43 protein-coding genes, 1 rRNA gene and 1 pseudogene are annotated in these 53,235 nt (G+C 72.7%); 23 read left to right on the top strand and 22 right to left on the bottom strand.

What is annotated here, in order from left to right; translation table 11 throughout:
- A 5S ribosomal RNA gene (gene rrf, locus ACWGPF_RS11495) occupies nucleotides 1-93 on the top strand; the annotation flags it as partial.
- 383 nt (nucleotides 94-476) lie between these two features.
- On the opposite strand, the gene ACWGPF_RS11490 is transcribed toward rrf, so the two are convergent.
- Complete coding sequence (locus ACWGPF_RS11490; RefSeq protein WP_452332951.1) at nucleotides 477-1,181, bottom strand: NRDE family protein; 705 nt, start codon at nucleotides 1,179-1,181, stop codon at nucleotides 477-479.
- A gap of 66 nt (nucleotides 1,182-1,247) precedes the next feature.
- Between ACWGPF_RS11490 and coaBC the strand changes: the two genes are divergently transcribed.
- A complete protein-coding gene (gene coaBC, locus ACWGPF_RS11485; RefSeq protein ID WP_452332950.1) occupies nucleotides 1,248-2,459 on the top strand; it encodes a bifunctional phosphopantothenoylcysteine decarboxylase/phosphopantothenate--cysteine ligase CoaBC in 1,212 nt (403 codons plus the stop codon).
- A 13-nt stretch (nucleotides 2,460-2,472) separates the two neighbouring features.
- Here coaBC and ACWGPF_RS11480 read toward each other — a convergent pair whose 3' ends face one another.
- Nucleotides 2,473-3,705 carry an FAD-binding oxidoreductase gene (locus ACWGPF_RS11480; RefSeq protein WP_452332954.1) on the bottom strand — a complete coding sequence of 411 codons (1,233 nt, stop codon included), beginning with the start codon at nucleotides 3,703-3,705 and terminating at the stop codon, nucleotides 2,473-2,475.
- Between the two features lie 172 nt (nucleotides 3,706-3,877).
- Nucleotides 3,878-4,738, bottom strand: a pseudogene (locus ACWGPF_RS11475) (LLM class flavin-dependent oxidoreductase); the annotation flags it as partial.
- Between the two features lie 85 nt (nucleotides 4,739-4,823).
- Here ACWGPF_RS11475 and ACWGPF_RS11470 point away from each other — a divergent pair.
- A complete protein-coding gene (locus tag ACWGPF_RS11470; protein ID WP_452332949.1) occupies nucleotides 4,824-5,294 on the top strand; it encodes a MarR family winged helix-turn-helix transcriptional regulator in 471 nt (156 codons plus the stop codon).
- Nucleotides 5,295-5,336: 42 nt separating this feature from the next.
- On the opposite strand, the gene ACWGPF_RS11465 is transcribed toward ACWGPF_RS11470, so the two are convergent.
- Genes ACWGPF_RS11465 through ACWGPF_RS11450 form a run of 4 tightly spaced genes read right to left on the bottom strand, consistent with a single transcriptional unit; the run spans nucleotide 5,337 to nucleotide 10,771 of the window.
- The gene (locus ACWGPF_RS11465; RefSeq protein ID WP_452332948.1) at nucleotides 5,337-6,695 is read right to left on the bottom strand and encodes an ABC transporter substrate-binding protein; all 1,359 of its coding nucleotides are present in this window, start codon (nucleotides 6,693-6,695) and stop codon (nucleotides 5,337-5,339) included.
- An 11-nt stretch (nucleotides 6,696-6,706) separates the two neighbouring features.
- A complete protein-coding gene (locus ACWGPF_RS11460) occupies nucleotides 6,707-7,642 on the bottom strand; it encodes a carbohydrate ABC transporter permease (protein ID WP_452332947.1) in 936 nt (311 codons plus the stop codon).
- 7 nt (nucleotides 7,643-7,649) lie between these two features.
- Complete coding sequence (locus tag ACWGPF_RS11455; RefSeq protein WP_452332953.1) at nucleotides 7,650-8,585, bottom strand: carbohydrate ABC transporter permease; 936 nt, start codon at nucleotides 8,583-8,585, stop codon at nucleotides 7,650-7,652.
- 44 nt (nucleotides 8,586-8,629) lie between these two features.
- On the bottom strand, nucleotides 8,630-10,771 hold the full coding sequence (locus ACWGPF_RS11450) for an alpha-galactosidase (RefSeq protein ID WP_452332946.1): 2,142 nt from the start codon (nucleotides 10,769-10,771) through the stop codon (nucleotides 8,630-8,632).
- Between the two features lie 121 nt (nucleotides 10,772-10,892).
- On the opposite strand from ACWGPF_RS11450, the gene ACWGPF_RS11445 reads away from it, so the two are divergent.
- Nucleotides 10,893-12,035: an ROK family protein gene (locus tag ACWGPF_RS11445; RefSeq protein WP_452332945.1), complete on the top strand. Its 1,143-nt coding sequence runs from the start codon at nucleotides 10,893-10,895 to the stop codon at nucleotides 12,033-12,035.
- Nucleotides 12,036-12,050: 15 nt separating this feature from the next.
- Here ACWGPF_RS11445 and ACWGPF_RS11440 read toward each other — a convergent pair whose 3' ends face one another.
- The gene (locus tag ACWGPF_RS11440) at nucleotides 12,051-12,827 is read right to left on the bottom strand and encodes a siderophore-interacting protein (RefSeq protein ID WP_452332944.1); all 777 of its coding nucleotides are present in this window, start codon (nucleotides 12,825-12,827) and stop codon (nucleotides 12,051-12,053) included.
- A 124-nt stretch (nucleotides 12,828-12,951) separates the two neighbouring features.
- Here ACWGPF_RS11440 and ACWGPF_RS11435 point away from each other — a divergent pair, with 124 nt between their 5' ends.
- The 4 genes from ACWGPF_RS11435 to ACWGPF_RS11420 are packed head-to-tail and all read left to right on the top strand — an operon-like array spanning nucleotide 12,952 to nucleotide 16,738.
- A complete protein-coding gene (locus ACWGPF_RS11435) occupies nucleotides 12,952-13,968 on the top strand; it encodes a siderophore ABC transporter substrate-binding protein (RefSeq protein WP_452332943.1) in 1,017 nt (338 codons plus the stop codon).
- 13 nt (nucleotides 13,969-13,981) lie between these two features.
- Complete coding sequence (locus ACWGPF_RS11430; RefSeq protein ID WP_452332942.1) at nucleotides 13,982-14,995, top strand: ABC transporter permease; 1,014 nt, start codon at nucleotides 13,982-13,984, stop codon at nucleotides 14,993-14,995.
- Nucleotides 14,985-15,983 carry an iron chelate uptake ABC transporter family permease subunit gene (locus tag ACWGPF_RS11425; protein ID WP_452332941.1) on the top strand — a complete coding sequence of 333 codons (999 nt, stop codon included), beginning with the start codon at nucleotides 14,985-14,987 and terminating at the stop codon, nucleotides 15,981-15,983. The genes ACWGPF_RS11430 and ACWGPF_RS11425 overlap by 11 nt, the downstream gene beginning before the upstream one ends.
- Entirely contained in the window at nucleotides 15,980-16,738 is a 759-nt protein-coding gene (locus tag ACWGPF_RS11420; RefSeq protein WP_452332940.1) for an iron ABC transporter ATP-binding protein, read from the top strand. The genes ACWGPF_RS11425 and ACWGPF_RS11420 overlap by 4 nt, the downstream gene beginning before the upstream one ends.
- Before the next feature lie 12 nt (nucleotides 16,739-16,750).
- On the opposite strand, the gene ACWGPF_RS11415 is transcribed toward ACWGPF_RS11420, so the two are convergent.
- The 3 genes from ACWGPF_RS11415 to ACWGPF_RS11405 all read right to left on the bottom strand — a co-directional run bounded on the left by ACWGPF_RS11415 (nucleotide 16,751) and on the right by ACWGPF_RS11405 (nucleotide 18,903).
- On the bottom strand, nucleotides 16,751-16,945 hold the full coding sequence (locus ACWGPF_RS11415) for a hypothetical protein (RefSeq protein ID WP_345439925.1): 195 nt from the start codon (nucleotides 16,943-16,945) through the stop codon (nucleotides 16,751-16,753).
- An 18-nt stretch (nucleotides 16,946-16,963) separates the two neighbouring features.
- Nucleotides 16,964-17,968 carry a DNA-3-methyladenine glycosylase family protein gene (locus ACWGPF_RS11410; RefSeq protein ID WP_452332939.1) on the bottom strand — a complete coding sequence of 335 codons (1,005 nt, stop codon included), beginning with the start codon at nucleotides 17,966-17,968 and terminating at the stop codon, nucleotides 16,964-16,966.
- Between the two features lie 194 nt (nucleotides 17,969-18,162).
- Nucleotides 18,163-18,903 carry a winged helix-turn-helix domain-containing protein gene (locus tag ACWGPF_RS11405; RefSeq protein WP_452332938.1) on the bottom strand — a complete coding sequence of 247 codons (741 nt, stop codon included), beginning with the start codon at nucleotides 18,901-18,903 and terminating at the stop codon, nucleotides 18,163-18,165.
- Between the two features lie 431 nt (nucleotides 18,904-19,334).
- Here ACWGPF_RS11405 and ACWGPF_RS11400 point away from each other — a divergent pair, with 431 nt between their 5' ends.
- From ACWGPF_RS11400 to ACWGPF_RS11385, 4 genes are all read left to right on the top strand, one after another.
- A complete protein-coding gene (locus ACWGPF_RS11400; RefSeq protein ID WP_452332937.1) occupies nucleotides 19,335-19,625 on the top strand; it encodes a GNAT family N-acetyltransferase in 291 nt (96 codons plus the stop codon).
- 40 nt (nucleotides 19,626-19,665) lie between these two features.
- Nucleotides 19,666-20,637 carry an SDR family oxidoreductase gene (locus ACWGPF_RS11395; protein ID WP_452332936.1) on the top strand — a complete coding sequence of 324 codons (972 nt, stop codon included), beginning with the start codon at nucleotides 19,666-19,668 and terminating at the stop codon, nucleotides 20,635-20,637.
- Between the two features lie 109 nt (nucleotides 20,638-20,746).
- Nucleotides 20,747-21,904, top strand: coding sequence for an exonuclease SbcCD subunit D (locus tag ACWGPF_RS11390; protein ID WP_452332935.1), 1,158 nt, complete (start codon nucleotides 20,747-20,749; stop codon nucleotides 21,902-21,904).
- Nucleotides 21,901-24,975, top strand: coding sequence for an AAA family ATPase (locus tag ACWGPF_RS11385; RefSeq protein WP_452332934.1), 3,075 nt, complete (start codon nucleotides 21,901-21,903; stop codon nucleotides 24,973-24,975). The genes ACWGPF_RS11390 and ACWGPF_RS11385 overlap by 4 nt, the downstream gene beginning before the upstream one ends.
- 4 nt (nucleotides 24,976-24,979) lie before the next feature.
- On the opposite strand, the gene ACWGPF_RS11380 is transcribed toward ACWGPF_RS11385, so the two are convergent.
- Both ACWGPF_RS11380 and ACWGPF_RS11375 read right to left on the bottom strand, forming a co-directional pair.
- The gene (locus ACWGPF_RS11380) at nucleotides 24,980-25,750 is read right to left on the bottom strand and encodes a hypothetical protein (RefSeq protein ID WP_452332933.1); all 771 of its coding nucleotides are present in this window, start codon (nucleotides 25,748-25,750) and stop codon (nucleotides 24,980-24,982) included.
- A 335-nt stretch (nucleotides 25,751-26,085) separates the two neighbouring features.
- Entirely contained in the window at nucleotides 26,086-27,012 is a 927-nt protein-coding gene (locus ACWGPF_RS11375) for an aldo/keto reductase (protein WP_345439941.1), read from the bottom strand.
- 102 nt (nucleotides 27,013-27,114) lie between these two features.
- Between ACWGPF_RS11375 and ACWGPF_RS11370 the strand changes: the two genes are divergently transcribed.
- Both ACWGPF_RS11370 and ACWGPF_RS11365 read left to right on the top strand, forming a co-directional pair.
- Nucleotides 27,115-27,294 carry a hypothetical protein gene (locus ACWGPF_RS11370; protein ID WP_452332932.1) on the top strand — a complete coding sequence of 60 codons (180 nt, stop codon included), beginning with the start codon at nucleotides 27,115-27,117 and terminating at the stop codon, nucleotides 27,292-27,294.
- 43 nt (nucleotides 27,295-27,337) lie between these two features.
- Nucleotides 27,338-27,943, top strand: coding sequence for a nucleoside deaminase (locus ACWGPF_RS11365; protein ID WP_345439945.1), 606 nt, complete (start codon nucleotides 27,338-27,340; stop codon nucleotides 27,941-27,943).
- Here ACWGPF_RS11365 and ACWGPF_RS11360 read toward each other — a convergent pair.
- Complete coding sequence (locus tag ACWGPF_RS11360) at nucleotides 27,925-29,148, bottom strand: MFS transporter (protein WP_452332931.1); 1,224 nt, start codon at nucleotides 29,146-29,148, stop codon at nucleotides 27,925-27,927. The two genes, ACWGPF_RS11365 and ACWGPF_RS11360, sit on opposite strands and share 19 nt — an antisense overlap.
- Nucleotides 29,149-29,217: 69 nt before the next feature.
- Here ACWGPF_RS11360 and ACWGPF_RS11355 point away from each other — a divergent pair, with 69 nt between their 5' ends.
- Both ACWGPF_RS11355 and ACWGPF_RS11350 read left to right on the top strand, forming a co-directional pair.
- A complete protein-coding gene (locus ACWGPF_RS11355; protein ID WP_452332930.1) occupies nucleotides 29,218-30,117 on the top strand; it encodes a LysR family transcriptional regulator in 900 nt (299 codons plus the stop codon).
- 48 nt (nucleotides 30,118-30,165) lie between these two features.
- Entirely contained in the window at nucleotides 30,166-30,717 is a 552-nt protein-coding gene (locus ACWGPF_RS11350; RefSeq protein ID WP_452332929.1) for a hypothetical protein, read from the top strand.
- A 49-nt stretch (nucleotides 30,718-30,766) separates the two neighbouring features.
- On the opposite strand, the gene ACWGPF_RS11345 is transcribed toward ACWGPF_RS11350, so the two are convergent.
- From ACWGPF_RS11345 to ACWGPF_RS11335, 3 genes are all read right to left on the bottom strand, one after another.
- Complete coding sequence (locus tag ACWGPF_RS11345) at nucleotides 30,767-32,830, bottom strand: NAD(+) synthase (protein WP_452332928.1); 2,064 nt, start codon at nucleotides 32,828-32,830, stop codon at nucleotides 30,767-30,769.
- A gap of 339 nt (nucleotides 32,831-33,169) precedes the next feature.
- Entirely contained in the window at nucleotides 33,170-33,835 is a 666-nt protein-coding gene (locus tag ACWGPF_RS11340) for a response regulator transcription factor (RefSeq protein ID WP_345439955.1), read from the bottom strand.
- Nucleotides 33,822-35,003: an ATP-binding protein gene (locus ACWGPF_RS11335; RefSeq protein ID WP_452332927.1), complete on the bottom strand. Its 1,182-nt coding sequence runs from the start codon at nucleotides 35,001-35,003 to the stop codon at nucleotides 33,822-33,824. Before ACWGPF_RS11335 ends, ACWGPF_RS11340 begins: the two co-directional genes overlap by 14 nt.
- A gap of 103 nt (nucleotides 35,004-35,106) precedes the next feature.
- On the opposite strand from ACWGPF_RS11335, the gene ACWGPF_RS11330 reads away from it, so the two are divergent.
- The 3 genes from ACWGPF_RS11330 to ACWGPF_RS11320 are packed head-to-tail and all read left to right on the top strand — an operon-like array spanning nucleotide 35,107 to nucleotide 40,825.
- Nucleotides 35,107-36,882 carry a PspC domain-containing protein gene (locus ACWGPF_RS11330; protein WP_452332926.1) on the top strand — a complete coding sequence of 592 codons (1,776 nt, stop codon included), beginning with the start codon at nucleotides 35,107-35,109 and terminating at the stop codon, nucleotides 36,880-36,882.
- On the top strand, nucleotides 36,882-37,229 hold the full coding sequence (locus tag ACWGPF_RS11325; RefSeq protein ID WP_452332925.1) for a hypothetical protein: 348 nt from the start codon (nucleotides 36,882-36,884) through the stop codon (nucleotides 37,227-37,229). Before ACWGPF_RS11330 ends, ACWGPF_RS11325 begins: the two co-directional genes overlap by 1 nt.
- A 44-nt stretch (nucleotides 37,230-37,273) precedes the next feature.
- The gene (locus tag ACWGPF_RS11320) at nucleotides 37,274-40,825 is read left to right on the top strand and encodes a TM0106 family RecB-like putative nuclease (protein WP_452332924.1); all 3,552 of its coding nucleotides are present in this window, start codon (nucleotides 37,274-37,276) and stop codon (nucleotides 40,823-40,825) included.
- Nucleotides 40,826-40,843: 18 nt separating this feature from the next.
- On the opposite strand, the gene upp is transcribed toward ACWGPF_RS11320, so the two are convergent.
- On the bottom strand, nucleotides 40,844-41,476 hold the full coding sequence (gene upp / locus ACWGPF_RS11315) for a uracil phosphoribosyltransferase (protein ID WP_452332923.1): 633 nt from the start codon (nucleotides 41,474-41,476) through the stop codon (nucleotides 40,844-40,846).
- Between the two features lie 104 nt (nucleotides 41,477-41,580).
- Between upp and ACWGPF_RS11310 the strand changes: the two genes are divergently transcribed.
- On the top strand, nucleotides 41,581-42,012 hold the full coding sequence (locus ACWGPF_RS11310; protein WP_452332952.1) for a nucleoside deaminase: 432 nt from the start codon (nucleotides 41,581-41,583) through the stop codon (nucleotides 42,010-42,012).
- Between the two features lie 17 nt (nucleotides 42,013-42,029).
- Here the strand turns inward: ACWGPF_RS11310 and ACWGPF_RS11305 are convergent, their stop codons facing one another.
- Nucleotides 42,030-42,953 carry an LLM class F420-dependent oxidoreductase gene (locus ACWGPF_RS11305; protein ID WP_452332922.1) on the bottom strand — a complete coding sequence of 308 codons (924 nt, stop codon included), beginning with the start codon at nucleotides 42,951-42,953 and terminating at the stop codon, nucleotides 42,030-42,032.
- A gap of 28 nt (nucleotides 42,954-42,981) precedes the next feature.
- Nucleotides 42,982-43,947, bottom strand: coding sequence for a cation diffusion facilitator family transporter (locus ACWGPF_RS11300; RefSeq protein WP_345439969.1), 966 nt, complete (start codon nucleotides 43,945-43,947; stop codon nucleotides 42,982-42,984).
- Nucleotides 43,948-44,034: 87 nt separating this feature from the next.
- On the opposite strand from ACWGPF_RS11300, the gene proC reads away from it, so the two are divergent.
- Nucleotides 44,035-44,874: a pyrroline-5-carboxylate reductase gene (proC, locus tag ACWGPF_RS11295; RefSeq protein ID WP_452332921.1), complete on the top strand. Its 840-nt coding sequence runs from the start codon at nucleotides 44,035-44,037 to the stop codon at nucleotides 44,872-44,874.
- Nucleotides 44,875-44,877: 3 nt separating this feature from the next.
- Here the strand turns inward: proC and ACWGPF_RS11290 are convergent, their stop codons facing one another.
- Together ACWGPF_RS11290 and ACWGPF_RS11285 are read right to left on the bottom strand one after the other, a co-directional pair.
- On the bottom strand, nucleotides 44,878-45,549 hold the full coding sequence (locus ACWGPF_RS11290; protein WP_345439973.1) for a potassium channel family protein: 672 nt from the start codon (nucleotides 45,547-45,549) through the stop codon (nucleotides 44,878-44,880).
- Entirely contained in the window at nucleotides 45,542-46,981 is a 1,440-nt protein-coding gene (locus tag ACWGPF_RS11285) for a TrkH family potassium uptake protein (protein ID WP_452332920.1), read from the bottom strand. The genes ACWGPF_RS11290 and ACWGPF_RS11285 overlap by 8 nt, the downstream gene beginning before the upstream one ends.
- Nucleotides 46,982-47,048: 67 nt before the next feature.
- On the opposite strand from ACWGPF_RS11285, the gene ACWGPF_RS11280 reads away from it, so the two are divergent.
- Together ACWGPF_RS11280 and ACWGPF_RS11275 are read left to right on the top strand one after the other, a co-directional pair.
- Nucleotides 47,049-47,459, top strand: a complete 411-nt coding sequence (locus ACWGPF_RS11280; protein ID WP_452332919.1) for an ArsR/SmtB family transcription factor — start codon at nucleotides 47,049-47,051, stop codon at nucleotides 47,457-47,459.
- A 481-nt stretch (nucleotides 47,460-47,940) separates the two neighbouring features.
- Nucleotides 47,941-53,202 carry a hypothetical protein gene (locus tag ACWGPF_RS11275; RefSeq protein ID WP_452332918.1) on the top strand — a complete coding sequence of 1,754 codons (5,262 nt, stop codon included), beginning with the start codon at nucleotides 47,941-47,943 and terminating at the stop codon, nucleotides 53,200-53,202.
- Nucleotides 53,203-53,235: the final 33 nt, after the last annotated feature.

Raw genomic sequence — 53,235 nt, 5'->3', positions numbered from 1 at the left:
ACGCCCGGTCACATTCCGAACCCGGAAGCTAAGCCTCTCAGCGCCGATGGTACTGCAAGGGGGACCTTGTGGGAGAGTAGGACACCGCCGGACTTAACCTGAACGAAAGGCCACCCAACGCTGGGTGGCCTTTCGTGCTTTCACCGGCCCGCCCCGCAACCGACACGAACAGCAACCCCGGCGAGAACGACCACCCGCCCAGGTCGCAGTAACCGCCCCCAGCGACCCCCGAACTGACGCGAACAGCGACCCAGGCGAGAGTCACCCACCGCCCAGGTCGCAGTAACCGCCCCCAGTGGGCCCGGAACGGACGCGAACCGCCACCCGGGCGAGAACACCGCCAGCCCAGGTCGCACGAACCGCCCCCACCCGCCCCACAACGGACGCAAACTGCGACCCGGGCGAGAAGCATCCGCCACCGGGTGCCCCCGCCACCGGAAGCCCCTGCCACCGGAAGCGGCCGGAACGACGTGCGCTCAGAACTGCAGCGGGTTCCAGCGGCCTGCGGTCTCGAGTTCCGCGTAGCGGACGTCCGCCGTCGTCGGCGTCACGGAGGCCACGCACGCGAGGAGCGACTGCGTGGGGTATCCGTGCACGCGGTTGTCGCGGATGATGGCGCGATCGTCCTCCGGCGACAGCGCGGCGCTGCGCATCAGCACGGCGAGCCAAGGCTCCCACCACGCGCCGTCGCCCTCCGCGGGCGCGGCCGCGAATGCGTCGCGCCAGGTCACGATGCGCGGGGTGGCCCGGTCGTCGAGGTCGTCGTGCGCGATCATGTGCGTTCCGGCGGGCATGACCTCGCGAGTGAGGCGCTCCCCATCCCAGGACACCAGCTCCGCCCGGCCGTCGGCCACCGAGACCAGATTGAACCCGAGCGTCGTCGGATGCGGCCCGGGAAGGCGCCCGCCGACGGCATCCAGCACGATGCCCCCGCGTGACGTGATCGCGCTCGAGGGGAGGAGCGGTGCGCCGGCGCGATTGAGCAGCACCGCGAGGCGTCCGCCTTCCGCCGCCAGCCAGGCCCCTCCGGCGAGGCGGTCCTGCACGCCCGCGAGCTGCGGACGCTCGGACCACCATGCCCCGAGCGGGTTCCAGGGCCGCAGCGGATCCTCGTCGCGCACGGCGAGGAGGCGGATGGAGTGAGCGGCGTCCTCGGGGACGCGGATGACGACGGTGCACATGGCGGTTTCAGCCTATGGCCGCGGGAACGGCGCGGCGCGGCCGGGCAGGTGGGAGAATCGCAGGCGATGAACATCGTCGTGGGAGTCACCGGCGGGATCGCCGCGTACAAGGTCGTCGCGCTCGTCCGTCTGCTCGTGAAGGACGGTCACGACGTGCACGTCGTGCCGACGGTCGACGCGCTCCGCTTCGTCGGCCAGCCGACGTGGGAGGCGATCAGCCGCCATCCCGTCACGACGTCCGTCCACGACGACGTGGCGCACGTCCGACACGTCGCCCTCGGCCAGGCCGCCGACCTCGTCGTCGTCGCTCCCGCCACGGCCAACACGCTCGCCCGGATGGCCGCCGGCCTCGCCGACGACCTGCTCGGCACGACGCTGCTCGCGACGGCCGCCCCCGTGCTGGTCGCTCCGGCCATGCACACGGAGATGTGGGAGCACCCGGCCACGCAGGCGAACATCGGCGTGCTCGCCGCGCGCGGGGTCGAGGTCATCGGGCCCGACTCGGGCCGCCTCACGGGAGAGGACAGCGGGCCGGGTCGCATGACCGAGCCCGAGGCCATCCGCGACGCCGTCACGCGAGCCCTGGCCCGCCGCGCGGATGCGGCGGGGCTGAGGATCGTCGTGTCGGCGGGCGGCACACGCGAGCCGATCGATCCCGTGCGCTACATCGGCAACCGCTCGAGCGGGCGCCAGGGCGTCGCCGTCGCGCGGGCGGCCGCCGACCGCGGTGCCGAGGTCACCCTCGTCGCGGCGCACGTGGAGGAGGCGGCGCTGGTCGATGCCGGCCACGGCGTCTCCGTGCGGAGGGCGGGCACGGCGGCGGAGCTCGAGGCCGTCATGGCCGAGCTCGCGCCCCGAGCCGACGTCGTCGTCATGGCCGCGGCCGTCGCGGACTATCGGGTCGCCGACGTCGCAGAGCGCAAGCTCACCAAGGAGGCGGCGGCCGGGGTCCCACCCACCCTGACCCTCGTCGAGAACGCCGACATCCTCGCAGGGCTCGCCGAACGCCGTCTGCCGGGGCAGACGATCGTCGGCTTCGCGGCGGAGACTCCCGCACCGGGAGAGACGCTGCTCGAGCGCGGCATCCGCAAGCGCCGCCGCAAGGGCGTCGACCTTCTCGCCGTCAACGAGGTGGGATGGACCGAGGGCTTCGAGCGGGTGGACAACGCGCTGCTCGTCATCGACGCGCACGACGAGGTCATCGCGACGGTGTCGGGCGCCAAGCGCGAGACCGCCGAGGCGCTCCTCGACGCCATCCTCGCCGTGCGGAGCCGCTGACGGCGGTGGCGGCTCACCCGGCGGGCGGGATCGGGAAGTTCGCGCGGAACACGTTCTCGGGGTCGTAGGCGCGCTTCACTTCGCGAAGTCGCGGCAGGTTGGCGCCGAAGGCGTCGACGAGCCGTTCGATCCGCGTGTCGGTGTCGAACGACAGGTACAGCCCGTCGACGTGCGGGGCCATCCGCTCGTCCCACACGGCGTCGAGCGCGTGCTGCGATGCGCCCATCGCCGACAGCAGGAAGTTCTGGTGGCGGTGGGGGTACGCGGTCGCGTCCGCTGCGAGGTCGTGCGCGGCTCCGCCCGTCGCGCGGATCTGCAGGAAGTACGCCGCCCCCGTGCCGGCGAGGTCCGCGAAGGTGCCCGCCTCGTCCGGGCCGAGGTGGGTGACGAGCCCCGACCGCACGGACGGGTCCCCGCCGCCCGAATGATGGCGGCCGGCGTCCTGCAGGATGCCGGGGTAGGGCAGCAGGTACGCCCTGTGGTCGAGCAGCGGCCCCGCATCGGCGAGGCGCTCGAGCTCGCGGACGGCCGCCGCGGTGTCGTCGCCCGCGTAGACGGTCATGAGCTGCGCGACGGGCGGCTGTCCGCGCCGGGCGGGAGAGAGCACGAGGAAGCTCGTGAGCTCGCGGGGAGCCGCCTCGACGGCCGCGCCCCAGCGCTGCAGCACGCCGGCGGTGTCGCGGGCGTCGATGGCCATCTGCGAGAACACCACGTCGCCGAGCGGCATGGCATCGACGTCGACCGAGGTCACGATGCCGAGATTCCCGCCCGCCCCGCGGAGCCCCCAGAACAGGTCGGGGTTCTCCTCTGCGCTCGCGCGCAGGAGACGCCCGTCGGCGGTGACGACGTCGGCGCCGACGACGCGGTCGATCGTGAGGCCGAACCGCCGCCCGAGCAACCCCACCCCGCCCGTCGTCGCGAGGCCCCCGACTCCGACGCCGCCGTAGTCGCCCGAGCTGATCGCGAGGCCGAGGGGCTGCAGCGACTGCGCCACCTGCCCCCACGTCGCACCGGCTCCGAGCCGCACACGACCGCCGTCGAGGGGTGTGACGGCGTCGAGCGCGCGCAGGTCGAGGACGACGCCGCCGTCGTTGGTGGAGCGGCCGCTGATCCCGTGACCGCCCGAGCGCACGCCGAGCGGCACATCGAGCGTGCGGGCGTAGGCGAGGCCCTCGACGACCTCGTCCGCCGTGCGCGGCAGGAGTACGAGACCGGGGGCGCCCGAGCGCAGGTAGTTGTGGCGCACGGCGTCGTACGAGCGGTCGCCCGGCTCGACCGCGCTCGCGGCCAGGGCGGCGGGGATCCGCGCGTAGTCGATGCCGTCGCGTCGCAGCGCCAGCGCCGCCGACCCGCGTCGCGCGGACGCCGGCACGGTGCCGCGCCCGGTGCGCTCGCGGCCGACGGCCTCGCGCACGGCGGGGGCGACCTCCTCTCCGAAGGCCTGCAGCGTCGCAGCGTCGTCGCTCGCGAGGACGAACGTCGAGATGCCGTCGGCGAGAGCGAGCTCGGAGAGCTCGTCGACCCACTGCGACGCCGGCCCCTGCAGCCGTCCGCTCGACGCGGGCTGGATGGCGCCCGCCACGTTGAGCAGGCGGCGGATCTCGGCGGGATGGCGGCCGGCGTCCTCGGCGGCGGCGTCGATCGTGCGCGACGCGCGACGCGCGACGCAGGTCGCCGTCGTCCAGATACGCGAGCGAGGGAAGCCATCCGTCGGCCTTGCGCGCCGTCAGACGCAGCATGCGCGGCTTGTAGGCACCGATCCAGATCGGGATGTCGTGGGCCGGCGCCGGTCCGCGCTTGGCTCCCGCCACGCGATGGTGCGCGCCGTCGACGCGCAGCGGTCCGCGCTCCGACACGTCCCAGATCCCGCGGATGATGTCGATGGCCTCGGACAGCGCGTCGACGCCCTCACCCGGTGTGAGCTTCGTGCCGCCCATCGCCTCGATCGCGTCCCAGAAGCCTCCGGCTCCGAGGCCGAGCGCGACGCGTCCGCCCGAGAGCAGGTCGAGCGACGCGGCCGAGCGCGCCAGCACAGCGGGCTGCCGCAGCGGCAGGTTGAGCACATTGCCCGACACGGTGATGCGCTCGGTCGCCGAGGCGACCCACGTGAGCAGCGTCCACGTGTCGAGGAAGGCCGGCTGGTACGGATGGTCCTGGAACGTCACGAGGTCGAGCCCGGCCGCCTCCGAGACCTGGGCGAGTCGAACCGGCTGATGCGGGTCGGCGTTCGACGGGGTGATGAACGAGCCGAAGGACAGGTCCTGGCCGTAGTCGGGCATGCGCGCGCTCCTTTGATGATCGTTGTGGCCGATCATCTGTCCAACAACTTATCTTGAGCGCATCCTATTCCGTTACGATGGGCGGATGGCCGACGCATCGCTTCCCCGCCCCTCTCTGCTGGGCTGGTCGCTCGCCGCGCTGCTGCGCGAGTGGAAGGCGCGCATCGCCGTCATCGCCGCCGACCTGCCGCACGGCGAGCGCGGCTACCAGGTGCTCTCGGTCGCCGCGCACGAGCAGCCGCCCACCCAGTCGGCGCTCGCCGCGCGCCTCGGCATCGACCGCACCGTCATGACCTACGTGCTCGATGAGCTCGCCGCCGCAGGCCTCATCGAACGCCGCCTCGACCCCGCCGATCGCCGCGCGCGCCGCATCGCGGCGACGGCACGGGGGCGCGACGCGGTCGCCGCGCTCGACACGCGCGTGCGTGCGGCCGAGGACGAGCTGCTCTCGGGGCTCGAGCCCGCCCAGCGCGCGCAGCTGTGCGGGCTGCTCGAGCACGCCGCGAGCGGAGCCGCGCCGGGCGACGACCGCTGCGCCGTCACGGCGCGGGCGTGACGGCGCGGGCGCGGGCCGCTGAGCCCCGCGCCCGCGCTCGGCTCACTCGTCGAAGAGGCGGTTGACCCGCTCTCCCGCGTCGACGAGCGAATCGACGTCGGCGTCGAAGGCGATGACGGCGTCCATGGCGGGCGTCATGATCGCCTGCGCCTGGGCCCACTTGTCCGTCACGGGCGTCGGCACGGTCGTGCCGTCGGCGACGTGCACGGCGAAGGCGTCCGCATCGATCCCGAGCTCCGCGAAGGTCTCGACGGCGAGATCGGACGATGTCGAGATCGCGGGGAAGATGCGTCCGGTGCCGGCCATGACGTCCTGGCAGTCGGTGCTCGCGAGGTACTCCACCCACAGCCACGCCTCGTCGGGGTTCGGCGTGCCCGACCAGATGGCGTCGGACAGTCCGTTGAAGACGGAGGCGCGCTGCCCCGCCGGACCGATCGGCGTCGGCGCCGCCTGCACGTCGGCGCCTTCGAGCTCGGAGAATGCCCGGGCGTTCCACGCGCCCTCGATGACCGTGGCGTACGCCCCGGAGCCGAGCGACTCCTGCGTGCCGACTCCCGAGGTCGCCTGTGCGAGAGGGGGCATGTAGCCCTTCTCGATGAGCGAGCGCCACCATCCGATCGTCTCGAGGAGCGCATCGTCGCCGTAGTCGAACGACGTCCCCCACGGGTTCTCATCGGTGTACGACCAGCCGTTCGAGAGCGCGAACGCCGACCACTGCACCTGCCCGTAGCCGCCGCCGGCGTCGTTGTAGCCGAGGCCGTACGTCGCGACGTTGCGCGGATCGAAGCCCTCCTCGTTCCCGCGGACGCCGTTCTCGTCGACCGTCATGGCGGCGACGAACTCCTCGAACGTGCCGCCGTCGTCGGGGTTCCACTCCAGCGACCAGAGGTCGTCGGGCGTGTACCCGGCCCCCGCCAGCAGATCGGCGTCGTAGAACAGCGCCTCCGTGTCCCAGTCCTTCGGCAGGCCGTACAGGGTCTCCCCGTCCGGCCCCCGCCACAGATCGGCGAGGCCGTCCTGGTACTGCGCCAGGTCGACGTCCGATTCCGCGAGATAGGGAGAGAGGTCGAGGATCTGGCCGAGGACGGCGAACTTCCCGAACTGCGAGGTGTGGTCGACGAACACGTCGGGCGCCGACTCGGCGACCATCGTCGCCGTGAGCTGCGTCCAGTAGTCGTCCCACCCGTTCTGCTCGATGCGGATCTCGATGCCGGGGTGCAGGCGCTCGAAGTCGTCGGCGCACTGCTGGTACCCCGGCATCTGGTTCGAATCCCACATCGCGTAGCGGATGACCGTCGTCCCGTCGGCGGCGACGCCGTCTGGCGCGCCGCATCCCGAGACGACGAGCGCCGTCGCGGCGACGAGTGCGCCCGCCGCGGCCGTCCGGTGCCTGCGATCCATGTCCGTCCCCCTCACTTGATCCCGCTGAAGCCGATGGAGTTCACGATGCGGCGCCCCAGCACGCAGAACAGCAGCACGATCGGGAGCGCCGCGACGAGGGTCGCCGCCATGAGCCCGGACCAGTCGGGCGTGCCCTGCGGGGTCTGCGAGCGGAAGATGCCGAGGGCGACTGTGAGCACGCGGACGTCCTCGCTCTGCCCGACGAGCAGGGGCCACAGGTACTCGTTCCAGGCCGTGATGTAGGTCAGGACGGCGAGCGTCGTGAGGGGCGCCGTGCTCATCGGCACGATGACGCGCAGGAAGCAGCGCACGCGCCCTGCGCCGTCGATGAGCGCCGCCTCCTCGATCTCGCGCGGGATGCCGAGGAAGAACTGCCGCAGGAAGAAGATCGCGAACGGGGTCATGAGGATGGACGGCAGCACGATGCCGGCGAAGGTGTTGAGCAGCCCCAGATCCTTGATGAGCACGAAGTTCGGGATGGCCGTGAAGATGCCCGGCACCATGAGGGCCGAGAGGAACACGGCGAACAGGGCGTCGCGCCCGCGGAACCGGAGACGGGCGAACGCGTACGCGGCCATCGCCGAGAACGTCACCTGGCCGACCGTGATGAGGGTGGACGTGATGACCGAGTTGCGCAGGTACAGCCAGAAGTCGATGGCCGATCCCGCCCCGCCCTGCGCGAGGTTCTCCTCGAGGCTCGTGAGGCCGAACACGCGGCGGAAGGCGTCGAGGGTGAAGCCGGCCGGCAGCAGGTTGCCCGGTTCGGCCGAGAGCGCGCCGTTCGACGACAGCGCGGTGCGCAGCATCCAGTAGAACGGCACGAGCGTGACGAGCAGGATGGCGACGAGGCAGATCCAGGCGATCACCCGGCCGGCGCCGATGCGCGGGCGCTGCGGCTTCGCGGTGCCCGTGACGATGAGACGGGTCTCGGAGACGGTGTGCGTCATGGCGGCCTCAGTTCTCGTCGTGCTCGCCGGCGCGCATGAGGCGCAGCTGCACGAAGGCGATGGCGAACAGGAGCACGAACAGCGCGATCGCGAGCGCCGAGGCGTATCCGAAGTCGAGCTGCCCGAACGCGAGGTCGTAGATGTACATGTTGAGCACGCGCGTGGCGTTCACGGGGCCGCCTCCCGTCGTCACGGCGACGGTGTCGAAGACCTGGAACGAGCCGGTGACCGTCACGACGAGGACCATGACGAGCACGGGGCGCAGCTGCGGGAGCGTGATCGAGAAGAACTGGCGGAGCTCGCTCGCGCCGTCCACGCGCGCCGCTTCGTAGAGCGACGGGTTGATCGTCTGGAGACCGGCGAAGATGAGGAGCGCCGTGTAGCCCATGTGACGCCACACGTTGATGAGCGCGATGGTGGGAAGCGCGAGCGCCGAGTCGCCGAAGAACGCCATCCGGTCGAGACCGATGCCGTCGAGCACGACGTTCACGATGCCGATCTGGTAGTCGAGCATGAAGTACCACACGAGCGCGACGATGACGTTGGCGACGAAGTACGGCAGCAGCGCCATCCCGCGCACGACCGTCGAGCGCGTGAGGCGGTGGAGCAGCACGGCGATGAGGATCGCGAGCACGGTCTGCACGCCGATGTTCATGACGACGTAGAGGGCCGTCACCCACAGCGCGTTCCAGAACAGCGGGTCGGCCGCCATCCGCTCGTAGTTCGCCGTGCCCACCCACTCGGGCGGCGTGAGGACGGCGTACTCCGTGAAGGAGAAGTACAGGCCGCGCAGCGCGGGCCACAGGTAGAACGCGACGAGGCCCACCGCGGCGGGGAGGAGGAACACGGCGGCGATCCGCAGATCGCCGCGCGGCCTCCTCCCGCGCGCGGGAGGTCGCACGCCGGTGCGCGGCCGCGCACCGGGTTCGGTCAGGACGGTCATCATGCCTCCGCTTCGTTGCGACGGGATGGTGGGGAACGGGCGGCTCAGACCGCCGTCACGTGGAGCAGCACGAGCTGTTCGGGATTGAGCGCCGGCACCTGCACGCCGACGTCGGCGAGCGCGGCGCCCGGCAGCTCGATCGCCTCGGACCACCATGCCGGGCGCGTGTGCGCCGTGCGGTGGTCGCGGGCGTCGGCCGGCGCGAGCGGCTGCACGCGGTATCGGCGGGCGGGATCGAGACCGGGGATCGTCACACGGGGAGTGGGCCAGTACGGCCCCGTCTCCACCATGGCGACCGCGAAGATCGCCTCCGTGGCGTCGTGCGCGACGACGCCGTGCGTCCAGATGCCGTCGCCGATGGGGTCGGCGTGCACGACGCGGCCGGTGTGGAGGAGCGCGCGATGCGTCTTGTGCAGGGCGATCCACTCGGCCAGCTGGGCGCGCTCGGCGTCATCGGCCTTCGTGACGTCCCATTCCACGCCCATGTGCGAGAAGAACGCCGTGCCGGCGCGGAACGCGAGCGAGTGCGCCCGTCCCGTCGTGTGGCTGAGGGGGCTCGCGACGTGAGAGCCGACCATCTCGGGCGGGAGCAGCAGGGCCGTGCCCGCCTCGATCGCCTGGCGCTCGAGGGGGTCGATGCAGTCGGACCCCCAGATGCGGTCGGTGCGCGCCATGATGCCGAGGTCGATGCGCCCGCCGCCCGACGAGCACGACTCGATCTCGAGGCCCGGGTGCGCCGCGCGGATCTCGTCGAGCAGCCGGTACAGCGCCTCGGCCTGCTCGTGCGCGACGGGACGCCCCGTCGTCCGGTCGCCGGGCTCCGTGAGCGCGCGGTTGTGATCCCACTTGATGTACGAGATCGGGTACGCGTCGAGGATGGCCAGGATGCGGTCGCGGATGTACGCGTACGCCTCGGGGATGGCGATGTTGAGGACCTGCTGGTGCCGCTGCGGGTGGGGCAGGCGGTCTCCCGTCCCCATGATCCACTCGGGGTGGGTGCGCGCGAGGTCGGAGTCCTCGTTGACCATCTCGGGCTCGAACCAGAGGCCGAACTGCATGCCCTTGGCGACGACCGCGTCGACGAGCGGGCCGAGGCCGTCCGGCCACACGCCCTCGTCGACGTACCAGTCGCCGAGCCCGGCGTGGTCGTCGCGGCGGTGGCGGAACCAGCCGTCGTCGAGCACGTAGCGCTCGATGCCGACCTCGGCGGCGCGGTCGACGATCTCGAGGAGCTTGCCGAGCTCGTGATCGAAGTAGACCGCCTCCCACACGTTGAGCGTGACCGGGCGGCCGGCGGAGGGGTGCTCGGGGCGCGCGCGCAGGAAGTCGTGGAAGCGCGCGGCCATGGCGTCGAGGCCGATGCCGGTCGAGGCGTACAGCCAGGGCGAGGTGTAGCTCTCGCCGTGCGCGAGGCGCACCTCGCCGGGCAGCAGCAGCTCTCCGCCCGAGAGCGTCGACAGCCCCTGGTTGGTGCGCTCGGCGAGCACGCGCGTGTTGCCCGACCAGGCGAGGTGCACGGCCCAGACCTCTCCGTGGCGCCATCCGAAGCCGGGCGTTCCCGCCGCGAGGACGATGCTCGCCTCATGCCCCGACGACCGGCGCGACTCGCGCAGGTGCGAGCCGATCGCGAAGGGCGACCGCTGCAGGTCGCGTTCGCGCAGCTGCCGGCCCGCCATGTCCATGATCTCGCCCGCGCGCCCCGGCACGGGGAGGGCGACGTCGAGGGAGGCGAGGTCGTAGCGCCCGTCGCCCGTGTTCGTGAGCCGGGCGCGCGTGCGGACGAGGCCCGAGCGCGTCATCTCGACGTCGAGAGCGAGCGCGAGGCCGTTCGCGGCGTCCGCGCTGTCCACCCGCACGCGGTGCGCGATCACGGGGTCGTCGTCGACCGGGAGCACCTCGGCCGTCGTGCCGGAGAACGCGGGGGAGAAGGCCGAGCCGTCGCGGTGGCCCGTGACGGCGGGCGTCCAGAGCCAGCCGTCGGCGTGCGCGGGCAGCATCGTGAGCGGCATGCCGGTGTCGGGCATCCCCGACCCGATGCCCGCGAGCCCCGTCAGGCGCAGCGTGTCGATGTCGGCCTCGGTCAGCTCCCCGAGGTCGGCACCCCAGTGGAGCACGCGGGGCGCCCCGACCTCCGGGACGTCGAGGACGAACGCGACGCCGGCGGCGCGCAGGGGGATGGCGGACATGGGACTCCTTCGTCGGGGATGCCTGGTGATATTAGTTCTACGGCAGAAGTTATTGGGCGTCAAGACCGCGGGCGATCGCGGAATCGGCAACCTATTCGTCTCGAAGTGATACAAAAGAGGGATGGATGGTGGATGGGCGACGCAGGACGGCTCGGCTCACGCCGTCGCCCTGGAGGTCCTCACCGCGGGGCCGATCTCCCGCAGCGCCCTCGCCCGCCGGATCGGTCTGTCGCAATCGAGCCTGTCGCGGCTCACGAAGCCGCTGCTCGAGTCGGGTCTGCTCATCGAGGTCGATGCCGGGCCGGATGACGAGCAGGGGCGGCGGGTGGGGCGGCCCAGCCAGCCACTCGACGTCGCCGCGGACACTCGGCGCTTCGTCGGGGTCAAGGTCACGGCGGATGCGGCCCACGGCGTCTCCACCGACCTGCGGTGCGCGGAGGTGGCGCGTCACGACGTCGCTCTCGCCTCGCGGGAAGTCGGCGACGTCGTCGCGGCCGTCGCCGACGTGGTCGCGCGCGTGACGCGGGACCGTGCGGCCGACGGCATCGGAGTGAGCATCAGCGGGCCCGTGCGCGGCGGCCGGTCGGTCGTCGGGTCGCCGTTCCTCGGCTGGGAGGGCGAGATCGCGCTCGCCGACCTCGTCGAGTCGGCCACGGGCATCCCCACGACGCTCAGCAACGACCTCGTCGCGCTCACGCACGCCGAGCAGTGGTTCGGGGCCGGGCGGAACGCCGCGAACGTCGCCGTCGTCACGGTCGGGGCGGGGGTCGGATTCGGGCTCATCGCCGGAGGCCGTGTCGTCGTGAGCGATGACGACGGGGTGGGTCATGTCGGCCACATCCCGCTCGATCCCGCCGGCCCCCTCTGCTTCGAGGGGCATCGCGGATGCGCCGCTGCCCTCCTCACGATCGACGCGATCTGCGGCCAGGTGTCGGTGGGGCTCGGGCGGACCGTCGACTACGACGAGGTGCTGAGCCTCGCGCGTCGGGCCGACGGTGTCGCGCGCACGGCCGTCGAGGCGGCGGCGGTCGCGCTCGGCCGACTCGTCGCCCTCGCGTCGAACTTCACGTTCGCGCGCACGATCGTCATCTCCGGAGAGGGCGACGGCGTCCTCGACGTCGCGCGCGGCGCCTTCGAGGATGCCATCGGGCCCCTCCGCGACGCCCGAGCCGACCCGCTCGAGATCGTGGTGCGCCCCGCCGACTTCGTGGAGTGGGCGCGCGGCGCGGCCGCCATGGCCATCCGAGCGCACGTGCTGCGGTAGCGGCGGCGCCGGCGGTCAGTGTGCGGCGTGGTAGCTCGCGCCGGTCTCGTCGCCCTTCCAGTACCCCTTCACGACGATGCGGTCGGCGTCGAGGCCCCAGCGGTCGACGGCGAGCGCGCGGCCAGGCTTGACGACGGCCTGCTCGGCCGCGATGAAGGCGAACACGTCGCCCGCAGGGCGGTCGCCGGCCGTGAGCGCGTCGAGCCGGCCGATGAGCGCCGTCGTCGGCGCGGCGCCGTCGCGGTGCACGTACTCGACGTCCACGGGCGCGTCGATCGCGATCTCGTGCCCGGCGTCGGCGACCTCGACGAGGATCCGCGCGTCGGCTCCGGCGGGGATCGCCGCGGCGTACCGCCGGATCTGCGGGATGGCCGTCTCGTCGCCCGCGAGGAACCATCCGCCGGGGGCGCCCGAGACGGCGACCGTGCCGCGCGGCCCTCCGACGCCGAGCAACGAGCCGAGCGGCGCGTTCGCCGCCCACACGCCGGCGACGCCCTCGTCGCCGTGCACGGCGAACTCGAGGTCGAGCCAGTCGTCGCCCCAGGAGAGCGGCGTGAATTCGCGGCTGGGGGCCTCGCGCATCTCCTCGACAGACGCCGGTACGCCGTCGGGGAAGAAGATGCGGATGTGGTCGTCGTGGCCGCTGCCCTCGCCGAACCCGCGCAGATCGTCGCCCTGCACGCGGACGCGGACGTAGTCGGGGCCGATCCACTCGCGCGAGACGAGCGTCGTGAAGCGGAAGCGGAGGTCGAGCCGCGAGCGCTCGAGCGAGAAGGAATTCGACACCTGCATGGGATCAGGCTACCCTTACCCAGGTCGGGTGAGGTTCGCCTTACCTGACCGGGCGGCGTGATCACATGCGCCGCCGATGCACGCGTCGTGCGCGCAGGGGCGCGCCCGCAGAGGAGGAACAGCCATGTCCATCCGCGAGCCCGTCTTCGCGCTGTCGCTCGTCGCCGCGTCCGCGCTCGTCCTCGCCGGCTGCTCGTCGGCGGAGGAGGTGCCGGCCGAGGCCGAGGAGACCGCCGCCGCAGACACGCTCACCTACTCCTGGGAGCGCAACGTCGCGGCGGAGGACGCCGACCCGGAGTACGAGACGACGACGGTCGAGGTCCCCCGTCACCCCGAGAAGATCGTCGCGTTCGAGATGGCGACCGTCGACACGATCGGGGCCCTCGGCGGCGAGGTCGCCGGCGCCCCCATCGAATCGGTCCCCGACTACCTGCAGGACGCCCTCGCCGACGACGCGTTCAACGCCGGCACGCTCTTCGAGGCCGACCTCATCGAGATCGAGGCGCAGCAGCCCGACCTCATCGTCATCGGGGGGCGTTCGTCGGCGCTGTACGACGACCTCAGCCAGATCGCGCCGACCATCGACCTCGGCATCACGGGGACGTACGTCGAGACGCTCGAGCGCAACGTCACGTTCCTCGGCGAGGTGCTCGGCGCACAGGACGAGGCGGCCGCAGCCCTCGCCGACCTCGAGGCCGGCATCGACGAGGCGAAGGCCGCGACGGCCGAGGCGGGCAACGGGCTCGCGGTCATGGTGTCGGGCGGAGAGCTCAACGCCATGTCGCCCTCGCCCGTCGACGGCGGCAGCTCCAACGTGCGCGGAGGCCTCATCTACGACGTGTTCGGCGTCGAGCCCGTCGTGGAGGACATCGCCTCGGCGACCCACGGCGAGCCGGTGTCGTTCGAGTTCCTCCTCGAGCAGGACCCCGACACCCTCTGGGTCGTCGACCGCGACGCCGCGACGGGAGAGGCGGAGGCCGGCGCGGCCGCGCAGGTGCTCGACAACGACATCGTGAAGCAGACCAGCGCGGCGCAGAACGACACGATCGTCTACCTCGACCCCGTGGCGTGGTACATCGTCTACGGCGGAATCGAGACGACGCAGCTGCTCATCGACGACGTGATGCAGATCGCGGAGTGACCCCGGCCTCCACGTGACCGTCACGGCCCCGTCCTCGACGAGCGCCCCCGCCCCCGCCCGCCCCCGGCGGACGTGGGTGGGGGCGCTCATCGGCGTGCTCCTCGCGGCGCTCGCCGCGGTGAGCGTCTTCATCGGCGTCTCCGACGTGTCGCCCTTCGCCCTCGTCGAGGGCGATGCGACGGCGACGTTCCTCCTCGCCGCGAGCCGCATCCCCCGCACCGTCGCCGTCATCCTGGTGGGGGCCTCGCTCGGCATCGCCGGCCTCATCATGCAGATGCTCGTGCGCAACCGCTTCGTCGAGCCGGGGACGACGGGCGTGAGCGAGTTCGCGACCTTCGGCATGCTCGTCACGATGATCTTCTGGCCCGGGATGGCCGTGGTCGGCAAGATGGGCGTGGCGGCGCTGTTCGGCCTCATCGGCACGTGGGTGTTCCTGCAGGTCGTGAAGGCCGTGCCGGTGCGCCAGCTCGTGCTCGTGCCGCTCGTCGGCATCATGCTGGGCGGCGTCGTCGGATCGGTGACGACGTTCTTCGCGTACCGCCTCGACCTGCTGCAGTCGCTCGGACAGTGGTCGCAGGGAAGCTTCGCGACCGTCATGCAGGGACGGTACGAGTTCGTATGGATCGCCGGCGCCATGGTCGTCGTGGCGTGGTTCGCGGCCGACCGGTTCAGCGTCATCGGCATGGGCGAGGAGTTCGCGACGAACCTCGGACTCGACTACCGCCGCGTCGTCGCGATCGGGATGGTCGTGATCGCCGTCATCACGGCGGCCGTGCTCGTCACGGCGGGCATGATCCCGTTCCTCGGCCTCGTCGTCCCCAACATCGTGAGCCTCGTGATCGGCGACAACGTGCGCCGGTCCATCCCCTGGGTCGCGGGGCTCGGCGCCGTCTTCGTGCTCGCGTGCGACATCGTCGCGCGCGTCGTGCGCTTCCCCTACGAGATCCCGCTCTCCGTGCTCGTGGGCGTCGTGGGCGCCGCCCTGTTCCTCTGGCTGCTGCTGCGGAGGAGGAGCCGTGCCCGCTGACCTCGCCGACCTCGCCCCCGCCCCGACTCCCGCGCTCTGGAGGCGGCCGGCCGTGCGCCTCGGCGCGCTCGCGATCGCCGTCGTCGCGCTCATCGCCGTCTACCTCTTCACCGACGTGCCGGGGTCGCTCGCCTTCGCCGTGCGCATCCGCATCCTCACGGTCGCGGCGATGGCGGTCGTCGCCGTCGCCGTCGGGGTGTCGACCGTCGTCTTCCACACCATCACGCAGAACCGCATCCTCACGCCGTCGATCATGGGATTCGACGCGTTCTACGTGCTCATCTCGACGATCATCGTGTTCTTCTTCGGCTCCGCGTCGTTCCTTCACGCCGACGAGCTCACCCTGTGGCTCACCCAGCTCGTCGTCATGGTCGCGTTCAGCGTGTTCCTCTTCACCTGGATGTTCGGCGGCAAGCGCCGCTCGATCCACCTCATGCTGCTCGTCGGCATCGTGCTCGGGACGTTCTTCCGCAGCTTCACGGAGTGGATGCAGCGCATGCTCGATCCGCTCGACTTCCAGATCCTGTCCGACGCGATGTTCGCGTCGCTCACGCGGCCCGATCCGACGCTGCTGCTGTTCACGGCGCTCCTCGTCGCGGCGGCCTGCGCGGCGCTCGTGCCCCTCGTGCCCACGCTCGACGTCCTGACCCTGGGAGAGCCCGCGGCGATCGGGCTCGGGGTCAGCCACCGCCGTGTCGTGCTCGCGCTGTTCACGATCGTGTCGATCATGATCGCGGCGTCGACCGCGCTCGTGGGGCCCATCCTCTTCTTCGGGCTCATCGTGGCCAACCTCGCCTACTCGTACGCCGGCTCGTTCCGCCACGCCTGGACGCTGCCCGCCGCGGCGCTCATCGGGCTCGTCTGCCTGCTCGGCGCCCAGCTCGTGCTCGAGCAGCTGCTGTCGTTCGGCGGCAGCCTGTCGATGGTGATCGAGTTCGCGGGCGGCCTGTTCTTCCTGTTCCTCGTCCTGCGAAAGGGGGCGCGATGATCGCGCTCGAGAACGCCGTCAAGCGCTACGGAGGGCAGACCGTGCTCGACGACGTGACGATCTCGTTCGGAGGCGAGGGCGTCACCGCCCTCATCGGTCCGAACGGAGCGGGCAAGTCGACCCTGTTCGGCCTCATCGGGCGGCTCATCCGCCCCGATTCGGGCACGGTCACGGTCGACGGGGCGGCCGTCGACCGCACGCCGTCGGCGACGCTCGCCACGCGGCTCGCGGTGCTGCGGCAGGACAACCACATCGCCGCGCGGCTCACGGTGCACGATCTCGTCGAGTTCGGGCGCTTCCCGCACTCGAAAGGCCGCCTCACGACGGTCGACCGCGATCACATCGAGCGCGCCATCGACTACCTCGACCTGCAGCCGTTCCGGTCGCGGTTCCTCGACGAGCTGTCGGGAGGCCAGCGGCAGCGGGCGTTCATCGCGATGGTGCTCGCGCAGGACACCGAGTACGTGCTGCTGGACGAGCCGCTCAACAACCTCGACCTCAAGCACATGACGGAGATCATGAAGCTCGTGCGGCGGATGGCCGACGAGCTGGGCAAGCGCATCGTCGTCGTGCTGCACGACATCAACTTCGCCGCGACCTACGCCGACCGCATCGTCGCGATGCGCGAGGGGCGCGTCGTGGCGGATGCCCCCGCCGCCGAGATCATGCGGCCGGAGGTGCTGGCGGCGGTCTACGACACCGAGGTCGACGTGCGCGTCATCGACGGCAGGCCCGTCGCGCTGTACTACGGCTGAGGCTCGCGGAGGTCACAGCTCGATGCCGTGGTCCTCGTCGTTCACGCCCTGGTTCCGCCCGCGCCGCGACTCGAACGACAGGAAGAGGATGAGCCCGACGACGAGTCCGAGGATGAGCCCGAGTCCGACGTTCCCGAGGATGAGCCCGACGACGATCGCGAGGGCGAGGACGCCGAGGGCGATGAGGGCGGCGGTGGCGCGGGTCATCCCTCCATCATGCCGCGCTCATCGCGCGCGGTGGTCCTCCATGTGCACGCGCGGGCCGCGTCGGGGCTCGGCGACGCCCGACGCCGCGAGGAGGCGGATGACGCGCTGGCGGTGACCGCGCCACGGCTCCAGCAGCGCGACCATCCCGTCGTCGTCGGTGCGCGCTCCCGTGAGCGCGTAGCCGACCTGGTGCGCGAGGTGGTAGTCGCCGACGCTCACGGCGTCGGGGTCGCCGAAGGCGCGGATGCGCGTCTCGGCGGACGTCCAGACGCCGATCCCGGGGAGTGACGTGAGCACGCGGTCCCGGTCATCGCCGTCGCGGGCGCCGTGAGCGGCGCGCACGAGGGAGTCGCCGCGGCGCGCGGCGCCCACGATCGTGCGCGACTGCGGCGGCTCGAGGCCGGAGCGGTGCCATCCCCACGACGGGATGCGGCGCCATCCGTCGACGGAGGGAGGCGCGAACATCGGACGCGGGGCGGGGCCGGGCGCACGGTCGCCGAACCAGGTGACGAGGCTGCGCCAGGCGAGGAAGGCCTGCTGCGCCGTGACCTTCTGCTCCATGATCGACTGCGCGAGTGCGTCGAAGACGAGGTCCGTGCGGCCGAGGCGGAGGGCCGGATGGCGGCGGTGCGCCTCCACGACGAGCGGATGGCCGCGAGGATCGAAGCCCGCGGGGTCGTCCTCGGCGCCGCACAGGGCCGGTGCCTGCTCGATCGCCCACGCGCGGCCAGGCCCCCACGCCGCGATGCGGATGGTGCCGTTGCCCGCCTGCCGCAGGGCCGTCGTCGCGACGCCCTCCGGCGTGCGCGTCGCGCGCCAGATGACGGCGCCGTCGTGCACCTGCGTGGGATCGCCGTGTCCGCGTCGGAACCCTCCGACGGTGCGGAGGAGGTCGACGTCGTGCCGCGGGGTGTAGACGGCCTCGAGCCGCGGCGCGCGTGCCGAGCGGGTCGCGAGTGGCACGCGGTCGGGTCGCGGCTCGCGCACGCCCATCCGCGGGGGAGGTGCCGTGCGCTGCATCATGCCGTCACGCTACGCCCCTCGTCCGACAAAGCCGTGAGCCTGAGGGGTGCGAGCCGCCGACTTGTCCAACGGATATCCGTTTGACCAGAGCCCATCCGATAACGCGGATTCCGATGTGCTTTCGGCGAGCGGATGTCCGTTGGGCGAGGGAGGGGCAGAAGGGAAGGGGCAGAAGGGAAGGGGCAGACGCGGGATCAGAAGCGGTCGGGGGAGGGGGCCCCGGCGCCGTACCGGATCGTGACGTCGGCGTGGCGGTCGAAGCGGTAGCCGGCTCCGCGGACCGTGCGGACGATGTCCTCGTAGCGACCGAGCTTGGCGCGCAGGCGCCGCACGTGCACGTCGATGGTGCGCTCCCCGGGCGTCTCGTCCTCGGTCTGCGCCTGCCACAGGGAGTCGACGAGCTCGGTGCGCTCGATCGTCCGCCCCTCGCGCAGGACGAGGTACTGCAGCAGCTCGAACTCCTTGAAGGTGAGAGCGGCCGACTCGCCGTCGAGCAGCACGCGCTTGCGCGAGATGTCGACGACGACGCCCTCGGCGTGCTCCGTCTCGCCGGCGTCGGGGAGCGTGCGGGCGACGGCGCCGGGCTCCTTGAGTGCGAGGCGGACGACGTCGACGTCACGTCCCCCCGCGCTCTGCGGCGCCAGGGCCACGGCGGCGTAGGTCTCGGCGCTCGGCGACAGCTCGGCGATCGTGCGGCGCAGGGCCTCGACGATGGTGGAGAGCGAGACGCCGTCGGCAGCGGCCTTCGCCTCGTCGAGTCCGACGTAGAGGGCGAACCCGCGCGGTGCGGTGGTCGTCGCGGCGGCAGCCGGCGCCGGCTGCTGGACGGGGCGGGCGGCAGCCGGCTGCGCGGTGCGGACGCGGGGCGTGCCGGGGAGGGGGGTCGCGGAGGCGGGGCGGATGGCGGTGGGGCGCTCGAGCAGGGACGCGGACATGATGATGGGTTCCTTCGAAGGAGGAGCGTGCGTGGGGGCGGCCGGACCGGCGTGCGCCTGGTCGGAGTGACGGCCTGTGTCGGAGCGGACGGGACGACCGTCGCTCGTGGGCGTGGCGACCATGGATGGTCTCGCTATGCCCTGGCGTGCATGAGGATCGGCGGAAGCGCCTCAGCTGCACATTCGACAGCACATGACAACACGGCCGGCCATCATCATGCCGTCCGTTCCCCTCGCCTCCCGGGCGGACAGGGGGTGCGTGTTGTCAGTCATACGGGCGATTATGGCCGGGCGTGTCTCCGCGTGTCAAACGGCGACCGGTTATGACGGCCGCCGTGACGAAATGTGACGGATGTGCCCGGGCTCGTCGTGTTCGCGGAGGCGATCTGCCGGGCGGCGCCGGCCATCCGCCGCGGGCGTAGCCTGTCGGGGTGAGCGATCTGTCCTTCACCCATGCGCCCGAGTCGTCGCGCTACGAGCTGCGCCGGGGCGACGACCTCGTGAGCGTGCTGGACTACCGCGACAACGGCGGCACGGTCGCGCTCACACGGGCGTTCACGGTGCCGACCTTCCGCGGCCACGGGTATGCCGCGATCGTGACGGAGCGCGCTGTCGCCGAGATCGAGGCGCGCGGAGACCGCAGGGTGCTGCCCGTGTGCTGGTACGTGGCCGACTGGTTCGCCGCTCATCCCGAACGCGCCGGCGTGCTCACGTCGCGCTGAGCCGCCCTCCGGAGGGGAGACGGGCGGTAGCGTGGCGCGCATGCGCATCCTCCTCATCGGCGGCACCGGCAACATCAGCTCCTTCGTGACCGACCTCGCCGCGAGCCGCGGCGACGAGGTGACGGTGCTCAACCGCGGGCGCTCGCCGCTGCCCGAGGGCGTGCGGGGGATCGTCGGAGACGCGGGCGACGCCGGCTCGATCGAGGCCGCCATCCGCGACGAGACGTTCGACGTCGTGGCGAACTTCCGCAGCTTCTCTCCGCAGCAGGCGGCCGATGACATCCGCATCTTCGCGGGGCGTACGCGGCAGTACCTCTACATCTCGAGCGCATCGGCGTATCAGAAGCCGATCGCGCAGCTGCCGATCACCGAGGCGACGCCGCTGCGGAACCCGTTCTGGGAGTACTCGCGCAACAAGATCGCGAGCGAGGACCTCCTCGTCGCGGCGTATCGGGAGAGCGGGTTCCCCGCCACGATCGTGCGCCCGAGCCACACCTACGGCCCGTCGCTCATCCCGCTCGAGGGCGGATGGACGGCGCTGCAGCGGATCAGGGACGGCCGTCCGATCGTCGTGCACGGGGATGGCACGAGCTGGTGGACGCTCACGCACTCGCGCGACTTCGCGACCGCGTTCGTCGGGTTGTTCGGCAACCCGCATGCGATCGGGCAGGCCGTGCACATCACGAGCGACGAGAGCCTCACGTGGGACGAGATCGCGCGGCAGCTCGGCGCGGCGCTCGGCCGCGAGCCCGAGATCGTGCACGTCGCGTCCTCCGCGATCGCCCGGGAGATCCCGTCGCTCGGCCCGGGCCTCGTGGGCGACAAGGCGCACTCGGTCGTCTTCGACAACTCGCTCATCAAGCGGCTCGTGCCGGGATGGGCCGCCACGACGCCGTTCTCGCGCGGTGCGCGGGAGATCGTCGACTGGTACCTCGCCGACGAGGCGCGGCAGGTGGTCGACGGCGACCTGGATGGTGCATTCGACCGCGTGATCGGGAAGTACGGGGCGTAGAGGCGCTCCGCGCCGCCCGACGCAGGCGCGGAGGTCGTAGAGGAGTCGGCATCCATCCATCCCGCCGCGTCTCCCCTCCAATGTCCGACCCCGTCCTTACCGTGGAGGCATGCGGATCCTCCACACCTCCGACTGGCACATCGGGCGCACCTTCCACGGGTATGCGACGCTCGACGCGCTGCGCGACGTCTTCGCCGCGCTCGTCGCGGAGGTGCGCGATCGCGAGGTCGACGTCGTCGTCGTCGCGGGCGACGTGTTCGACTCCGCGACGCCCTCCGCCGCGGCGTTCGACCTGCTCACCGAGACGCTGAACGCGCTGCGCGCCACGGGTGCGAAGCTCGTCGTCACGAGCGGCAACCACGACTCGGCGGCGCGTCTCGGCTTCCTCTCCCCGCTGCTCGCATCGACGGGCGTGCACATCCTCACGGACCCGCGCGCCGTCGGCACGCCCATCACGATCGACGACGCACACGGCCCCGTCCACTTCTACGGCCTGCCCTACCTCGAACCCGCCATCGTGAGAAGCATCTGGCCGGGAATCGATCTGCGCACGCAGGAGCAGACCATCCGACACGCCATGACCCTGGTCAACGCCGACCGGGCAGAGCGCGGCGGGCGCTCGGTCGTCGTCTCGCACTGCTTCGCGGGCGACGTGCAGCCGACGGATGGCGTCGAGCGCGAGATCCGCCAGGGCTCGCTCGACGTCGTGCCCGTCGTCGACTTCGACGGCCCCGACTACGTCGCGCTCGGCCACATCCACGGCCGCTCGCGCCTCGCCGAGAACGTCCGCTACAGCGGCGCGCCGCTGCACTACAGCTTCGGGGAGGGCAGCAAGCCCCGCGGCGCGTGGATGATCGATCTCGGCCCCGACGGCGTCGAGGGCATCGAGTGGCTCGACCTCCCCATCCCGCGCCGTCTCGTGACCCTCCGCGGGACGCTCGACGAGCTCCTCACCGACGCCGCCTACGCGCCGCACGCCGACGACTGGGTGTGCGCCATCCTGACGGACGTCAACCCGCCGCTCGAGCCGATGCGCCGCCTGCGCGAGCGCTTCGCTCACTGCGCGACCATCCAGCTCGCCCCTGCCGGCGGCATCCGCTCGGATCAGCGCACGTTCCGCGAGCGCGTGCAGGGCGCCAGGTCGGATGGCGACCTCGTCCACGACTTCCTCGCCCACGTGCGCAACGGCGAAGCCGCCACCGATGCCGAGCGGGAGATCATCGGAGACGTCGTCTCGGTGCACGCCGCCGCCGAGGCGCGGGCATGAGGATCCACCGCGTCGAGATCGAGGGATTCGGACCGTTCCGCGACCGTCAGATCGTCGATCTCGATGCCTACGCCGCCGACGGGCTGTTCCTCATCGGCGGGCGCACGGGCGCCGGCAAGTCGAGCATCCTCGACGCCGTCGCCTTCGCGATCTTCGGCGCCGTGCCCCGCTACGAGGGCGGCGAGAAGCGCCTGCGCAGCGACCATTGCGCGACCGACGATCCGACGCTCGTGAGCGTCGAGTTCACCTCGGGCGACACCCGATGGCGCATCGAGCGATCGCCCGAGTACGAGCGCCCCAAGAAGCGCGGAGAGGGCATGACGACCTCCCCCGCGACGGCGCGGATGGGGGAGGTCGTCGGCGGCGACGTCGTCTGGCGCGCGGCGAAGGATCGCGACGTCGCGACCCTCGTCGCCGAGGAGATCGGCCTCACGAAGGACCAGTTCCTCCAGGTCATCCTGCTCGCGCAGGGGCGCTTCGCCGAGTTCCTGCTCGCCGGAAACAACGACCGGCAGAAGCTCCTGCGCACCCTGTTCGGCTCCCGCCGTTTCGAAGACTACGAGAAGGAGCTCGAGCGCCGACGCGTCGACGCGGACGCCGCGGTCGCCGACGGGCGCCGTGCGCTCGACGCCGTGCTCGTGCACGCGGAGGCGCTCGCCGCCCAGCTGCCCGCCCGCGGCGGGGCGGATGGCCGGGGCCCGGGAGAAGGAGCGGACGACCCCGGGGCGGACGAGGTGCTCATCGCCCAAGACGATGACGGCGCCGGCCCGGCTGGTGACCGACCGACGCCCGGCACGACCAGCGCCCCCGCAGAAGACCAGCGCCTCGCCGGTCTCGCGCACGCCGAGAGCCGTGCCCGGCACGAGATCGAGACGGCCGAAGCCTCCGACGCGGAGGCACGTCGACGCCGCGATGCCGCCTCGACGGCGTACGACCGCCTGCGCGCCGATCGCGAGAAGCAGAGGCAGCGTGACGAGCTCCGCTCGACGCTCGACGCTCTCGAGGCGAGGGCGGACGAGATCGACGTCGCGCGGGATCGGCTCGGCGCCGCTCGTCGTGCCGAGAGCGTGCGCGGCGCGATCGACGCCGCGACCCGGGCGCTCGCGGCCGCGGCCTCCGCGGCCGACGCCGTCGACGCGGTACGGCGGGAGTGGTCGGCCGTCAGCGACGACCGCGACCACGATCCCGCCGCTCTCGACGCCATCGCCGCCGAGGCGCAGCAGCACGTCGGCGAGTGGCAGCCCGCGCGCGACGTCGAGCGCGGCATGGCGGCCAAGGAGCGCGCACTTGCCGACCTCCGCGCCGAGGAGCAGGCGCACGCGAAGGCGATCGCCGAGCTCGCCACCGCGCTGACGGCCATCCCCGCAGAACGAGCACGGCTCGACGAGGCCGCCACGGTGGCGGCGACCGCCGCGGCCGGTGCTGTGCACGCGGCCGACCGCGTCGCATCGCTCAGCGCGCAGCTCGATGCCGCGCGCGAGGGCGTCCGGCTCGCCGAGGCATACGCGCAGGCGTCGCAGGACGCCGACGCGGCGCTTCGCGCGCGCGAAGCGGCCGACGCGCACCTGGCCGACCTCCACCGGCGGCGCCTCGGCGGCATCGCCGGAGAGCTCGCCGAGAAGCTCGTCGACGACCAGGCGTGCGTCGTGTGCGGATCGACGGCCCATCCCTCGCCGGCACCGCGTGCCGACGACCACGTCACGGCCGACGAGATCGACGCGGCCGAGGAGAGCAAGTCGGCGGCATCCCGTGCCGAGCTCGCCGCATCCGATGCACGCCGCGACGCGCAGCGCGCCCTTGCGGACGCCGAGGCGCGCGCCGGCGGTCGAGCCGTCGGACCGGTGGAGGAGGAGCTCATGCAGGCGCGCGCCGAGCGCGACGCGGCCGACGCCGCATCCGCCGAGCTCAGCCGCCTCGAGGCCGCGAAGCACGAGCTCGTCGTCCGCGAGCAGCGACTCGACCGGGAACGGGAGGAGGCCGACACCGCGCGTGCCGAACGCGCCGCGGCCATCCGCTCGCTCGACGACGAGCTCGCCCGCGACCGAGCGGCGGTCGAAGCCGCGCGCGGCGACGCCCCGTCGATCGCCGCACGGATCGACGCGGCGCGCGACCGCGCGGCCGCCGCGACAAGTCTGGCGCAGGCCCTGCGCGCTGCCGCGCGCGCCGAGGAGGCCGCGACCGACGCCGCAGACGCGCTCGCCGAAGCCGCCACGGCGGCGGGATTCCTCGACGTCGAGAGCGCGCGCGCCGCCATCCTCGACGCCGAACGGCAGCAGGCGCTCGACGCGCAGATCGCCGCGCATGACGCCGAACTGCGCAACACCAAGGCCACGCTCGTCGACCTCGAGCTGCTCGTGCTGCCCGAGGAGCCGGTGGACGTCGACGCCGCCGCGCGCGCTCTCGCCGACGCGGCCGCCGACCTCGACGACGCCGTCGCGCGCCTTGCGGCGATGCGTCAGCTCGCGACCGGCCTGGCCGACGCCCTCGCGCATGCCGAGGACGCGTACGCGGCGATCGCCGACGCCGCGCGCGAGGCCTCCGTCGTCCGTGCCCTGGCCGACGCGGTCGCCGGGCGCAACACGAAGAAGATGGACCTCGAGACGTTCGTGCTCGCGGCCGAGCTGGAGGGGATCGTCGAGGCGGCGAACCGGCGGCTCGCCGACATGTCCGCGGGCCGCTATGCCCTCCAGCACACCGATGCGCTGGCGTATCGCAATGCCGCGAGCGGTCTCGGCCTCGAGGTCATGGATCGCTACACCGGACAGGCCCGCCCGCCGCGGTCGTTGTCGGGCGGCGAGACGTTCCTCGCCTCGCTCGCGCTCGCGCTCGGCCTCGCGGAGGTCGTCACCAACCGGGCCGGCGGCATCACCCTCGACACGCTCTTCATCGACGAGGGCTTCGGATCGCTCGACGCCGAGACGCTCGAGGTCGCCATGCGCACCCTCGACGGGCTGCGCGAGGGCGGGCGCACCGTCGGCATCATCAGCCACGTCGAGGCGATCAAGGAGCAGATCCCCGCCCAGCTGCGGGTCGAGCGCTCGCCGCAGGGCTGGAGCACCGTCACGCAGTGAGCGCTCAGCCGGCTCGGACGATGACGCGATCCCCGTCGAGCTCGAACTGCAGCGCGGTTCCGGCAGGGAACTGGTCTTGCAGCTCGTCGGGCATGTTCTCATCGACCGTGAGGGTCGCGACGGCGGGGAAGGGACCAGCGGTGCACCCCCCGAAACCGTAGGAGCCCTGGTCGTCGCCGGGGTCGCGTTCGAATCCTGATACGCAGCGCTCGTCCTCCCCGCCGGGCGCCCAGATGCCTCCGGGAATCGAGATCACGGCGAACCCGGCGAAATCGTCGAAGACGACGACGCCGTCATCCGGGACACCGATCTCCCTCGGAATCTCGCCGTCCGGATCGATCCGCAGCTCGGCGACCCGCCAGGGATCGATCTGCGATGTGGCGGCGGCGAGGCCCGCCGTGATGAGCGCCGTCACGACGAGCGATCCCGCCCACAGGAGGATGGCGCGACCTCGCGGAAGAGACTCCACGAACGTCCCGAATCGGCGCAGAGCGTGCTCCACGCCGCCGCGCGAGGGCTCGCCCTGAGCGACGCCCGCGCCGGACGTTTCGTGCGGGACATCCTCTGGAGAGGGAAGGGGGTCGAGCTCGCTGCGCTCCACCGCGGCGGACGTGGCAGCGGGTACGTCGTCGCGCGCCGCCGCCGCCGGCTCGGCCATCCGCTGCCCGCGCTCCGCATCGATGTCGGCGAGGCGGGCCATCGCGGCGTCTCGCGTGGCGCCATCCGCCCGTCGCCCGAACGCCTGCTCGTGGAGCAGGCGCAGCTCGTCGTCCATCGCCTCATCCTGTCATCGCCGGTCGCGGCGGGCACCCCGCCGCGGCGTCGTCGTCCCGCTCTCGTCCGGGTGGCAGTTTGCGGCCGTCCGGGGGCGATTGGGGACGGGAAGTGCGACCTGGGCGGGGTGGTGTCTGGTTGGGGTGGCAGTTCGCGGCCATCCGGGGGCTTCTGGGGGCGGGAAGTGCGACCTGGGCGGGGTGGTGCCTGGTTGGGGTGGCAGTTTGCGGCCATCCGGGGGCCGTTGGGGGCGGGAACTGCGACCTGGGCTACCCCAGCCCCGCCACCGTGGCCCCGGTGCCCGGGGGCGACCGGGGCCACAGTCCCGGCCGCGACTCAGGCCGAGAGCGCGTCGAGCTCGGCGATCTCCTCCGGCGCCAGCTCGAGGCGGCCGGCCGCGAGCAGGTCGGCGACCTGGTCGACGCGCGAGGCCGACGCGATGGGGGCGACCACGGCCGGGCGCGAGCGCAGCCAGGCGAGCGACGTCGTCGCGATCGACGCACCGTGCGCGCGCCCGATCCGCTCGAGGGCGTCGATGACGGCGAGGTTCTTGTCGTTCACGTACTCCGTCGCCGCGCCGGCGCGCGGCGAGCCGCCGTCATCCGCCGACCGGTACTTGCCCGCGAGGAAGCCCTTGGCGAGCGAGAAGTACGGGAAGACGCCGAGGCCGAACTCCTCGGCGACCGGGATGATCGTCTGCTCGATGCCGCGCTCGACGAGGTTGTAGTGCGGCTGGACGGCCACCGGCTCCGGCACGCCGAGCTCCCGTGCGATGCGGATCCACTCCCGGATGCGCTCGGCGCTGTAGTTCGACACCGCCGTGTAGCGCACGAGACCGTCGGAGACGAGAGCGCCGAAGGCCTCGACCGTCTCCTCGAGCGGGGTCGCCTCGTCGTCGAAGTGCGCGTAGTAGAGGTCGATCGACTCCACGCCGAGTCGCTCCAGCGACGCCTCCGCCGCCGCGCGGACGTTCGACGCGGACAGACCGCGGAAGTCGGGGTGCTGGCTCACCTTCGTCGCGACGGTGATGCCCGACGGCTTGCGGTCGGCGAGCCATGCGCCGATGAGGCGCTCGCTGTCGCCGCCCGTGTTCCCCGGCACCCACGCGCTGTACGAGTCTGCCGTGTCGATGAAGTCGCCGCCGCCCTCGACGAACGCGTCGAGGATGCGGAACGACTCGTCGCGGTCGGCGGTCCATCCGAAGACGTTGCCGCCGAGGTTGAGGGGGAAGACGTCGAGGTCGCTGGAGCCGATGCGTGCCATGCGGATGTCCTTTCGAAGATGAACCGTCCTCCCAGGCTAGGAGTCCCGGGATGGCCGGGGCCCGTCCCGGGGAAACACATCGAAACCGCCTACGCTGGGGCCATGACGAAGAACAGCGTGTGGACCATCATCGGAGTGATCGCCGCCGTCGTCATCGCCTGGTGGATCGTGAACGTCATCTTCTCGGTGCTGTGGTTCATCGCGAAGCTCGGCGTCGTCGCCGTCGTGGCGGTCATCGTGTTCTTCGTGCTGCGATCGCTGTTCCGCGGCGACCGCGGCTGAGACGCGACACATTCCCGACACATCCATGGCGCAAGCTGGCTCCATGGAATTCCCGCCCCTCGCCACGTCCTACACGATCGCGCTCCCCGAGTGGGTCGCCGACGAGCTCGCCGACGTGCCAGACGTCCTCCCGACCCTCGACGAGCGGATGGCCCTCGTCAACCGGCTCGCGGACCGCAACTGGCGAGAGGGCAACGGAGGACCGTTCGCCGCTCTCGTCGCGGAGGCCGACACGGGGCGGATCGTGTCGGTCGGCGTCAATGTCGTGCTGTCGACGGGCATCACCTCCGGCCACGCCGAGGTCACCGCGCTCGGCCTGGCGCAGGCCCGCGTGGGCGCATGGGATCTCGGCGGCGAGGGCCAGCCGCGCCATGAGCTCGTCGTCAACTGGCGCCCCTGCGTGCAGTGCTACGGTGCCGCGATGTGGTCGGGCATCACCACGCTCGCCATCGCGGGATCGGGCCCCGAGGTCGAGGAGATCACGACGTTCGACGAGGGGCCGATGATCGACGACTGGGCTGCGGCCTTCGAGGCGCGCGGCATCACCGTGATCGACCCCGTCGCGAAGGACGAGGCGATCGCCGTGTTCCGCGCCTACCGCACGGCCGTCGACGACGGCTCGATCACGGTCTACAACGCGCGCGGCTGACGCGGGCGAGCGGGCGCCCGCGTCGCGACGAGCGCGCAGACGGCCGCGGCGAGCGAGAGCGCGCACAGCACGCCGGCGACGGCGAGCCATCCCGCCCCGCTCCAGGCCAACGTGCACAGCCATCCGAACAGGCTCGACCCGCCGTAGTAGAACACGTTGTACATCGAGCCGGCGCTCGCGCGGTCGGCGCCGGCGAACCCCGCGACGGCCGAGCTCGCCACGGAGTGGGCGAGGAACATCCCCGTCGTGAGGAGCACGACACCGGCGATCACTGTCGGCAGCGGCGACGCCGCCGTGAGCGCCGCCCCGGCGAGCATGAGGAGGCAACCGACGAGCAGGGGCGTGCGCAGGCCGAAGCGCTGCGACAGGCGCCCCGAGACCTGCGCCGCCGCCGTCCCGCCGAGGTACGCGAGGAAGACGAGCGACACCACGGCGGCCGGCAGTGCGTACGGCGGCGCCTCGAGGCGGAACGCGATCGCGTTGTACATGCCGATCATCGCGCCCAGCAGCATCCCGGCCATGACGAACAGGGCGAGCAGCCGCCGGTCGCGGAGCTGCCGGACGAACACGCGCAGCGTTCGCCCCGCCGGGGCGCGGGATGGCGCCGTGCGCGGGAGCAGGAGCGCCATCGTGAGCGTGACGAGTGCTCCCACGACGTCGAGCAGCAGCAGTCCCGCGCGCCATCCCGCGACCTCGGCGAGCACGGGTGCCACCACGCGCCCCGAGAGGCCGCCGACCGAGGCGGCGGCGATGTAGCCGCCGGCGACCACGGCGGCCGTGCGCCCCGCAACCGCCTCGTGCACGAGCGCGACGGCGAGGGCGGGGATGCCGCCGATCGCCGCGCCCTGCAGGAAGCGCCCCGCGACGAGCACCTCGAGCGTGGGCGAGAGCGGCAGCAGGAGGGCGATGAGCGCCGAGGTCGTCGCCGAGACGCGCATCGCCCGTGCGACCCCGAGGCGCGCGGCGAGCACGGCCCACAGCGGCAGCGACAGGGCGAGGCCGAGCGTCGCGCCCGAGATGACCCACGCGACGTCGGATGCGCCCCGGCCGGTATCGGCGGCGATGAACGTGAGCAGCCCCTGCGGCGCGTGCAGCAGGGCGAACGAGGCGATCCCCGCGCACCACATCGCGAGGGAGAGCCGGCCCGGAGCCCGTGTCGGCGCGCCGTGCGCCTCGACGAGGGGGAGGGGAGCCGTCTGGGTCACGTCTCGACGCTAGCCTCGAGAAGGCATGCATCTCCAATACCGGAAGGCCGCAACGCATACCATCCTGATATGGATCTCCGCGCCATCCTGCCCCTCGTCCCCGTGCTCGTGGCGCTCGGCGAGACCGAGCACGTCACGGCCGCCGCCGAGATGCTGGGGATGCCGCAGCCGAACGCGAGCCGCGCCATCCGCACGCTCGAGCGGCGTCTCGGGGTCGCGCTCGTGGTGCGCGAGGGGCGCGGCGTGCGGCTCACCGACGAGGCGAGGGCGCTTCTCCCCGCCTTCCGCCGTGCGCTGCAGACGCTGGAGGAGGGCATCGACGCGGTCGTCGGCTCGTCTGCCGCCACCGTCTCGCTCGCCTTCCAGACGTCGCTGGGCGAGCGGTTCATCCCCGAGGTCGTCAGCGCCGTGCGCCGTGAGCGCCCCGACATCCGCTTCGAGCTGCACCAGGGCGCGCGGTCGGTGCTCATCGACCAGCTGCGCACGGGGCGGGTGGCGATGGCGCTCGTCGTCGACACACCGGCCATCGGGGGAGACGTCGACGTCGTGCCGCTCTTCGAGCAGCCCCTCGTCGCGCTCGTGCCGGACGGCCATCCGCTCGCGAGCCGCGCATCGGTCTCGGTGCCCGAGATCGCGGACTGGCCCGTCGTGACGCTCGCCCCGGGGTTCGGGCTGCGCGACTCGCTCGACGCCCTCTTCGCGCGCAGCGAGCGGACGCCGCGCATCGCGTTCGAGGGGGAGGACCTCATCACGGTGCGCGGCCTCGTCACGGCCGGGCTCGGCCTCGCAGTCATGCCTGAGCAGCCGGTCGTGCCCGCAGGCTGTGTGCAGGTGCCCATCCGCAGCCGGCTCGCGTCGCGGCGGATGTGCGCCGTCACCGCCGGGGGAGAGGCGCGCGCGGCCGTGCTGCTCGTCCGCGACGCCGTCGTCCGGGTCGCGCGCGAGCGGCGGATCTGGGCCGAGGGGTAGGCGGCGCGCGGTCCTTCACGACGGGCGGCGCCTGTGCCATCCTGAGGCATGGACGCACCCACTGGAACCATCGTCGCCGTCGTCGGCCCCGGTGCCGACGACGTACTCGCCTCCGTCGACGCGCTCGGCGGCGTGTCGGCGCTCGCGCTGCGCGGGTCGGAGCCCGCCATCGCCTCCCACCGGATCGCGGCGGCCGGAACGCCCTGGGTCGTGCACGACGCCGACCCGCTCGAGCACGTCGCCGCGGCGTGGATCGAGCTGTTCGAGGAGCGTTCGACGCTCGGCGCGCTCGAGGCCGAGATCGGAGACGCCCTCGCGCGGTTCGCGCGCGGCGACGCGCTCATGCCCGACTACTACCTCGTGCTGGAGCCCGACGACGCCCCCGAGATCTGGCGCCACTGGTGGTGCGGTGCGCTCGGGCACCGCGCCCCGCGACGGGTCGTGCCGGTGAAGGGCGAGGGGACGGCCGGGCGCATGCTGCGCGCGCTGCCGTCGTCGCGCCCGTGGCCGGATCCGGCCAGCTGGCTGCCGGGGCTGTCGATGCAGATCCCGGACCGGGTGGGCCTGCGCGACCGGGCACCGCTCCCTGGTCGAGACTAGCCCTGGTCGTCGAAGCCCATGCCTGGAACACCAGCTTCGACGACGAGAGCTAGTTTCGCGGGAAGAGGTGCGGCAGGGCGGCCTCCAGCTCGGCGATCCAGGCGCGGGCGTTGCCGTCGGAGGGCGCGCGCCAGTCGCCGCGCGGCGAGAGCGATCCCGCGGGCGATACCTTCGGCCCGTTCGGGATGGCCGACCGCTTGAACTGCGCGAAGCCGAAGAAGCGCCGCAGGAACACCTGCTCCCACTTCGCGATCGTCGCGAGGTCGTAGGCGTACCGGTCTTCGGCGGGGAACCCCGGGGGCCACGCGCCGGCATCTGCGTCGGCCCACGCCCTCTCCGCGAGGAACGCGATCTTCGACGGCCGCATCCCGTAGCGCAGCACGTGGAAGAGCGTGAAGTCGTGCAGGGCGTACGGGCCGATCGTGCTCTCCGTCGACTGCACCTTTCCGTCCTGCCCGGCCGGCACGAGCTCGGGGCTGATCTCGGTGTCGAGCACCGACTGCAGCACGCGGGCCTCCTCGGCGGAGACGCCTTCGCCCTCCGCGATCACCCACCGGATGAGGTGCTGGATGAGCGTCTTCGGCACGCCCGTGTTCACCGAGTAGTGGCTCATGTGGTCGCCGACGCCGTAGGTCGCCCATCCGAGGGCGATCTCCGAGAGGTCGCCCGTGCCGACGACGATGCCGCCGTGGTGGTTGGCGAGCCGGAAGAGGTAGTCGGTGCGCAGGCCCGCCTGCACGTTCTCGAACGTCACGTCGTAGACCGGCTCGCCGCTGCCCGCCGGGTGGCCCATCTTCTGCAGCAGCTCGGTCGCGGCCGGGCGGATGTCGATGGTCTCGATCGTCGCGCCGATCGACTCCGCGAGCGCGATGGCGTTGGACTTCGTGTGGTCGCTCGTCGCGAATCCCGGCATCGTGTAGGCGAGGATGTCGCTGCGGGGGCGCCCCATCCGGTCCATCGCCCGCGCGATGACGAGGAGGGCGTGCGTCGAGTCGAGCCCGCCGCTCACGCCGATGACCGGCTTCGGGCCGCCGATCGCCGAGAGCCGCTGCACGAGACCCGAGACCTGGATGTGGAAGGCCTCGTAGCAGTCCTGCGCGAGGCGCGCGGGGTCATCCGGAACGAAGGGGAATCGGTCGAGCGCCCGCCGCAGACCCACGTCGCCACGGGGAGGGTCGAGCTCGAAGGCGACGGTGCGGAACTCCGTGCGGTCGGCGAGGGTGCGCCGGTTGTCGTCGAACGTGCCCTGGCGCAGTCGGTCCTGGCGCAGCCGGTCGAGGTCGACGTCGGCGACCGAGACTCGCGGGCCGTCGGGGAACCGCTCCGTCTCGGCGAGGAGCGCACCCGACTCGTAGACCATGGTCTGGCCGTCCCAGGAGACGTCGTTCGTCGACTCGCCGAGCCCCGCGGCGGCGTACGCGTAGACGGCCGAGCAGCGCGCAGAGGCCGACTTGCACAGCAGGTGCCGGTCGTCCGCCCTGGCGATCGTGATCGGGCTCCCCGACAGGTTGAGGAGCACGGTCGCGCCGGCGAGCGCGGCGAGCGACGAGGGAGGGACGGGCACCCACATGTCCTCGCAGACCTCGACGTGCACGACGAGGCCGGCGACGTCCTGCGCCTCGAAGAGCAGGTCGGGGCCGAACGGCGCGAGGTGCGCGCCGATGCGGATGTCGCCGCGCTGGTCGTCGCCGGGCGCGTACCAGCGGCGCTCGTAGAACTCGCGGTACGTCGGCAGGTACGACTTGGGCGCGACTCCGAGGATGCGCCCCCTGTGGATGACGACGGCGGCGTTGTAGACGCGGCTGCGGTGCGCGAGCGGCGCGCCGACGACGAGCACGGGCAGCAGGTCGGCCGAGGCCGCGACGATGGTCTCGATCGCCTCGACGACCGCGTCGAGGAGCGGATCCTGCAGCACGAGGTCGTCGATCGCGTACCCCGAGAGGCACAGCTCGGGGAAGACGGCGACCGCGACGGCGTCGTCGTGCAGGCCGCGCGCCGTCTCGAGGACGGTCTCGGCGTTGGCCGCCGGGTCGGCGATGGCGAGGGGGATGGTCGCTGCCGCCACGCGCGCGAACCCGTGCCCGTACGCGCTGCCGAAGTCGAAGTCGCTCACGCGTCCAGTCTGGCATCCGCGCGGGCGGTGGGTCCGTCGGGCGGTGGGGCGGTCGGTCCCGTGGGCGGTGGGGCCGTCGGTCCCGCGGGCGGTGGGGGCGTCGGTCCGCGGGCGGTGGGGCCGGCAGTCCGCGTCGCCGCGTTTCGGGGCGAAACCCGCGTCGGTCGCCGCGAATCGCGGCGAACCTCAGGGCGGATGCCGCTTCGGTCGCCGCGTTTCGGGGCGAAACCCGCGTCGGTCGCCGCGAATCGGGGCGAACCTCAGGGCGGACCCCGCTTCAGTCGCCGCGAATCGGGGCGAAACCCGCGTCAGTCGCCGCGAATCGCGGCGAAACCCCGGCTACAGCAGCCGGCGCGCCGACGCCCACGCCGTCAGCTCGTGCCGCGACGACAGCTGGAGCTTGCGGAGCACGGCGGACACGTGCGTCTCCACGGTCTTCACCGAGATGAAGAGCTCCGTCGCGACCTCCTTGTACGCGTAGCCGCGCGCGATGAGGCGCATGACCTCCTGCTCCCGCGCCGAGAGCCGGTCGAGCTCGTCGTCGGCGACGGCCGTCTCCCCCGACGCCGCGCCGAACGCGTCGATGACGAAGCCGGCCAGCCGCGGTGAGAACACGGCGTCTCCCGACGCGACGACCCGCACGGCACGCGACACCTCGGCGCCCGAGGCGCCCTTCGTGATGTAGCCGCGGGCGCCGGCGCGGATGACCCGCACGACGTCCTCCGCGGCATCCGAGACGCTGAGCGCGAGGAAGCGCGTGCCGGGGGAGAGGGGTGCCGCGCGGCGCAGCACGTCCTCGCCGCCGGCGCTCCCCGCCTCGCCGCCCGGCAGATGCACGTCGAGCAGCACGACGTCGGGCCGCGTCTCGGCGATGACGGCGACGGCGCCCGGCACGTCGGCGGCCTCGCCCACGACGCGCAGCGCGCCGTCGAGGTCGGCGCGCAGCCCCGACCGGAAGATGGAGTGGTCGTCCACGATCACGACGGCGAGCTCAGGCACGGGCACCCGCCGAAGGGTACCGGATGTGCACCTGGGTGCCGAGTCCGCCCGCGCCGCGCGACACGGCGGCCATCCCGCCGACGCGCCGCATGCGGCCGATGATCGACTCGCGCACGCCGAACCGGTCGTCCGGCACGTCGGCGGGGTCGAATCCGGCCCCGCGATCGCGGACGAAGACGTCGACGGCGCCGGGCGCGCCCTCGATGTACACCGACACCTCGCCGCCCGCATGGCGCGCCGCGTTGAGCATGGCCTCCCGCGCGGCCGCCGCGACCTCGCCGCTCGCGCGCTCGGCCGACGACCCCGCCGACACCACGGTCACGGCGACCTCGTAGTCGAGCTCGAGGGCCGTGGCGTAGTCGCGCAGGTCGGTGGCGAGGTCGCTGTCGGCCGGCTCGTCGTCGTCGTAGAGCCACGCGCGCAGCTCGCGCTCCTGTGCGCGGGCGATGCGGCCGACCTCGCTGGAGGCGCCGGCCCGGTTCTGGATGAGCGCGAGCGTCTGCAGCACGGAGTCGTGCAGGTGAGCGGCCATCTCCGCCCGCTGCTCGTCGCGGATGCCCTGGATGCGCGCCGACTGCAGCTCCCGGAACCGCGCGATCCACGTCGACGACCACACGACGGCGATCCCGAGCGCGGCAGCGAGCGCGATGAGCAGCATGACGGGCGCCAGCTGCCATCCGACGGCGGGGGAGCGCACGAAGATGAGGATGGCCACGGCCGCGAGGAGCGCGGAGGCGCACGCCCGCACGAGGACGTCCTGGCGGGGACCGCGGGCGGGATCGGTGCGGTCGAGGAGCGCGGACCACACGCCGCCGCCGACGGCGAGCGCGATCGCGAGCACGGCGGGAAGCAGGCTCGCGGGCGGCAGCACCCCCTGCGAGAGCGACCAGTAGTTCATCTGCAGGGCCACGAGGAGGAAGACGCTCGACCCGGCGAGCACGGCCCACGCGACGGGGGCTCGCCGCGTCACCCGCTGCGCTCCGTCGCGCAGCGGGGTGAACGCCCACAGCCAGAGGTAGAGCAGCAGGCCGACGCCCCAGATCGCGCTCGTCGCGACGAACAGCAGGCGCGTGATGGGCGCCCGCCATCCGAGGTGCTCCGCGACGCCCGCGGCGACGCCCGCGACGACGGCGCTGCGGGGGCGCGTCAGCGGGCGAGGGGCGGGAAGGGCCATGAGGCCATGCAACCACGCGGAGCGCGCAGGCGCGGGGGAACTCAGGGTCGGATCGGGGGCATCCCTCATGGCGGCGGCGCCGGCGGCGGGCGAGGATCGAGACATGACCGAGAGTGAACCGACGACCGCCCCGCCGTCCGCGGCCCCGGGGGACGGCGCCGCGCCGAGGGGCGACGCGCCACGCGTCGGGCGCGGCTTCTTCGACTGGGTCCGATCCCTCGGACTCGTCAGGGCCGACGGCTGGATCGGCGGCGTGTGCGCGGCGGTCGCCCGGCGTACGGGAGCGGACCCCGTCATCGTGCGGGGGATCTTCGTCGTCGCCGCGGTGCTCGGGTTCCCCGCCCTGTGGCTGTACGCCCTGGGATGGGCGCTCCTCCCCGACGAACGGGGCGAGATCGCCATCCGCCTGCGCACCGGGTCGGGGCCCGCGCTCGTGGGCGTCGCGATCATGGTCGCCTTCGGCGCCGTCGCGAGCTGGGCGAGCGCGACCCTCATGGAGGACCTGCTCCAGCTCGCCTACCCCGGACGCATCGTGTGGACCGCGATCGAGGCATCGCTGTGGATCGCCGTGCTCGGCGCCGTCGTCGCCTTCGCGCTGTGGCTCGTCCGCCGGGAGCCCGCCGCAGGGCCGCGCCCGCCGGCACCGGGTCGCGTGGTGCTCGTCGTCGTCCTCTGCGTCGCCGTGGCGATCCCCGTGCTGGGGCTCGGCTTCGGCGTCGTCGCCCCCTTCGTCTTCGGGTACGGCTCCCCCGTCGGGGCGCTCGCCGCCGCGGCGTTCTGCGTCGCCGCCGTGGCGTTCGCCGTGTGGGCGGGGCGTCGCATCCTCGGCGGCGCGGCGCCCGTGCCGCCTGCCGCGCCATCCGCGCCGGTGCTCCCGTCCCCGCCGCCGGCGGCTCCTCCCGTGCAGCCGCCGCTCGACGGCGACTTCGACGGATGGCGTCGCCAGCACGACGAGTGGCGGGCGCAGCACGACGCGTGGCGCGCGCAGCAGGCCGACGCGGAGCGCATCGCCCGCGACGTCGACCGCGCGCAGCGCCAGGCGACCGCTCACGCGTTCGCCCAGGAGGCGGCACGCATCCGTGCGGCGCGTCGGGCCGCGCGCCCCCGCATCCCGCTCGCATACGGTGCGTCGGTCGTGGGCCTCGCACTCGTCGTCGGCGCGGCCACGGCGCTCGTCGTCATGAAGAACGAGGCGTGGCCGGGCGACGAGGCGCGCATCCTCGGAGCGGTCTCGGGGGCGCTCTTCGCCGGCGCGCTCGTCGCGGCGCTCGGGATGGTCGTGGCGGGCATCCTGCGGCGCCGCAGCGGGGTGCTCGCGTTCGCCGCGGTCGTGGCGCTGGTGGCGGGGGCGTCGACCGCGCTCGGCGCGAACAGCGTCTTCGGCATGAACAGCTGGCAGAGCGTGGCGATCGGCGACGGCGACCACGAGATCGCCCAGGCGTTCGGCACCGTCGACCTCGGGCTGACCTCCGAGGGAGGCGGCGAGGGCACCGCGGTCGTCGAGAGGCGGGGCGGCTTCACCCAGGTGACGGTCCCCGCCGACGTCGATGCGGACATCCGGATCGACGCCGATCCGTCGACGTACATCAGCGTGCTGCATCAGGACGAGACCACGGGGCAGATCGTGGACGAGGAGATGCTGTCGGCCGACGACGGCGTCTCCGCCTGGCACCAGGACGGCGTCGACGGCACGACGGCGCGGCGCACGGTCGACATCACGCAGACCGAGGGCGGCCAGATCACGATCTGGGTGATCGAACCCGCCGAGCAGGAGAGCGAGCCGGAGCCGACCGCGACGCCGGAGCCGACCGCAACGCCGGAGACGACAGAGCCGACTGCAACGACAGAGCCGACTGCAACGACAGAGGAGACGCAGTGATGAGCAGCACGCCGCACCCGGCAGCGGGTGACGAGACCGCGGTCGCCGCCGCGCCAGAGCCGGGGTCGGCGCCGGCCGTCGCCGCGGGAGCCGAGCAGCCGCGCACGCGGTGGGCGGCGATCGTGTGGGGCGTCGCGCTCGCGATCGCTGCCGCGTTGGGCCTGGGGCAGACGGTCGATCCGTCGCGCTTCACGACGCTGCAGGACGGCGTCGTCGAGTGGACGCTCACCGCGGATCCGCTGTCGGTGTCGCTCGCGGTGGTGCTCGCGCTGGGAGCCGCCGTGCTCGTCGCCGGGCTCGCCGGCATCGCCCGCGGCGTGCAGAGGAGGATGGCGGCCCGGCGGTGACGGGGCCGGCCCGCGATGTCCGCCGTCCGGGATAGCGTCGGAGGGTGAGATACATCCCGGCGGAGCAGCGGCTCGTGTGGAGCGCGAGCGACCTCAAGGCGGCCGCCGAGTGCGAGTTCGCGTGGCTGCGCGCCATCGACGCGAAGGCCGGACGCACGGCCGCCGTCGACGAGCCGGAGGACGCCATGCTCGAGCGCGCCGCCCGCCTCGGCGACCGGCACGAGGAGCGCGTGCTGCAGCGGTACCGGCACGAGCACGGAGACCGCGTCGTCGAGATCGAGCGCGCCTCCTCCGCCGATGCCGAGGCGCTCGCCGCGGCGGTCGCGCGCACCGGCGCCGCGCTCGCCGACCCCCGGGTCGACGTCCTCTTCCAGGCCGCGTTCGCGACCGACGAGTTCGTCGGGTTCGCCGACTTCCTCATGCGCGAGCCGGATGGCCGCTGGCGCGTGCAGGACAGCAAGCTCGCCCGCACGGCGCGTGTCACGGCGCTCATGCAGCTCGCGGCCTACGTCGATCAGCTGCAGCGGCTCGGCGTTCCCGTCTCCGACGAGGTCGACCTCCTGCTCGGCGACGGCACCACCTCCACGCACGCCGTCTCCGACGTCCTGCCCCTCTTCCACGTCCGACGGGCCCGCCTGCGCGCTCTCATCGCCGATCGGGCGCTCGAGCTCGGTGCCGCGGCCGAGGCGATCGCGTGGGGAGACGAACGGGGCGAGCTGCAGGTCGTCGCGTGCGGCCGCTGCGCCACGTGCGACCTCGAGGTCGTGGCGCATCGCGATCTCCTCCTCGTCGCCGGCATGCGGCCGTCCCAGCGCTCGCGGCTGCGCGATGCGGGCATCCGCACGATCGACGAGCTCGCGGACGCCGCGACCGGCCCGGCGCGGATGGCCGCGGAGGTCTTCGACTCCCTCCGCACGCAGGCCCGCCTGCAGCTCGCGAGCCCCGCCGGCGTGCCGGGCGATGCCCAGGACGACGCGCACCCCGTCCCCGCCTACGAGGTCGTGCAGCCCCACGCCCTCGGCGCCATGCCGCGGCCGAGCCGGGGCGACGTGTTCTTCGACTTCGAGGGCGACCCGCTCCACGCCGAGCAGACCGCGACGGCGACGTCATGGGGCATCGACTACCTGTTCGGCTGGGTCGACCAGCAGGAGCAGTACTCCGCGCTGTGGGCGCACACGCTCGCCGAGGAGAAGGCGGCCCTCGAGCGCTTCTGCGATTTCGTCGCGGCACGGCGCGCGGCGCACCCCGACATGCACATCTACCACTACGCGCCCTACGAGCCGACCCACCTGTCGGCCATGGCGGCGCGCCACGGCGTGCGCGAGGCCGACGTCGACCGCATGCTGCGCGACGAGCTCTTCGTCGACCTCTACCCCATCGTGCGCCGGGCGCTGCGCGTGGGGTCGCGGTCCTACTCGATCAAGAAGCTCGAGCCCCTCTACATGGGCGACGAGGTGCGCACGCAGGACGTGCAGAAGGGCGACGACTCCATCGTCCGCTACGTCGAGGCGCGAACGCTGAAGGACGCGGGGGACGACTCTGCCGCGCAGGCGATCCTCGACGACCTCGCGGACTACAACCGGTACGACTGCGTGTCGACGCGGCGCCTGCGCGACTGGCTCGTCGAGAGGGCGCGGGAGAACGGCGCCCTGCCCGCCCCTCCCGACGTGCCCGACGAGCTCTCCTACGCGCCGTCGCCCCTCGCGCTCGCGCTCGACCATCGCGCCGCGGCCCTGCGCGACGCGCGTGTCGCGGCGGATCCGGCGTCGACGCCGTCGGCCGACGAGGACGCCGTGCGCCTCGCGGCCGCCGCGATCGACTACTACCCGCGCGAGGCGAAGAGCTTCTGGCACGGCCACTTCCAGCGGCTGCGCGAGCCCCTCGGGCTGTGGCTCGACACCCGCGACGTGCTCGCGGTCGACGCCTCGCGGTGCGAGATCGTGGAGGACTGGGCCAGACCGGAGGGAGCGCGCTCGGTGCGCCGGATCGTGGCGCTCCGCGGCGATCTCGCCCCCGGCTCCCGTGTCGGAGAAGGCGCGGAGCCGTACCTGCTCTACCCGCGCCCCGCGCCGTTCCCGAACCAGGCGTCCCCTCGCTGGGTGCACGTCCCGCGCCAGGCGCGCGTCGTCGAGGTCCTGGGCGACGGCGTCGTCGTGGAGGAGCGCGCCGCCGACGGCGAGACCTGGCAGGAGCTGCCCGTCGCGCTCGCCCCTGCGCCCCCTCCCCGGGCCGGCAACCAGCAGACCGCCATCGACGCCTGGGCGGAGACCCTGGTCCGCGCGGGCGACGGCTTCCCTGACGACGCGGCCACCGACATCCTGCGGCGCCGCCCGCCGCGCGGTGCCGGGATCGCCGCATCGGAGGGCGACGACGTCGACGCGATCGTGCGGACCGTGCTCGGTCTCGACCGCTCGTTCCTCGCCGTGCAGGGACCTCCCGGCACGGGCAAGACATACGTCGGATCGCACGTCATCGCGCGGCTCGTCGCCGAGCACGGATACCGCGTCGGCGTCGTCGCGCAGTCGCACGCCGTCGTCGAGCACATGCTCGACCGCGTCGTCGCGGCGGGCGTCCCGGGGGCGCTCGTCGCGAAGGCGCCGAAGACGGGCGCCGAGCCGGTCGACCCCGCCTTCACGCTGATCCCCAAGAACGGCGTCGCACGGTTCGCGTCCGAGCGTGCGGCCGGCTACGTCGTCGGCGGCACCGCATGGGACTTCACCCACACCGGGCGCATCCCGCGCGGCTCGCTCGATCTCCTCGTCGTCGACGAGGCCGGCCAGTTCTCGCTCGCGTCGACGATCGCCGTGTCGACGGCGGCGCGCAACCTCCTGCTCCTCGGGGATCCGCAGCAGCTCCCGCAGGTGAGCCAGGGGGTGCACCCGGCGCCCGTCGACACGTCGGCGCTCGGATGGGTCATGGACGGGGCGCAGGTCATCCCCGCGTCGCACGGGTTCTTCCTCGGGCGCACGTGGCGGATGCACCCCGCCGTCGCCGGCGCCGTCTCGCGGCTGTCGTACGCCGGCCGGCTCGCGTCGCGCCGGGGGGCCGAGCTGCGCGCGGTCGAGGGCGTCGAGCCCGGGCTCCATCCGGTGCCCGTCCGTCATCGCGGCGACGCGACGGACTCGCAGGACGAGGCGGACGCGGTCCTCCGCATCGTGCAGGACGTCCTCGGGCGCTCGTTCACCGACATCCGGATCGACGACGCGCAGACCGCGCACCCGTGCCCGGCGCGCCCGCTCGGCGAGGACGACGTCATCGTCGTCGCCCCCTACAACGCCCAGCAGCGGCTCGTCGAGCACACCCTGAGGACGGCGGGCCTCGCGCGGGTGCGTGTCGGCACAGTCGACCGGTTCCAGGGCCAGGAGGCCGCCGTGTCGATCACGACCCTCGCGGCGTCCTCCGGGAAGGACGCCCCGCGCGGCACCGAGTTCCTGCTCCTGCAGAACCGCCTCAACGTCGCGATCTCGCGCGCCATGGTGGCGGCGTACCTCGTCCACTCGCCCGCGCTGCTCGACGACCTGCCCTACACGGCGGAGGGCGTCGCGCGCCTGAGCGCGTTCATCCGACTGGTCGAGACGGACGACGAGGTCGGGTGAGAAGCACCCGGCACCTCGTCAGACGGTGCCGTAGAGGCGATCGCCCGCGTCGCCGAGACCGGGCACGATGTAGCCGTGCTCGTTGAGGCCCCGGTCGAGCGCGCCGAGCACGAGCGTCACATCGCGGTCGCCGACGAGCGACTCGATCGCGTGCAGGCCCTCCGGCGTGCCGAGCAGGCAGACCGCGGTCACCTCGGTCGCACCGCGGTCGAAGAGGTACTTGATGGCGGCGGCGAGCGACCCGCCGGTCGCGAGCATGGGGTCGAGCACGAAGCACTGCCGTCCGCTGAGATCGTCGGGCAGGCGCTCGGCGTACGTCGAGGGCTGCAGCGTCTGCTCGTTGCGGACGATGCCGAGGAAGCCGACCTCCGCGGTCGGGATGAGCTTCGTCATCCCCTCGAGCATGCCGAGGCCGGCGCGCAGGATCGGCACGACGAGCGGCCGCGGCTCGGCGATCTTGACGCCCGTCGTCTCGACGACGGGCGTGCGGATGGTCACGGGCTCCACGCGCACATTGCGCGTGGCCTCGTAGGCGAGGAGCGTCATGAGCTCCTCCGTCAGCTGGCGGAAGACCGGCGACGACGTCGCCTCGTCGCGCAGCACCGTGAGCTTGTGCGTGATGAGCGGATGGTCGGCGACGTGCAGGCGCATGCCACCAGGCTACCGGGGCGCACCTGCACGGACACCCGCCGCTGCGTGAGAGCGCGCGTCGTAGGCTCGGAGGCGTGAACGCGTCCCCCGCCGACCGCGCCGCGATGGGGCGCGCGCTCGCGCTCGCCGACCTCGCCGCGGCAGACGGCGACATCCCCGTCGGCGCCGTCGTGCTCGGCCCCGACGGCACGGTGCTCGGCGAGGGCCGCAACCTGCGCGAGCACACGCACGATCCCTCCGCGCACGCCGAGGTCGTCGCGCTGCGCGAGGCGGGAGCCGCGACGGGCTCGTGGAACCTGGAGGGCTGCACACTCGTGGTGACGCTCGAGCCGTGCCTCATGTGCGCCGGCGCCCTGCTGCAGGCCCGGATCGGGCGCCTCGTCTTCGGCGCATGGGACGACAAGGCGGGGGCGGCCGGTTCGCTCTACGACGTCGTGCGCGACCGGCGCCTGCCGTACCGCGCCGAGGTCGTCGCCGGCGTCCGCGAGGCCGAGTCGGCCGACCGGCTGCGGCGCTTCTTCGACGCGCGCCGCTGAACGTCGCGCCGCCGAGCTCAGCGGACGAGCGGCAGGACCTCCGCTCCGAGGTACGCGATGTGGTCGAGGTCGGAGAGATCGAGCAGCTGGAAGTAGATGCGCGTCGCCCCGAGCGCCTTCAGCCGCTCGATCTTCTCGGCGATCCTGGGCGCGTCGCCGAAGAAGCCCGTGCCGGCCGCGAACGTCTCCGCGTCGGTGCCGATCGCCTCCGCGCGGCGTGCGAGATCGGGCTCCGTCGCCCCCGCGACCGTCGTGAGGCCGGCGCTCAGCTTGAGCGTCGCGGGGTCGCGGCCCTCCCGCTCGCACGCCTCGCGGACGCGGGCGAACCGCGCGCCGATCTCCTCCTCAGACGCGAAGACGGCGTTGAACTCGGTCGCGAAGCGCGCCGCGAGCTCGGGGGTGCGCTTCGCCCCGCCCCCTCCGACGATGACGGGCACGCGATCCTGCACGGGCTTGGGCAGCGCCGGCGCGTCGACGAGGCGGTAGTGCTCCCCCTCGAACGAGTAGCGCTCGCCCACGGGCGTCGCCCACAGCCCCTGCACGATCTCCAGCTGCTCCTCGAGGAGGTCGAACCGCTTCGCAGGGAACGGGATGGCGTACGCCTCGTGCTCGGCCGGGAACCATCCCGTGCCGAGCCCCAGCTCGACGCGCCCGCCCGACATGGCGTCGACCTGGGCCACCTGGATCGCGAGGATGCCCGGCCAGCGGTACGTCACCGACGACACGAGCGTGCCGAGGCGGATGGCCGACGTCTCGCGGGCGAGGCCGGCGAGCGTCGTCCACGCGTCGGTGGGGCCGGGGAGGCCGTCGCCGTCGAGGGTGAGGTAGTGGTCCGACCGGAAGTACCCGTCGAAGCCGCTCCTCTCCGCCTCCCTGGCGAACGCGAGCTGGGTGTCGTAGCTGGCCCCCATCTGGGGCTCGGTGAAGACGCAGAACTCCATGCCGCCAGTCTGTCAGCGGCAGCGCCCGTCAGTCCGACGACTTCAGGATGAACGTCTCGGTCGGGGGCGCCTGCTCGGTGGGCGAGCGGTACACGTCCGGCTCGAGGAAGATGATGCGCGCCGCAGGGACGGCCTCGCGGATGCGCGCCTCGACCGCGTCGATGTCGCGCGCCGCGTCGGCGACCGAGATGTCCTCCGGCAGGCCGATCTTCCCGGCGACGAGCAGCTCCTCCGGCCCCACGTACAGCGTCTTCACGTGGATGAGCTTCTCGACCTCCGGCCCGCCCTCGATCGCGGCGACGATGCGGTCGAAGTCTGCCTCCGTGGCGCCCTCGCCGACGAGGAGGCTCTTCGTCTCGATGCCGAGCACGATCGCGACGAGGATGAGGAGGGCGCCGATGCAGAGCGTGCCGATCGCGTCGAAGACGGCGTCGCCTGTGATCGCCGTGAGGCCGACGCCGAGGAGCGCCAGCACGAGACCGGTGAGCGCGGCGACGTCCTCGAGCAGGACGACGGGGAGCTCCGGCGCCTTCGCACGCCGGACGAACGAGGCCCACGACTGCCCGCGTTCCCGGATCTGATTGCTCTCGGCCATCGCCGTCCGTAGCGAGAAGCTCTCGAGGCCGATCGCGATGAGGAGGATCACGACGGGGAGCCAGACGTTCTCGAGCTCGTGCGGATGGGTCAGCTTGTCGATGCCCTCGTAGACGGAGAAGACGCCGCCGACGGAGAAGAGGATGATCGCGACGACGAAGGCGTACACGTAGCGTTCGCGCCCGTACCCGAACGGGTGCTCCCGGTCGGCGGAGCGGCGCGCCTTGCGGCCTCCGAGCATGAGGAGGAGCTGGTTGCCGGAGTCGGCGACGGAATGGATCGCCTCGGCGAGCATCGACGCGGAGCCCGACAGGGCCCATCCGATGAACTTCGCGATCGCGATCCCCATGTTCGCGGCGAAGGCCGCGAGGATGGCCTTGCCGCCGCCGTGTGCGCTCATGCTCGAAGTCTAGGCGGCGCGCCCGCCGTCGTCAGGGGACCGGTCGGCGCCCAGCGGCGCCTCAGCGCGGGTCCATAGGATCGTCGTATGCCTGAGACCCTCCCCTCCGTCGCGTTCCTCGGTGCCGGCTCCATGGGCGGCGCGATCCTGCGCGGTCTCGTCGCGAGCGGACTGTCCGGCGACGCCGCCCTGTTCGCGACCAACCGCTCCGCGGCGAAGGCCGCCGGGCTCTCCGACCTCGACGGCGTCACGAGCATCGCGCTCGAGGAGGAGCCGGGCGGCAACGCGCGCGCGGCCTCGGGAGCCCGCGTGGTCTTCATCGGCGTGAAGCCCGCCATGGTCCCCGACCTGCTGCGCGAGATCGCCCCCGCCCTGCGGGACGACGCGATCGTCGTGAGCCTCGCGGCCGGTGTGACGCTCGAGACCTTCCGGACCATCCTCGGAGACGACGTGTCGGTGCTCCGCTCGATGCCCAACACCCCGGCCCTCGTCGGCAAGGGCGTGACGGGGCTCGTGCGCGGCGCTGCGACCTCCGACGACGACGTCGCGCTCGTGCGGCGCCTCTTCGAGACGGTCGGCATCGTCATCGAGGTGCCGGAGGACCGGATCGATGCGCTCTCGGCGATCTCCGGCTCCGGACCCGCGTACGTCTACCTGCTCGTCGAGCTGTTCACGCGCGTCGCCGTGGAGCACGGCTTCTCCGAGGCGGATGCGCGCGCCATGACGGAAGGCACCTTCATCGGCGCGTCCGCTCTCCTCGACGCGACGGGCGAGGACCCCGCCGAGCTGCGCCGACGCGTCACGAGCCCCAAGGGGACGACGGAGCGGGCCATCGCCGTGCTGCAGGGGGCGGCTCTCGACGGCGTCTTCCGCGAGGCGGCAGACGCCGCGATCGCCCGGGCGAAGGAGCTCGCCCAGGGCGCATGAGCGTCAGCGGTCGAGCGACGCGAAGCGCTCGATGTCCTCGTTCGTCCCCGACACGATGATGAGGTCGTGGTTCGTGACCACGGTGTTCGCCTCGGCGTAGCGGAACGGCTTCCCGGGGCTCTTCACGCCCACGACGGTCACGCTGTACTTCGTGCGCACGCCCGACTCGTTGAGCCCGATGCCGCGGATGAACTTCGGCGGGTACATCTTCGCGAGCACGAAGTCGTCGTCGAAGCGGATGAAGTCGAGCATCCGGCCGCTGACGAGGTGCGCGACGCGCTCGCCGGCCTCGCGCTCGGGGTAGATGACGTGGTTCGCGCCCACGCGGGCGAGGATCTTGCCGTGCGACTGCGAGACCGCCTTCGCCCAGATCTGCGGCACCTTGAGGTCGACGAGGTTGGCCGTGATGAGCACGGAGGCCTCGATCGACGACCCCACGGCGACGACGGCGACCTGGAAGTCGGCGGCGCCGATCTGCTGCAGCGCCTCGAGGCTGCGGGCGTCGGCCTGCACGGCGTGGGTGACGCGCTCCGACCATTTCTGCACGAGCTCGAGGTTGTCGTCGATGGCGAGCACGTCGCGGTCGAGACGGTCGAGCTCTCCCGCGCATGCGGCGCCGAAGCGGCCCAGCCCGATGACGAGGACGGGGGCGTCGCTGCGGATCTGCTCAACCAACGATCGGCCTTTCGACGGGCAGCGCGTACTGCTGCGATTTCGAGGTCGCGGCCACGGCCGCGGCGAGGGTCACTGTACCAACGCGCCCCATGAAGATCGTCACGGCGAGCACGTACACCGCGGCGTCGGGGAGCTCCGCCGTCAGCCCCGTCGAGAGCCCCACCGTCGCGAACGCCGAGATGACGTCGAACAGCACCTCGGCGAGCGGCGCCTTCGTGATCTGCGCGATGACGATCGTCGACAGCGCGACGATCGTCGCGCCCCACGCGAGCACGGCGACGGCGACGCGCTGCACGTCGCTCGGGATGCGGCGGCCGAAGACCTCGACGCTGCGGCGGCCGCGCGCCTCCGACCACACCGAGAGGGCGAGCACGGCGAGCGTCGTGACCTTGATGCCGCCCGCCGTCGACGCGGAGCCGCCGCCGACGAACATGAGCATGGACGCCGCCAGCATCGACGAATCGTAGAGCTCGCCCGGATCGATGACCGAGAAGCCGCCCGAACGGGTCATGGCGGAGAGGAAGAACGCCTGGAAGATCGTGTCCCATGCGTCGCTCTCGCCCCACGTTCCGGGGTTGCCGTACTCCAGGACGAGGAAGACCAGGCCGCCCGCGACGAAGAGGATGACGGTCGTGATGAGCGTCAGTTTGGTGTGCAGCGGCCACTTCTTGGGCTTCGAGAGCTGCTTCGACAGGGCGTAGATGACGGGGAAGCCGATGCTGCCGAGGAAGACGGACGCCATCAGCACGGCGAGGAAGAAGTAGTCGGTGTGGAACGACTCGAGCCCGCCCACCGTCGGCGTGAAGCCGGTGTTGGTGAACGACATGGCCGCGTAGTACGGCGCGATCCACAGCGCATCGAGCCAGCTGTACCCGGCCCAGAGGATGGGCACGTAGAGGAGGATCGACACGACCCCCTCGATGACGAGCGTCGAGAGCGCCACGACGCGCAGGAGCTGGCCGATCTCGCCCAGGCGGACGGCCTGGCCCTCGTTGACGACGCCGCCGTGCGAGCGGAGGGGGTTCGTGTCGCCCGCGGCGATGAGCTTCGCGCGCAGGCCGAGCCGCTTCGAGATGACGAGGCCCAGCACGCTCGCGAGCGTGAGCGCGCCGAGGGCGCCGATGTTGACGCCGACGAAGATGACGACGTGTCCGAACGCCGACCAGTGCGTGGCCATGTCGACCGTCGCGAGGCCCGTCACGCAGATCGTGGAGACGGCCGTGAAGAGCGCGTCGGCGAGCGGGGTGTGGGTGCGGCTCTCGCTCGCGATGGGCAGCGAGAGCAGGGCCGTGAAGAGGAGGATGAGCGAGAGGAAGACGAGGACCGCGAACCGGGCGGGCGAGGACGTCGTGAAGTCCCGGAAGAGCTGTCCGGACCGCCGCGGGAGCCGGCGCAGCGCATCGGCGAACGCCGCAGACGGGCTCGTCGCCATGCCGTCCCCTCTCGCGCCCAGGTCGCCCATCATGGTACTCGGCGGCGGGCGCGGCTAACCTATCGGCATGGCGGACATCTTCGACGTGATCGCGGACGGCACGAGGCGCGACATCCTTCGGCTTCTGCTCCGTCGATCGTCGGAGGGATACGACGGGACGAGCGTCTCCGAGATCGTCGCCGAGCTCGGCGTCAGCCAGCCGACCGTGTCCAAGCACCTCAAGGTGCTGCGGGAGGCGGGCCTCGTGTCCGTGCGCGAAGAAGGCCAGCACCGCTACTACAGCCTGTCCCCCGAACCGCTCGAGGCGGTCGACGACTGGCTCGTGCCGTTCTTCGTCGACGAGGCCGAGCTCGCGGCGGAGGCGGCGGCCTCCGTCGCACTGCCCGAGCCCGCCGCGCGCGTCGCCGAGACGGTGGGCCGAGCCGCCGCCTCCGCGAAGAACGTCGTCCAGTCGGCGCTGAGGCGGCTGGGAGCCTGACCGGCTGACGTGCGTATGCCGGCATCGGCACGCGCGGAGCCCTTTTGGCATGCCCTCGGGAGCATGTCTGCGTGCACGCCGTGCATATCGTCATCGGAGCGCGAGGACGACGCTCTCGCGCGCGCATCCATACCAGTCGTTTTCGTGGGCCGGAAGACCGTCGGACGCGTGCGCTCCGCGTCGTCCCCATGGCTCCCCGGATAGTCGGAACCCGACCGTGAGCGGGGGTTTCCTCGCCCGCAGGAACCTGGGAGATATATCGGAAGTTCCTGTGGACAGCTGGGTCGAGATCCCGTAATACTGGCGGCGGTGCTCGTCGGCGAATGCCGGCATCTGGGGGAGCCACGTTCTGAGAAGGGCGAGGTAGATGCGACAGCAACCATCCGTTCCGCGACCACGCGGCGGCGCACGAACGAGGAGGATCGGGCGTCTGCCCGTTCTCCTCACGGGAACAGCGGCGGCGGTCGCCGCGGCGATGATCGTGTCGACGACGAATCCGGCGCTGGCCGCCGGTCTCGACACCTACCCCGATGAGCCGACGGAGGCCGAGGCGAGCGTCCTCGACTCGACGATCGGCGGTACCGACATCGCGGGCGGCGCGCACTCGCACGCCGGCTCGGTGTCGGACCCGGGACCGAACCAGGAGACGCTCCAGGCGGAGCTCTTCGGGAGCCAGCTCATCGACTTCGGCGGCATCTCGCTGCCGATCGACCAGTTCCTCGACTTCGGCCAGGCCGGCGTGCTCCTCAGCGAGTCCACGGCGACCGACGGGCAGAACGGCGAGGCCATCTCGGGCATCGCGGGCGGCGACGGCGGGGTCACCCTCGACGGCGACGACGCGAACTTCGGCATGGCCAGCATCAACCTCCTCGCGATCCTGCAGGAGGCCGGCGTCTCGGGCATCACCGACACCCTCATCGACCGGGCCGACCTCAACGTCGGCCTCGGCGGCGCGTGGGTGGAGGCCGTCGCGGGCGAGTTCCTCGACCCCGACGGGGTGGGAGGCCTCGGCCAGTACCGTCTCGCAGGCGCCGACCTCACTCTCCACTCGCCCGTCATCGATCAGGCGGCGGACGGCCTCAGCGATGCGACCGCGAACGTCGAGCAGACGCTCGTCGACACGATCAACGGAGCCCTCGACCTCACGAGCCTCATCGAGCTCGTGCCGGGTGCGAGCCTCGACGTCGACATCGCGACGACGCTGCAGCAGGACGTGCTCGACGCGCTCCTGCTCGCGCCGATCACGACCGACGACGGCCTCGTCTCGCTCAACCTCGGCGACGGCACCATCACGATCGACCTCGGCCGCTTCGGCGGCAACGACGACGGCGTGATCCCCGACCGCCCCGTGGGACTGAACAACCAGGACCCCAACACGGAGCTCATCGACTCGACGACCTACCCCTTCATCGCGAGCAGCGTGCACGACGTCATCGAGAAGGTGCTCGAGGTGACGCTCGAGACCGTCGCGACCTCGCTCGAGTCGGTGCAGCTGAACTTCAGCGGCGCGGTGCCGATCGTCGGGGACGCGGCGTTCTCGATCAACCTCGCGGGCGAGATCGTGCAGCCGTGCACGGGCAGCGCATGCCTCGTCTTCGCGCCGATCGTCTCCGCCGCCCAGCTCGCATCCGCGGCGCTGAGCCCGATCCTCACCGACCCGGACGGCGTGCTCTACTCGCTGTTCACGACCATCAAGACCGATCTCATCACGGTGCCGGTCCGCGCAGCCGTGGATCCGTTCCTCGACATCCTCGCGCAGTTCCTCTCCCTCCAGATCAACCATCAGGAGACGACGACCTGCACGTCGGCAGCGGGCGACCTCACGACCGGCCTCGAGGTCTCGGCCCTGAGCCTGGGGCTCGTGGGCGGCGATCTCGCGCGTCTCAGCATCGGCAACGCCGGCGTCCGCATCGACGCCTGCGCCCTCGCGGTCGCGCCGACGCTCGAGGTGGCCTCGCCGGCACCCGCCGGCTCGTGCGCCGCGATCACCTCCGACGGATGGGCGCCGAACAGCGAGGTCACGTTCGAGCTGCGCGACGCCGACGGCAACCCGCTCGGCACGCCCGTGACGGTCACGGCCGACGCGAACGGGGTCATCCCGGTCGACACGTGCCTCACGATCCCGGCGGACACGCCGCCAGGTGACTACACGGTCAACGGCTCCGACCCCGACGGCAACGCGATCGACGCGCCCGTCACGGTCTACGCGCCGACTCTCGAGGTCACGTCGCCCGCGGCGCCGGGCGTGTGCACGCCCGTGACGTCGGGCGGCTGGGTCCCCGGCAGCACGGTCACGATCCAGCTCACCGACGCAGACGGCAACCCCGTCGGCGCTGCGGTGACGGCGGTCGCGGACGGCGACGGCAACCTGCCCGTCGACACGTGCGTGCTGGTCCCCGAAGGCACCCCTGACGGCGACTACCCGGTGGTGGCGACCGACGAGAACGGCGCCGAGATCACCGACACGCTCACCGTCGAGGCCGACGCTCCGCTGACCCCGACACTCGGCGTCGAGTCGCCCGTCCCCGCGGGCACGGACGCCGACGTCACGTCGGGCGGCTGGGTTCCGGCGTCCGAGGTGACGCTGCAGCTCGAGGACGCCGACGGCACCCCCGTGGGCGAGCCCGTGACGGCCACGACGGACGACCTGGGAGCCGTCCCGGACGGCACCGTCGTCCCGATCCCGGCCGGCACGCCCGCCGGCACGCTGACGCTCGTCGCGAGCGACCCCGACGGCAACACCGCCGAGGCGTCCGTCGAGGTGTACGCGCCGACGCTCGAGGCGACGAGCCCCGTCGCGCCGGGCGACGCCACGCAGATCACGTCCGCCGGCTGGCAGCCCGCCAGCGAGGTGACGCTGCAGCTCGAGGACGCCGACGGAACCCCCGTGGGCGAGCCGGTGGTCGTCACGACGGACGGCGACGGCGACGTCCCCGCCGGAACGACGGTCCCGATCCCGGCTGATGCTCCCGAGGGCGACTACACGGTCGTCGGCACCGACGCCGACGGCGCGGTGGCCGAGGCCCCCGTCGTCGTCGAGATCGGCGCGGTCAGCCCGACGCTCACGGCGTCGTCGCCGGTTCCTGCCGGAGGCAGCACCGAGGTCGAGTCGACGCAGTGGAACCCCGCGAGCGAGGTCACGCTGCAGCTCGAGGACGCCGACGGAACCCCCGTGGGCGAGCCGGTGGTCGTCACGACGGACGGCGACGGCGACGTCCCCGCCGGGACGACGGTCCCCATTCCCGCGGAGACCCCGGCCGGCACGCTGACGCTTGTGGCGAGCGACCCCGACGGCAACGCCGCCGAGGCGCCTGTCGAGGTCTACGCGCCGATCATCGAGGCCACGTCGCCCGAGATCGCGGGTGGCGAGACCGAGGTCACGTCGAGCGGCTGGGTGCCGCTCTCGGACGTCACGCTGCAGCTGACGGACGGCGACGGCAACCCCGTCGGCGAGCCCGTCACGGTCGCGGCCGACGACGCGGGCGCGGTTCCGGCCACCACGGTCGTCGCCATCCCGGCCGACGCACCCGCTGGCGACTACACGGTCGTCGGCACCGACGCGAACGGCGCGGGGGTCTCGGCTCCTGTCGAGGTCATCGCCCCCGCCATCGAGGCGACCTCGCCGGTTCCGGCCGGCGGTGAGACCACGGTGACGTCGGGCGGCTGGGCGCCCCTCGCACCGCTCTCGCTGCAGCTGACCGACGCCGACGGCAACCCCGTGGGCGAGCCGGTCGACGTCACGACGGATGACGCGGGTGCGGTTCCGGCCGGCACCGCGGTCCCCGTTCCGTCGGATGCCGCCGCGGGCGAGCACACGGTGGTCGCGACGGACGGCGACGGCAACTCCGTCTCCGCTCCCGTCGAGGTCTACGTTCCCGTCATCGAGGTCACCTCTCCGGTCACGGCCGGCGACGCGACGGAGGTCGCGTCGGGCGGCTGGCTGCCCGAGTCGGAGGTCTCCCTCCAGCTCGAGGACGCTGACGGCACCCCCGTGGGCGAGCCCGTGGTCGTCACGACGGACGGAGACGGAAGCGTCCCCGCCGGCACGACGGTCCCGACGCCCGAGGACGCGGCCGAGGGCGACGTGTTCGCCGTCGTCGCGACCGACGCCAACGGTGCCGCCGTCTCCGACACGGTCGAGATCGTGGCGGCCGTGGACCCGACGCTCGAAGCGACATCGCCGGCTCCCGCCGGCGGTGAGACCGAGGTCACGTCGGGCGGCTGGCTGCCGGAGTCGGAGGTCACCCTGCAGCTCCAGGACGCCGATGGCACCCCCGTGGGCGAGCCGGTGGTCGTCACGACGGACGGCGACGGCAACGTCCCCGCCGGCACGACGGTGGCCATCCCGGCCGATCTTCCTGCGGGCGACTACGCGGTCGTCGGAACGGACGGCGACGGCAACACGGTCGACGCGCCCGTCGCGGTCTACGCGCCGGCCATCGAGGCCACGTCGCCGGTTCCGGCCGGCAGTGCGACCACGGTGACGTCGAGCGGGTGGCAGGGCTCCGACGAGGTGACCCTCCAGCTCGAGGACGCCGACGGCGTCGCGGCGGGCGATCCCGTGACGGTGACGACGGACGCCGACGGCGCCGTCCCCGCCGGCACGACGGTGGCCATCCCGGCCGACGCCGTCGAGGGCGACGTGCTCGCCGTCGTCGCGACGGACGCGCACGGTGCGGAGGTCTCGGCTCCCGTCGAGGTCATCGCGGCCATCGATCCCACTCTCGAGGCCACGTCGCCGGTTCCCGCCGGCGGTCAGACCGTGGTCACGTCCGGGGGCTGGGTGCCGGAGAGCGATGTCACCCTGCAGCTGACCGATCCTGAGGGCGTGGACGCGGGCGAGCCCGTCGTCGTCACGGCCGACGGCGAGGGCAACCTGCCGGAGGGCACCGCCGTCGCGGTCGCGACCGAGAGCGAGGCGGGCGACTTCACGCTCGCCGCGGTCGACGAGTTCGGGAACGACGCGGTCGCCACGGTGGCCGTGTACGCCCCGACCCTCGAGGTCGAGACGCCCGTCGAGCCCGGTGCGTGCGCCGCGGTCACGTCGGGCGGCTGGCAGCCGGGCAGCGAGGTCAGCCTGCAGCTGACGGATGCCGACGGCACCCCGGTGGGCGACCCCGTGGTCGTCACGGCCGACGCCGACGGCAACCTGCCGGCCGGCACGTGCATCCCGATCCCGGAGGACGCCGAGCCCGGCGACTACGAGGTCGTCGGGACGGACGAGGACGGCGCCGAGATCACGACCCCGGTCGCGATCCAGGACGACGCCGACGCCACCGCAGACGCCGACGCTTCGGCTGACGCCGACGCCTCGGCTGACGTTGACGCTTCGGCTGACGCCGACGCCTCGGCTGACGCTGACGCGACGGCCGACTCGACCGCCGATGCCACGGCTGACGCCTCGGCCGACTCGAGCGCCACGGCCGACGCGACGGCGGACAGCACGGCTGACGCCTCGGCTGACTCGAGCGCTTCGGCGGACTCGAGCAGCTCGGCCGATGCCGATGCCAGCGCCTCGAGCGACAGCGATTCGGACGCCTCGAGCGATGACGGCGCGAGCGCGTCGAGCAGCTCGAACGCGAACAGCTCCAGCAGCGCGAACGGCAACGGCTCGAGCAACGGCGGCCTGTCTCCGACGGGCGGCGAGTTCGACGCCATCCCGCTGGCACTGCTGGTGATCCTGGCCGGCGCGGGCATCCTGCTCGGCGCCACCCGCGGAAAGTGGACGGTCCGCAAGGACTGATGCCCTGACGCACACAGCGGCGGCCCCGGAGAC

This window comes from Microbacterium sp. NPDC055683 (assembly GCF_053617895.1).
Note: the sequence above shows the minus strand (reverse complement) of the source record. Positions and strands in the feature narration are given on the sequence as shown.

Coding starts and splice junctions, on each gene's coding strand:
- ACWGPF_RS11380 (WP_452332933.1), bottom strand. CDS start 25,750: ATGGACGACGAGCTGCGCCTGCTCCACGAGCAGGCGTTCGGGCGACGG.
- ACWGPF_RS11300 (WP_345439969.1), bottom strand. CDS start 43,947: ATGAGCGCACACGGCGGCGGCAAGGCCATCCTCGCGGCCTTCGCCGCG.
- ACWGPF_RS11330 (WP_452332926.1), top strand. CDS start 35,107: ATGACCGAGAGTGAACCGACGACCGCCCCGCCGTCCGCGGCCCCGGGG.
- ACWGPF_RS11375 (WP_345439941.1), bottom strand. CDS start 27,012: ATGGCACGCATCGGCTCCAGCGACCTCGACGTCTTCCCCCTCAACCTC.
- coaBC (WP_452332950.1), top strand. CDS start 1,248: ATGAACATCGTCGTGGGAGTCACCGGCGGGATCGCCGCGTACAAGGTC.
- ACWGPF_RS11450 (WP_452332946.1), bottom strand. CDS start 10,771: ATGTCCGCCATCCCCCTGCGCGCCGCCGGCGTCGCGTTCGTCCTCGAC.
- ACWGPF_RS11305 (WP_452332922.1), bottom strand. CDS start 42,953: ATGGAGTTCTGCGTCTTCACCGAGCCCCAGATGGGGGCCAGCTACGAC.
- ACWGPF_RS11395 (WP_452332936.1), top strand. CDS start 19,666: ATGCGCATCCTCCTCATCGGCGGCACCGGCAACATCAGCTCCTTCGTG.
- ACWGPF_RS11390 (WP_452332935.1), top strand. CDS start 20,747: ATGCGGATCCTCCACACCTCCGACTGGCACATCGGGCGCACCTTCCAC.
- ACWGPF_RS11440 (WP_452332944.1), bottom strand. CDS start 12,827: ATGCAGGTGTCGAATTCCTTCTCGCTCGAGCGCTCGCGGCTCGACCTC.
- ACWGPF_RS11370 (WP_452332932.1), top strand. CDS start 27,115: ATGACGAAGAACAGCGTGTGGACCATCATCGGAGTGATCGCCGCCGTC.
- ACWGPF_RS11465 (WP_452332948.1), bottom strand. CDS start 6,695: ATGGATCGCAGGCACCGGACGGCCGCGGCGGGCGCACTCGTCGCCGCG.
- ACWGPF_RS11420 (WP_452332940.1), top strand. CDS start 15,980: ATGATCGCGCTCGAGAACGCCGTCAAGCGCTACGGAGGGCAGACCGTG.
- ACWGPF_RS11435 (WP_452332943.1), top strand. CDS start 12,952: ATGTCCATCCGCGAGCCCGTCTTCGCGCTGTCGCTCGTCGCCGCGTCC.
- ACWGPF_RS11385 (WP_452332934.1), top strand. CDS start 21,901: ATGAGGATCCACCGCGTCGAGATCGAGGGATTCGGACCGTTCCGCGAC.
- ACWGPF_RS11405 (WP_452332938.1), bottom strand. CDS start 18,903: ATGTCCGCGTCCCTGCTCGAGCGCCCCACCGCCATCCGCCCCGCCTCC.
- ACWGPF_RS11355 (WP_452332930.1), top strand. CDS start 29,218: ATGGATCTCCGCGCCATCCTGCCCCTCGTCCCCGTGCTCGTGGCGCTC.
- ACWGPF_RS11335 (WP_452332927.1), bottom strand. CDS start 35,003: ATGGCCCTTCCCGCCCCTCGCCCGCTGACGCGCCCCCGCAGCGCCGTC.
- ACWGPF_RS11325 (WP_452332925.1), top strand. CDS start 36,882: ATGAGCAGCACGCCGCACCCGGCAGCGGGTGACGAGACCGCGGTCGCC.
- proC (WP_452332921.1), top strand. CDS start 44,035: ATGCCTGAGACCCTCCCCTCCGTCGCGTTCCTCGGTGCCGGCTCCATG.
- ACWGPF_RS11460 (WP_452332947.1), bottom strand. CDS start 7,642: ATGACGCACACCGTCTCCGAGACCCGTCTCATCGTCACGGGCACCGCG.
- upp (WP_452332923.1), bottom strand. CDS start 41,476: ATGCGCCTGCACGTCGCCGACCATCCGCTCATCACGCACAAGCTCACG.
- ACWGPF_RS11285 (WP_452332920.1), bottom strand. CDS start 46,981: ATGGCGACGAGCCCGTCTGCGGCGTTCGCCGATGCGCTGCGCCGGCTC.
- ACWGPF_RS11365 (WP_345439945.1), top strand. CDS start 27,338: ATGGAATTCCCGCCCCTCGCCACGTCCTACACGATCGCGCTCCCCGAG.
- ACWGPF_RS11350 (WP_452332929.1), top strand. CDS start 30,166: ATGGACGCACCCACTGGAACCATCGTCGCCGTCGTCGGCCCCGGTGCC.
- ACWGPF_RS11445 (WP_452332945.1), top strand. CDS start 10,893: ATGGATGGTGGATGGGCGACGCAGGACGGCTCGGCTCACGCCGTCGCC.
- ACWGPF_RS11410 (WP_452332939.1), bottom strand. CDS start 17,968: ATGATGCAGCGCACGGCACCTCCCCCGCGGATGGGCGTGCGCGAGCCG.
- ACWGPF_RS11470 (WP_452332949.1), top strand. CDS start 4,824: ATGGCCGACGCATCGCTTCCCCGCCCCTCTCTGCTGGGCTGGTCGCTC.
- ACWGPF_RS11280 (WP_452332919.1), top strand. CDS start 47,049: ATGGCGGACATCTTCGACGTGATCGCGGACGGCACGAGGCGCGACATC.
- ACWGPF_RS11415 (WP_345439925.1), bottom strand. CDS start 16,945: ATGACCCGCGCCACCGCCGCCCTCATCGCCCTCGGCGTCCTCGCCCTC.
- ACWGPF_RS11455 (WP_452332953.1), bottom strand. CDS start 8,585: ATGACCGTCCTGACCGAACCCGGTGCGCGGCCGCGCACCGGCGTGCGA.
- ACWGPF_RS11490 (WP_452332951.1), bottom strand. CDS start 1,181: ATGTGCACCGTCGTCATCCGCGTCCCCGAGGACGCCGCTCACTCCATC.
- ACWGPF_RS11310 (WP_452332952.1), top strand. CDS start 41,581: ATGGGGCGCGCGCTCGCGCTCGCCGACCTCGCCGCGGCAGACGGCGAC.